This is a genomic window from uncultured Mobiluncus sp. (assembly GCF_902488535.1).
Taxonomy (GTDB): Bacteria; Actinomycetota; Actinomycetes; order Actinomycetales; family Actinomycetaceae; genus Mobiluncus.
This window is the reverse complement of sequence record NZ_CABTWO010000006.1, coordinates 57,672-101,707: the sequence shown is the minus strand read 5'-3', so window position 1 is coordinate 101,707 and position 44,036 is coordinate 57,672. Positions and strand designations below refer to the sequence as shown.

Annotated in this window: 35 protein-coding genes and 1 pseudogene (1 of these 36 only partly in view); 5 read left to right on the top strand and 31 right to left on the bottom strand. The window is 60.9% G+C overall.

Annotated elements, in window-relative coordinates:
- From RDL66_RS03530 to lepB, 3 genes and pseudogenes are all read right to left on the bottom strand, one after another.
- A pseudogene (locus tag RDL66_RS03530) lies at positions 1-146 on the bottom strand (adenosine deaminase); the annotation flags it as partial.
- Positions 147-213: 67 nt separating this feature from the next.
- The gene (htpX, locus tag RDL66_RS03525) at positions 214-1,065 is read right to left on the bottom strand and encodes a zinc metalloprotease HtpX (protein ID WP_299295358.1); all 852 of its coding nucleotides are present in this window, start codon (positions 1,063-1,065) and stop codon (positions 214-216) included.
- 69 nt (positions 1,066-1,134) lie between these two features.
- Complete coding sequence (lepB, locus tag RDL66_RS03520) at positions 1,135-2,061, bottom strand: signal peptidase I (protein ID WP_308535220.1); 927 nt, start codon at positions 2,059-2,061, stop codon at positions 1,135-1,137.
- 114 nt (positions 2,062-2,175) lie between these two features.
- Here lepB and RDL66_RS03515 point away from each other — a divergent pair, with 114 nt between their 5' ends.
- On the top strand, positions 2,176-3,036 hold the full coding sequence (locus RDL66_RS03515; protein WP_308535219.1) for an SDR family oxidoreductase: 861 nt from the start codon (positions 2,176-2,178) through the stop codon (positions 3,034-3,036).
- Positions 3,037-3,238: 202 nt separating this feature from the next.
- On the opposite strand, the gene RDL66_RS03510 is transcribed toward RDL66_RS03515, so the two are convergent.
- Genes RDL66_RS03510 through ndhC form a run of 15 tightly spaced genes read right to left on the bottom strand, consistent with a single transcriptional unit; the run spans position 3,239 to position 20,539 of the window.
- On the bottom strand, positions 3,239-4,291 hold the full coding sequence (locus tag RDL66_RS03510; protein ID WP_308535218.1) for a polyprenyl synthetase family protein: 1,053 nt from the start codon (positions 4,289-4,291) through the stop codon (positions 3,239-3,241).
- Between the two features lie 10 nt (positions 4,292-4,301).
- On the bottom strand, positions 4,302-5,888 hold the full coding sequence (nuoN, locus tag RDL66_RS03505) for an NADH-quinone oxidoreductase subunit NuoN (RefSeq protein ID WP_308535217.1): 1,587 nt from the start codon (positions 5,886-5,888) through the stop codon (positions 4,302-4,304).
- Positions 5,885-7,477 (bottom strand): NADH-quinone oxidoreductase subunit M, encoded by a 1,593-nt coding sequence (locus RDL66_RS03500; protein WP_308535216.1) that lies wholly within the window; start codon positions 7,475-7,477, stop codon positions 5,885-5,887. The genes nuoN and RDL66_RS03500 overlap by 4 nt, the downstream gene beginning before the upstream one ends.
- Positions 7,478-7,489: 12 nt before the next feature.
- The gene (gene nuoL, locus RDL66_RS03495) at positions 7,490-9,481 is read right to left on the bottom strand and encodes an NADH-quinone oxidoreductase subunit L (protein ID WP_308535215.1); all 1,992 of its coding nucleotides are present in this window, start codon (positions 9,479-9,481) and stop codon (positions 7,490-7,492) included.
- Positions 9,482-9,496: 15 nt separating this feature from the next.
- A complete protein-coding gene (gene nuoK / locus RDL66_RS03490; protein ID WP_282921025.1) occupies positions 9,497-9,796 on the bottom strand; it encodes an NADH-quinone oxidoreductase subunit NuoK in 300 nt (99 codons plus the stop codon).
- Positions 9,793-10,767, bottom strand: a complete 975-nt coding sequence (locus tag RDL66_RS03485; protein WP_308535212.1) for an NADH-quinone oxidoreductase subunit J — start codon at positions 10,765-10,767, stop codon at positions 9,793-9,795. The genes nuoK and RDL66_RS03485 overlap by 4 nt, the downstream gene beginning before the upstream one ends.
- Positions 10,764-11,492 (bottom strand): NADH-quinone oxidoreductase subunit NuoI, encoded by a 729-nt coding sequence (nuoI, locus tag RDL66_RS03480; RefSeq protein ID WP_308535211.1) that lies wholly within the window; start codon positions 11,490-11,492, stop codon positions 10,764-10,766. Before nuoI ends, RDL66_RS03485 begins: the two co-directional genes overlap by 4 nt.
- On the bottom strand, positions 11,489-12,847 hold the full coding sequence (nuoH, locus tag RDL66_RS03475) for an NADH-quinone oxidoreductase subunit NuoH (RefSeq protein ID WP_308535210.1): 1,359 nt from the start codon (positions 12,845-12,847) through the stop codon (positions 11,489-11,491). Before nuoH ends, nuoI begins: the two co-directional genes overlap by 4 nt.
- Before the next feature lie 5 nt (positions 12,848-12,852).
- On the bottom strand, positions 12,853-15,465 hold the full coding sequence (locus RDL66_RS03470; protein WP_308535209.1) for an NADH-quinone oxidoreductase subunit G: 2,613 nt from the start codon (positions 15,463-15,465) through the stop codon (positions 12,853-12,855).
- Complete coding sequence (gene nuoF, locus RDL66_RS03465) at positions 15,466-16,794, bottom strand: NADH-quinone oxidoreductase subunit NuoF (protein ID WP_296183200.1); 1,329 nt, start codon at positions 16,792-16,794, stop codon at positions 15,466-15,468. It lies immediately after the preceding gene.
- A 2-nt stretch (positions 16,795-16,796) separates the two neighbouring features.
- Positions 16,797-17,498 (bottom strand): NADH-quinone oxidoreductase subunit NuoE, encoded by a 702-nt coding sequence (gene nuoE / locus RDL66_RS03460; RefSeq protein ID WP_308535207.1) that lies wholly within the window; start codon positions 17,496-17,498, stop codon positions 16,797-16,799.
- Positions 17,495-18,868 carry an NADH-quinone oxidoreductase subunit D gene (locus RDL66_RS03455; protein ID WP_296183193.1) on the bottom strand — a complete coding sequence of 458 codons (1,374 nt, stop codon included), beginning with the start codon at positions 18,866-18,868 and terminating at the stop codon, positions 17,495-17,497. The genes nuoE and RDL66_RS03455 overlap by 4 nt, the downstream gene beginning before the upstream one ends.
- Positions 18,865-19,605, bottom strand: a complete 741-nt coding sequence (locus tag RDL66_RS03450) for an NADH-quinone oxidoreductase subunit C (RefSeq protein ID WP_296183190.1) — start codon at positions 19,603-19,605, stop codon at positions 18,865-18,867. Before RDL66_RS03450 ends, RDL66_RS03455 begins: the two co-directional genes overlap by 4 nt.
- On the bottom strand, positions 19,602-20,147 hold the full coding sequence (locus RDL66_RS03445; protein WP_308535204.1) for an NADH-quinone oxidoreductase subunit B family protein: 546 nt from the start codon (positions 20,145-20,147) through the stop codon (positions 19,602-19,604). Before RDL66_RS03445 ends, RDL66_RS03450 begins: the two co-directional genes overlap by 4 nt.
- A 32-nt stretch (positions 20,148-20,179) precedes the next feature.
- On the bottom strand, positions 20,180-20,539 hold the full coding sequence (gene ndhC, locus RDL66_RS03440) for an NADH-quinone oxidoreductase subunit A (protein WP_299295393.1): 360 nt from the start codon (positions 20,537-20,539) through the stop codon (positions 20,180-20,182).
- A 592-nt stretch (positions 20,540-21,131) separates the two neighbouring features.
- Here ndhC and RDL66_RS03435 point away from each other — a divergent pair.
- The gene (locus RDL66_RS03435) at positions 21,132-22,436 is read left to right on the top strand and encodes a chorismate-binding protein (RefSeq protein WP_308535202.1); all 1,305 of its coding nucleotides are present in this window, start codon (positions 21,132-21,134) and stop codon (positions 22,434-22,436) included.
- An 89-nt stretch (positions 22,437-22,525) separates the two neighbouring features.
- On the opposite strand, the gene RDL66_RS03430 is transcribed toward RDL66_RS03435, so the two are convergent.
- Positions 22,526-23,074: a YbhB/YbcL family Raf kinase inhibitor-like protein gene (locus tag RDL66_RS03430; protein ID WP_308535201.1), complete on the bottom strand. Its 549-nt coding sequence runs from the start codon at positions 23,072-23,074 to the stop codon at positions 22,526-22,528.
- 631 nt (positions 23,075-23,705) lie between these two features.
- Between RDL66_RS03430 and RDL66_RS03425 the strand changes: the two genes are divergently transcribed.
- Entirely contained in the window at positions 23,706-24,398 is a 693-nt protein-coding gene (locus tag RDL66_RS03425) for a class I SAM-dependent methyltransferase (RefSeq protein ID WP_308535200.1), read from the top strand.
- 75 nt (positions 24,399-24,473) lie between these two features.
- Here RDL66_RS03425 and RDL66_RS03420 read toward each other — a convergent pair whose 3' ends face one another.
- The 9 genes from RDL66_RS03420 to RDL66_RS03380 all read right to left on the bottom strand — a co-directional run bounded on the left by RDL66_RS03420 (position 24,474) and on the right by RDL66_RS03380 (position 38,793).
- Positions 24,474-26,495 carry a trypsin-like peptidase domain-containing protein gene (locus RDL66_RS03420; RefSeq protein WP_308535198.1) on the bottom strand — a complete coding sequence of 674 codons (2,022 nt, stop codon included), beginning with the start codon at positions 26,493-26,495 and terminating at the stop codon, positions 24,474-24,476.
- A 197-nt stretch (positions 26,496-26,692) separates the two neighbouring features.
- Positions 26,693-28,510: a 2-succinyl-5-enolpyruvyl-6-hydroxy-3-cyclohexene-1-carboxylic-acid synthase gene (gene menD / locus RDL66_RS03415; RefSeq protein WP_308535197.1), complete on the bottom strand. Its 1,818-nt coding sequence runs from the start codon at positions 28,508-28,510 to the stop codon at positions 26,693-26,695.
- Between the two features lie 246 nt (positions 28,511-28,756).
- Positions 28,757-33,112: an FtsK/SpoIIIE domain-containing protein gene (locus tag RDL66_RS03410; protein WP_308535195.1), complete on the bottom strand. Its 4,356-nt coding sequence runs from the start codon at positions 33,110-33,112 to the stop codon at positions 28,757-28,759.
- Positions 33,112-33,573, bottom strand: coding sequence for an FHA domain-containing protein (locus RDL66_RS03405; RefSeq protein ID WP_308535193.1), 462 nt, complete (start codon positions 33,571-33,573; stop codon positions 33,112-33,114). The genes RDL66_RS03410 and RDL66_RS03405 overlap by 1 nt, the downstream gene beginning before the upstream one ends.
- A gap of 2 nt (positions 33,574-33,575) precedes the next feature.
- A complete protein-coding gene (locus RDL66_RS03400; protein ID WP_308535192.1) occupies positions 33,576-34,502 on the bottom strand; it encodes a protein phosphatase 2C domain-containing protein in 927 nt (308 codons plus the stop codon).
- A gap of 47 nt (positions 34,503-34,549) precedes the next feature.
- Positions 34,550-35,617 carry an enolase C-terminal domain-like protein gene (locus RDL66_RS03395; RefSeq protein WP_308535191.1) on the bottom strand — a complete coding sequence of 356 codons (1,068 nt, stop codon included), beginning with the start codon at positions 35,615-35,617 and terminating at the stop codon, positions 34,550-34,552.
- Positions 35,614-36,519, bottom strand: a complete 906-nt coding sequence (locus RDL66_RS03390) for a hypothetical protein (protein WP_308535190.1) — start codon at positions 36,517-36,519, stop codon at positions 35,614-35,616. Before RDL66_RS03390 ends, RDL66_RS03395 begins: the two co-directional genes overlap by 4 nt.
- 52 nt (positions 36,520-36,571) lie before the next feature.
- Complete coding sequence (locus RDL66_RS03385; protein ID WP_308535189.1) at positions 36,572-37,624, bottom strand: 1,4-dihydroxy-2-naphthoyl-CoA synthase; 1,053 nt, start codon at positions 37,622-37,624, stop codon at positions 36,572-36,574.
- A gap of 44 nt (positions 37,625-37,668) precedes the next feature.
- Positions 37,669-38,793 carry a DUF3048 domain-containing protein gene (locus RDL66_RS03380; protein ID WP_308535187.1) on the bottom strand — a complete coding sequence of 375 codons (1,125 nt, stop codon included), beginning with the start codon at positions 38,791-38,793 and terminating at the stop codon, positions 37,669-37,671.
- A gap of 34 nt (positions 38,794-38,827) precedes the next feature.
- On the opposite strand from RDL66_RS03380, the gene RDL66_RS03375 reads away from it, so the two are divergent.
- Positions 38,828-40,393: an AMP-binding protein gene (locus tag RDL66_RS03375; RefSeq protein ID WP_308535186.1), complete on the top strand. Its 1,566-nt coding sequence runs from the start codon at positions 38,828-38,830 to the stop codon at positions 40,391-40,393.
- Between the two features lie 25 nt (positions 40,394-40,418).
- On the opposite strand, the gene RDL66_RS03370 is transcribed toward RDL66_RS03375, so the two are convergent.
- Positions 40,419-40,811: a hypothetical protein gene (locus RDL66_RS03370; protein WP_308535185.1), complete on the bottom strand. Its 393-nt coding sequence runs from the start codon at positions 40,809-40,811 to the stop codon at positions 40,419-40,421.
- A gap of 162 nt (positions 40,812-40,973) precedes the next feature.
- On the opposite strand from RDL66_RS03370, the gene RDL66_RS03365 reads away from it, so the two are divergent.
- Entirely contained in the window at positions 40,974-41,438 is a 465-nt protein-coding gene (locus RDL66_RS03365) for a PLDc N-terminal domain-containing protein (RefSeq protein ID WP_308535184.1), read from the top strand.
- A 154-nt stretch (positions 41,439-41,592) separates the two neighbouring features.
- On the opposite strand, the gene RDL66_RS03360 is transcribed toward RDL66_RS03365, so the two are convergent.
- Together RDL66_RS03360 and RDL66_RS03355 are read right to left on the bottom strand one after the other, a co-directional pair.
- The gene (locus tag RDL66_RS03360) at positions 41,593-43,002 is read right to left on the bottom strand and encodes an AI-2E family transporter (RefSeq protein ID WP_308535183.1); all 1,410 of its coding nucleotides are present in this window, start codon (positions 43,000-43,002) and stop codon (positions 41,593-41,595) included.
- 139 nt (positions 43,003-43,141) lie between these two features.
- Positions 43,142-44,036: the 3' portion of a DNA-directed RNA polymerase subunit beta' gene (locus tag RDL66_RS03355; RefSeq protein ID WP_308535181.1), read on the bottom strand. Its footprint extends 3,008 nt past the window's final position; the window shows 895 of its 3,903 coding nt (coding positions 3,009-3,903); its start codon lies off the right edge, out of view; it ends in the stop codon at positions 43,142-43,144.

Here is a 44,036-nt window from a genome sequence, read left to right as displayed (position 1 = left end):
GGGTCGCCTTCACCCATAAAGCGGGGCAGGCGCTGCTGGGTTTCCCGAGCCAACTCCAGCAGGGTCTGGGGACGCATCGCCCCGGTGAAGTGCAGGTGCAAGTGTGCTTTGGGCAAAGCCCACAAATCCCGCTTCAGTTCACTCACGGTAACTAATCTAGGGGTTTTTCGCGCCGGAAAAAACTCTGCCCCAAAGTTGGCGGTGTTTCGGGACTTAATAACCCGCCATTTCTTCCAGACGCTTAATCCTCTGATCCATCGGGGGGTGGGTCGAGAACAGGTTACGTGCCCTAAACGGGTGGGCAATCATCATGGCGGACACGGTTTGACGCTGCGGAGTGGGCGCCAACGGGGCGCGAGACACCCCGGTTTCCAGCTTCTTTAGCGCCGACGCCAGCGCCAACGGGTCATTAGCTAGGCGAGCCCCGTCCTCGTCCGCATCGAACTCGCGGGTCCGAGAAATACTCAGCTGAATCAAAGAGGCCGCTATCGGCGCCCCCAAGGCGAGCAGCAACGTGGCAATAACGCCCCCGCCTTCACGGTCTCGCCCTCCAAAGAACAGGGCAAACTGGGCTATTGACGTGATGACTCCGGCCAAACCAGCCGCCACCGAGGACGTGAGAATATCTCGGTTGTACACGTGCATGAGTTCGTGACCCAGCACGGCTCGCAGTTCGCGCGGCTCCAGAATGTCCAGAATGCCCTGGGTGACACACACCGCCGCATGCTGGGGGTTACGTCCGGTCGCGAACGCGTTGGGAGTTTGGGTCGGGGCGATGTACAAGGCCGGCATGGGCTGGTCAGCTTGCTGACACAAGCCCTGCACCATCGAATACAGTTCGGGGGCCTGCTGGGGGGTGAGCGGCTGGGCGTTCATGGCACGCAAAGCGATTTTGTCCGAGTTCCAATATCCCACCGCGGTTTGAATCAGGGCTATGGCTCCGAACACGACAATCCACATCCGGTTGCCGGTCCCGCCCGCCAACAGGGCGCCGATCGCCAGCAGTACCATCCACAGCACTCCCAGCAGAGCTGCGGTCTTCAAGCCATTGAAATGTTTCTTCACGCTTTGATTGTAACGATAAGTGAACGAAATATCGCCGGGAAGTATCCGCCTACAGTACGAATTTTCGCGCTATTTACCGTTTTTCGAGCCTTCCGGGGAAGCTCCGGGCGGGACGGCCCCGGGCGAGACGGCTTCGGTGGCCGGCGGCAAAGTCGGGGGTTGCTGTTTGGTCGGCGGCTGATTATCCGGCGGCTGGCTAATGGGAGGCTGGGTCGTTTTCGTCGCGCGGGGTAGCTGATTGAGACCCGGGTTGGAAAAAGTCTTAATCCGACTCACCGGGAAGTAGCGCAGCATGACGCGGCCGACAATCTGTTTCTCGTCCACAAAACCGTGGTTGTTGTCGTCCTGGTGGTAGCGGGAATCTCCGGAATTATCGCGGTTATCCCCCATCACCCAGTACTTGCCGGCGGGCACGGTCACATCAAAAGGCACCGGTATCGTGTTCGCGCCCTTTTTCAGGTAAGGTTCGGCCACGGCCTTGCCGTTGATCTCAATCTTGTTCTGGATACTGCAGCAGGTCACGTGGTCCCCGCTGACCCCGACGACGCGTTTCACTAGGTATCCTCCGGGGTATTCGGGTTTCAGCTGCAGCACCCGCAGTCCCCTATCGAGAGCCTGTCCGAAAGCAGTTGCGGCGAAACCGGTAGGGTTGTCGTTCTTAAACTCGTCGGGCAGCCAGTTGTGGCGATCCTCGAACACCACGATGTCGCCGCGTTCAATGGGCTGAAAGTTCTTCATCTTAGAAACGAAAATCCGGTCGCCCTTCATCAGGGTGTTCTCCATCGACTCGGAAGGGATCACGAAAAACTGAAAAATAAACGCCTTGGCCAGCGCCATTATGACGACAGCGACGACCACTCCCACGACCAAGTCAGTCCACCACGGCGAGTTCTTAGCCTTCTTGCGGTGAGTGTGCGACCGCGTGTCCTCGGGGGTTGCCGCGGCGAGCTCGGCGGGTTGCCCAGCGTCCCCGGTCAGCTGCGTCTTTTTTCTCACGCCCTCAATCCTACCGTTTGGCCCACGCCGATTGCGCCTTAGGAATAGAATTTGGTCTAATCCGGGGTCTATGTCAGCCCTCGGTTGAGAAAACTTTGCAGGAAGGCAGGCAAGATGTTGTTTTTCAAACCTTACAAGGCTCCGATAAAGGGCGCCGTGGTGTTGATTACCGGGGCGGGGTCTGGGATTGGCAGGCTGATGGCGGTGGAAGCGGCTCGGCGCGGAGCCAGAGCCGTTATTGTGTGGGATTTGAATGCCGAGGGTGGGGCGGAAACGGCCGGTATGGCGGAAGCGGCCGCTACGGCGCCGCGGTTCCGTTCCGGGGCGTTCACGGTGGATGTCACCGATGCCGAGGCCGTGCATGAAGCCGCCGCACAGACATTGAGCGAGTACGGCAGGGTCGACATCCTCATCAACAATGCCGGTATCGTCACCGGTAAACCTGTGTTGGAAACGACCGACCGTGACGTGCAGCGTTCTTTCGAAGTGAACACGATTGCCCACTATCGTACGGTTCGCGAGTTCTTGCCGGGTATGATTGCCCGAGACCGGGGCTCGGTGGTGACTATCGCATCGGCTGCTGGGCTGGTTGGGGTGCCGCGCCTGAGTGACTACAACGGTTCCAAGTTCGGGGCGGTCGGTTTCGCGCAATCCTTGCGTGAGGAGCTGCGCCACATGGGTTCTCACGTCCACACGTTGCTGTACTGCCCGTATTACATTTCGACCGGGATGTTTGCCGGCGTGAAAACGAAGTTCTCCTTGGTTTTGCCCATCCTCACCCCGGAAAAAGTCGCTACTCAGGTCTTGGACGCAATCGACAAAGGTACCCAGTTTAAGGTCCATCCCCCGATTGTGCGCCTGGTACAAATTTTGCAAGCATTCCCGGTACCTTTCATGGACGCAATGGTGGAATTCTTCGGCGTCGCCGACACAATGAATGAGTTCACAGGCCGCGCCGCCGACGCTACGAAGTAGCGTCAAAACGGCGCGGCAACAGCGCGGAGCCGTTAAGAAACGGTGCTGGTGCACCGTTTCAGGCGTAGCACCACAAACATAAAACGGCAACGCTACGAAGTAGCGTCAAAACGGCGCGACAACAGCGCGGAGGCGTTAAGAAACGGCACCGATGTGCCGTTTCAGCCGGAACCCCCAAGACCTCTCAGGTTCTACGCTCTAACTACTGGAGCCGATTAATCTGGAGGTGGGCAAACTCAACTAGGGCGTGTTTGACTTTGCCGTCGGGAATGTTTTGCAAATGCGCCAAGGCGCGTTCCACCCATTCTCCTGCCAGACGCTTTGTTTCCGCCGTCGCCGGGTGCGCCGCCAATTGGGCTACCACCTTGGATAAAACGGCGTCGTCTTGCAGGGAATCCGTATCGCCAATCGCTTTCAACAAGGCCCGGTCGGGCTCGGTGTCCCGGCCGTCCTGCACGGTCTTTTCCAACAGCAGGACGGGCAGGGTTTTCGTGCCGTCACGCAGGTCAGCCCCTGGTGTTTTCCCGCTTTGAGCCTCGGTGGCCTGCAAATCCAGCACATCATCAGCAATCTGGAACGCCACACCCAAATCCTCGCCAAACTGGGTCACCGCCGAGACCGTAGCCGCGTCGCAGCCGGATAGCTCCGCCCCATACAGCGCCGCGCAGCCAATTAGCGCGCCGGTTTTGTCCCGCAGCACGTTAATATAGAACTCGATGGGGTCATCGTCATCTCCGGGACCGAAAATGTCGTGCATTTGCCCTAGGCATAACCGCTCGAAAGTTTGGGAATGCTGCGCCACGATGGTGGGCCCGAGTTCGGAAACCAGCAGGGAGGCACGGGCAAAAATCAAGTCCCCCGCCATCACCGCTAGGGTGTTCGTCCACTGCACGTGAGCCGCGCGTACTCCGCGGCGCATGGTTGCTTCGTCCATCAAATCGTCGTGATACAGCGAAGCCAAGTGGGTCAACTCCACCGCCACCGCGGCTTGCTTAACCTGAGTGGACACCGGCTGATTCGGGGCTCCCAGCTGAGAAATCAGCAGGGTCAGCAGGGGACGCATCCGTTTCCCACCCGCGGCTCGCAGGTGGGAAACCAGCTCTGAGGTGTTTTCTCGCTGCGTCTGGGTTTCCCGCACCAGCATCTGTTCGACGTCATCCAAGGCTTCCAGGAGTTTCGTTTCCAGTGAGCCAGGGGTCTGCAGGACAGAGTCGGTCGAGACCGGGTATTGCGTGTCGGCCAGTTTTTTACTCACGTGTCCAAGACTATGCGCCCAGGGTAAACAACGCCAAAAGCGGCTGGCTGGCTACGCCCAACGCGATGGTGGCCAACGCACACAGCACGATGACGCACTTGGTCAAGCCGTCGCCAGCCGAGATGGTGGCGGTGTCTGGAGCTTGTTCAGTAAAGAACATGCGCATGATGACCCGGAAGTAAAAGAACGCGGTAACGACCGAGGCCAGCAAGCCAATCAGAATCAAGATTCCGTTGGCGGGATCCGCCGCCAAGCCCGCCTCGAACACGACGAACTTTCCGATGAATCCGCCGGTCAGAGGGATACCCGCAAAGCTCAGCAGGAAGATAGCCATCGCGGCTGCCATCGCCGGGTGCTTGCGTCCCAGACCGTCCCAGGAGCTCAGCGCCGAAGCCTCCCCACGCACCGTGCCTTCTGCGTCCTCGTCACGCACAATCGAAACGACCGCAAAAGCGCCGATGGTGGCGACACCGTAAGCCAAGACATAAAAGACTATGGAAGTGAATGCGCCGTTCGTAGGCCCGAACAAGGCAATCATGATGAAGCCTACGTGCGCAATCGAAGAGTAAGCCAACATCCGTTTCACGTCAGTTTGGACGATGCCCAGGAAGGTACCCACCACGATGGTCGCGATGATAACTATCCACATGAGGACCACGAAGTCCCAGCTCAGCTGCGCGTAGAGGAAACTGTACAAGTGCAGCAGAGCGCCGAAAGCAGCGACTTTCACCCCGGCCGCCATGAAGCCGGAAATCGGCGAGGGCGCACCTTGGTAAACATCGGGAGCCCAAGCGTGGAACGGCACGGCGGAAACCTTGAAGAACAAGCCGACCAGCAGCATGGCTCCGCCGGTCAGGAGCATCCAGTCCAAGCCCGGATTCAAGGACACCGCGCTGGACATCTCCACCAGGTTCAAAGTCCCGGTGTAACCGTAGAGCATAGTGATACCCATCAGGAAGAATGCCGAAGCAAAAGCGCCGAGGATAAAGTATTTCAGACCGGCTTCCTGGCTCAGCAGGCGACGACGGCGACCCATCGCGCTCATGATGTAGAGCGGCAAGCTCATCAGCTCCAGCGCCACGAACAGAGTCAACAGGTTCCCCGAGCTGATGAAGGCCATCATGCCGCCCAGCGAGTAGAGGAACAAGGCGTACATTTCCGTGCGCTGATAGCGAATCTTAATCGCGTAGTCCTCCTGGGACGAGCCGGGGGCGTCAGCCGCTTGGGGAGCAAACGAGCCGTCGTTCGGGGTAGAGCGGTCAATGACCACGATAGCCGCCAACAACCCGACAACCAGCAAAACCAGCTGGAAACCCAGCGAAATCTGATCCTCGAGCAGGGTTCCCGCTGCAATTTGGCGCGCTCCCTGCTGACCGACCACGGTGAAACGCCAGGCGACCAGGATAATCGCTGCAATGATGCCGCCAAGGGTCAGGAAAGCGTTGACGCTTTTACGGAAGCCAGGCCAGGGGAAAGCCTCGATGAGGGTCGCCAACACGGCGGCACCCAGCAGGACCAGCAAGGGGCTCAGTGCATCCCATTCCACCACGGGGCTAACCTCCAAGGTTTTCACAATCACCGGAAGAATCGCGTTCATTTGGCGCCTCCTTCGCTCGTGGCTAAGACGGCCGGGGCAGACGTCAATCCGCTGCTAGACACCGCTTGATACATGAGGGCGGCGTCGGGCTTAATCAGATCCAAGGTCGGTCCGGGCCAGACACCCAAACCGAACATCGCCAACACTAGGGGAACCATGATGAACTTTTCTCGCCAGTTCAAATCCTTGGCTTCGCGTACCGCGCCGTCAATCGGCCCGGTAAACACATTCAGATAAGGCACCAGTAGGTAAACCGAAGCCAACACTACGCCCAAGATAGACAGGATTGCGGCCGCGATGTTCATCTTAAACGTGCCGACCAGAATCAAGTATTCGGGCAGAAAACCAGACAGGCCGGGCAGGGCGATAGCCGCCAACCCCGACACCAGGAACAAGCCTGCCAAAGTCGGGGTGACCCGCTGGAAACCGCGGTAGGCCGCGATTCCTTGGGTACCGCCGCGGGTGGTCAGCCAACCACTCAACAGGAACAAGCCGGCGATAGAGACCCCGTGGGCGACCATGTAGAGCATGGCGCCCTCAATCGCGGTCTGGGAGCCAATGTACAGAGCCAACACCATGAAACCGAAGTGGCTCACGGAAGTGAAAGACACCAAACGCAGCAGATCCTTTTGCGAAATCGCCGCCAGCGCCCCCCACAGAATCGAGATAACCGCCAGCACCACAATAACCGGCGCGACTTTGGCGGAGGCCGCGGGGAACAGCTGCCAGCAGAACATAATCATGCCCCAGGTACCGACCTTGTCCAGTACGCCCACCAGCAGCACGGAAGTGCCGCCGCGGGCGACCGCCGCGGTGGAGGGCAGCCAGGTGTGCACCGGCACCATCGGCGCCTTGATCGCGAAAGCAATGAGGAAAGTCGTCATAATCCACATCTCGGCTGTACCGGGGTGGAAGTTCCCTGAGGTCAGGTAATCCATGTGGAAAGCTCGGTCTCCGCCGCCGGAATACACGTAGACGCCGATGACACCGAACAGCATGACCAAACCGCCCGCCAGGGAATACAGCACGAACTTAATGGCGGCGTGGCGGCGCACTTGGGCATCCCCGTTACCGTAACGACCCACCAGGAAGTACAGCGGAATCAGCATCCCTTCAAAGGCGATATAGAACAGCAGCAGGTCACGGGCGGCAAACAGCAGCACCATGAAGGATTCCAAAGCCAGGATGAGGGCGGCGTATCCAGCTGCCGCGTTCGAGTCGGTGTCGTCCCGCCAGGAGGCCAGAATGACTAGGGGGGTCAGGGCGGTGGCGAGGATAATCATCACCATACCCAGCCCGTTGACGCCCAACGCCCAAGACAGGCCAATTGCGGGCATCCAAGCGTAGGACTCGCCCAGTTGGAAAGCTCCCGGCGTTTTCGGGGCAAAGTCATAGCTGGTAAACAGGGCCACCAGCACGCCCGCCAGGACCGCAGTGGACACGGCGAGGGAAACTTCCCGGCCGATGGAACGCAGCCAGGGGATGAGCCAGATTGCCAGGGCAAACCCCATCGGAATGCACACCAGCAAGGACAACCACGGGAAACCAGCCGTTGTCGGAATAGTTGTTTGAGTCAAAACCATGTTCATCCTTTGTTTACCTCACAGCCTTGTCGCCAATACCAAGACAAGAGCCAAAACTGTGCCGAACAGGGTCCAGCCAGCGTAGCGGCGCGGGGAGCCGGAGTGGGCCAGCGCCCCGACTTTACCGAGCCAGAGAGAAAGCCGACCGGAGCCTTCCACGATGCCGTCGATGACCGCCCGGTCTGCCACCGCCACCCCGGAGGACAGCGCCAGCGTGGGGATAATAGCAACCTTTTCGTTGACGGCGTCTTGGTAGAGGTCCTCGCGGGCCGCCATGATGAAGGCGTTGGCTTCGGGCACAGACTTTTCGACCGGACGTTTCATAAACAGCGCCCAAGCGGTGGCCACACCGATGATGACGACTGCCAGGGTCAAACCAATCAGCAGGGCTTCGGGCATGACCGGCTCGCCGGGTTCGACCATTTGACCGCGGGTGCCGATATTCACTATGGGGTTCAACCACGTCACGAACAGGTTGCCTACCGAGAGCAGGCCGCCGAGCGCAATGGAGAACACGGACAGCACCAGGAGCGGAATGGTCATCCACGGACCAGCCTCATGCGGGTGCACCGGAGCACCCTCGGCTTCGGTGGTCCAGCGAGCTTCACCGTGGAAGATGAGGAAGAACAGGCGGGACATGTAGAAAGCGGTGATACCGGCGCCGACCAAGGCAACGAGACCGAATACCCAGGGATACCAGGCCCCGAAGTTCGGGTTGGGCAGGAAGGCCGCCTCGATGATTTTGTCCTTGGAAAAGAACCCGGAGAACGGCGGGATTCCCAGGATAGCCAGCCAGCCGACAAAGAACGCGAACCAGGTAATCTTCATGACCTTGAACAGCCCGCCAAAACGGCGAATGTTGACCTGTTCGCTCATCGCGTGCATGACCGCACCGGCAGACAGGAACAGTTGGGCTTTAAAGAACCCGTGGGTAATGAGGTGGAAGATGGCGAATGCCCAGCCGACCGGACCCAGGCCCGCCCCCAGCATCATGTAACCGATTTGGCTCATGGTAGAGGCCGCCAGGACCTTCTTCATGTCGTCTTTCGCACACCCGACGATGGCTCCGAACAGCAGGGTGATTGCCCCGATAATGGCTACGACCAGGGACGCGACCGGGGTTTGAGTATAGATAGCACCGGAACGAACCATCAGGTACACGCCGGCCGTCACCATCGTGGCGGCGTGAATCAGCGCGGACACCGGGGTCGGGCCGGCCATAGCGTCACCCAGCCAGGCTTGGAGGGGGAACTGGGCGGATTTACCGCAGGCCGCCAGCAACAGGAACAGACCAATCGCGGTGGCCCAACCCGGCTTTAGCGTGACGCCCAGCACATCAGCGAAATCCACGGAGCCGACCACGGCGAACATCGACATCATCGCCAGCAGCAGCCCCAAGTCGCCTACACGGTTCATGATGAAAGCCTTGTTCGCGGCCAAAGCGTTGTTGTGAACCTGGTTCCAGAAACCAATCAGCAGGTAGGACGCCAAACCGACGCCTTCCCAACCGACGAACGTCACCAGGTAAGAGCTGCCCAGCACCAGGGTCAGCATGGAGGCCACGAAGAAATTCAGGTAGGCAAAGAAACGGCGCCGGTCGGGGTCAGCCGCCATGTAACCCACCGAATAGATGTGAATCAGGCCACCGACGAACGTCACCAGCATCACGAACGAGATGGACAGCGGATCCAGCAGCAGACCGAAGTTCACGTTCACTTCCGAGCCGGGCAGCCAGTTCCACACCATCAGGCTTTGCGCCCTATTCTCAGGGGAACGTCCCAGCATATCCGCCAGAATGGCCACGCCAATCACGAAGGAAGCCCACGGCGCCAGCATTCCCAGGTAGTGTCCCCAGGAATCCACGCGACGTCCCGCAATGAGCAGGAACATGGAACTGACGAAAGGAATGGCAATCATCAGCCAGGCGTATTGAGCCATGCCGGTGGCGGCCCCGAATTCCAGAATCGCGCCGCTAGCCAGCCCGTTGACAAGATTGAAAGTTTGCAACATATTTTCCTTTCCCCCTTAGCCGTTCAACAGGTTGAAGTCGTCGAGGGAGGTGGTGCGCCGGGAGCGGAACAGCGACACAATCAGGGCCAAGCCGACTACGACTTCCGCCGCCGCCACGGTCATCACAAAGAAAGCCAGGACCTGGCCGGTCATGTTAGCGTTGGCTTCTCCCAAAGCCACCAGCGCGATATTGCACGAGTTCAGCATGATTTCCACACCCATCAGGGCAATCACTGCGGAACGGTGGAGCAGCACGGTCAGGGCGCCCACGGCAAAGAGGCCCAGGGCCACGAATACCAGGAACATCACGTTCATGCGTTTTCTCCTTCTTTCGTGGCTTCACCAGGTTCGGTTTGGCCCGCAATAGTTTTGTCGAGCGGCTTTTCCAGTTCCGCCGTCATCTCGGGAGCGCCCGGTCCGGGCATTCCCGCCGCGCCGGAACGCGCGACCAGTGTGGAGGTTTTCGCTCCGTGCAAGCTCACGTCGCCGCTGATTTCGGCCGCCAAAGCGCGAGCCGTCCACGGCGAGGCTTCCCCAAGCGACCGTTCTTCGCCGCGAACTCGCACCACGCGCGGCACCGATTCCGGCACCGGACGCTGGGTTTCGCCGCTGATAGCCGGCACGTCCAACGCGTTGGTTTCGGCATAAACGCCCGGCGGCACGGTCTGACCCAGCACGTGACCAGTCTCCCGGTACGCTTTCATCCTCTGCTTCACCAGGAAAGACTGGGTCACGCGCGGCAACAGCGCCTCAGAGTGGGTCAGGCTCATCGCCCCGACCGCGGCCACAATCAGCAGGGTGGCAATCATTTCCAGCGGAGCATAGTAAGTGTTGATGACTTCGGTGGCCAGCTGGACCGGATTCGGATCCCCGCTGGGCTGCGCCGGAGCCCCGTTCACCGTGGTGTTCGCGGCCGCGACTATCGCCATAATCCCGAAGGCGATGGCCAACAGTACCGACACCGCGACGGTCACGACTTTGGAATCTCGCGGCGAGTCCACGGCTTGCACCCCCACCAACATAATGACGAACAGGAACATCATCATGATGGCTCCGGTGTAAACCACAATCTGGACCGCGCCCAGGAACTCGGCACCAACCGAAAAGTAGATACCCGCCACACACACCATCATGGCGACCATGTAAACCGCGGCGTGAACAGCTCGATTCGACAACGCGACACCCAAAGCCGCAATCAACGCCAGAGCAGAACACGCCACCACGAAGATTGTCTGACCGGTGCCCATCTCGGGTAAGGTCGCGGCCGCTTGCAGCAAGTGGCTCATGCTTTCACCTCCTGTGCCGGTTTCCCGGCGCTGGCCAAGGAGGCATCGTGCGGACGGCGACTCGCGACCCAGTCAATCTGGTCGGGGGTCGGGCCGGTGACGCTTCCGTTGTAGTAATCCATGTCAGAAGTGCCTGACGCCATCGGGTGGGGCGTGTCGAGCATTCCGGCATCCAAAGGAACCAACAGGCGGTCCTTTTCAAAAATCAAATCCTCGCGGTTGTCGTCCCAAATCTCGTAATCGTTGGACATCGTGAGGGCCCGCGTCGGGCAGGCTTCGATGCACATGCCGCAAAAGATGCAGCGCAGATAGTTGATTTCGTAGACCCGCCCGTAACGTTCGCCGGCACTGTACTGTTCCTCCGGGGTGTTCGAGGCGGCCTCCACATAGATCGCGTCAGCCGGGCACGCCCAAGCGCACAGTTCGCAGCCCACGCACTTTTCCAAGCCGTCCGGATAACGATTCAGCTGGTGGCGTCCGTGGTAGCGCGGCTGGGTCGGCACCTTTTCGAAGGGGTACTGTTCGGTGACGTAGGGGCGGAAGAAGTTGCGGAACGTGACCCCGAAACCGGCGACTGCTTTCAGAGACTCCGCGATGGGGCCTTTTTTCTTACGTTGCCACAGTTGCGGATCCGCGTCCGCGGTGGGGGCAGGACCGGCACCAGCGGCGTTTTCCGGTTCGTCAGGGGAGGCCACCAAATTGTTGTCAGAAGTTTCTGCGCTCATTTTTCTTCCTTTCCGCCCGTGATGGCTGTCTCAGCCGGGGTGTTGGGAGTAACTTTCAAGAGTCCAGAACGCGGACTGGGGGGCAGCTCCTGTCCGGGCAGGGGCGGGACCGGGAATCCGTCCGCCATCGGGTCAAAGGGTTTGGCCACGGGCGGTTTTACTTTCTTGATGGGAATCAGCATCACGATGACCAGCAGCACCACGCAGACCACAGCCACCGCAATCATGATTTGTTGCGAGTTGAAGCCGAAGAACACGGGCAGAGCCTTAATCCAGGCCACCGCCATCATCCACACGAAGCCGATGGGAATCAAGACCTTCCAGCCCAGATTCATGAACTGGTCGTAGCGGAAGCGCACCTGAGTGCCGCGAACCCACACAAAAATCCAGAACAGGAACCACACCTTGAGGGTGAACCACAGAATCCCCCACCACGGAGATCCGGTGACGGGGTTCATGAAGTCCCACGGCCACGGCGCTTTGTAGCCACCCAGGAACATGGTTACCGCGACGGCGGAAACATTAAAGATGTTGATGTATTCGGCCAGGTAGTACCAGGCGAAGTTCATTCCCGAGTATTCGGTTTGGTGTCCGGCCACCAGCTCGCTTTCGCATTCCGTCAGGTCGAACGGCAGACGGTTCGTTTCCCCGAAAGAAGCGATGAGATAGACGATGAAGGCGGGCAACAGTCCCAGCAGCCAACTCGGATCCTTTTGCGCCTCCACGATTTCGGAGGTGGACATGGAGCCAGCCATGATGAACACGCTGACCAACGCGGTGCCCATCGCCAGCTCGTAGGAGATAACTTGCGCCGTGGAACGCACCGAACCCAGCAGTGGGAACGGAGAGTTAGCTGACCAGCCGCCCAGGACAATCCCATAGATACCGACAGCGGAAATCGCCAACACAATCAAGGTGGCGACCCCGGAGTCGAACAGCTGCAGCGGGGTGGAAATCCCCCCAATCGTCACGTTGGGCCCGAAAGGAATCAGCGCAAAGATAGCGAAAGCCGTGAATGCCACCAGAATCGGGGAAATCAGGTAAATCAGGGTGTCGGCACCCTTGAGACGGAAGTTTTCTTTGAACACCATCTTGCCGGCGTCCGCAACCGCCTGAAGCAGACCGAGCGGGCCACGCACGTTCGGGCCGGGACGGGTTTGAATACGACCCAAACCACGGCGCTCCACCCACAGTGCCAAGAGCACATAGAGAATCAGCGTCACGATCAGAATCAGGGCTTTAATCAGGGAAATCCACCAGGTCTCCTGGCTGAAGTCAGCCCCTTTCGGAGCCGACGCCCCGGCGGGCCACAAGTCAGCTCCCATAACGGTCAGGATAGGAATCAATGTGTACATGATGGTTACGCCTCCGCTGCTTTCAAGCCAACAAGCTGGCCGTAAGCCGAACCCAAGGTTTCGTGAACCAAAGATCCGGGGGAACATTCCGGCATCCATACGACCCGCTCCGGCATGTCCGTAAGCACCACCGGCAGGGTCAAGGCACCTTTCGGTCCCGTAATCTTGGCAAAGTCGGTGATGCCGTTTTCTCTGGCGGTTTCCGCGCTCATACGCACCACCGGAACTTTGGCGGTTCCCGCCAAGTACGGCTCACCGTCCTGGCAGCGCCCCGCATCCAGCAGCGGCTTCCAGGTGATGACCAAGGCCTGACCGGCCTCGGGCGGGACAATGGGAGGATCCTCACGGAACGGCGCCCCCAGGCGAATGCCCTGCCAGGGACCCAACTCCTCGTACTCGTGCAAAATAGCGGCCAGAGAGTCCAGACCTAAGTCGTAGCCCGCGGCCTTACCCAGCAGATTCATGACTTTCCAGTCCGGCAGTGCATGGGACGCCAAAGCCTGACCGAAGGGGCGCAGCCGGCCCTCCCAGTTGATGAAAGTTCCGCTCTTTTCGTGCGGGGGAGCCACCGGCAACACGACATCGGCGTACTGGGTAATCTCGGTTTTGCGCACTTCCAGCTGGATGACGTGCTTCACGCCTTTGAGGACTTCCCGCGTGCCGTCCGGGTCCTCCAGGTCGCGCAGATCCACCCCGCCCATCACCATGGTGGTGCCGGGCAGGAACTGTTCCCAAGCATCGGGGGTCAACATGCAGCGGAAACACAGCGGCAGATTCTCGTGCAGCGGCTCCTTGAGTTCCCAAGCCGCGTCGATGTCGGCACGAGCCGCCGGGTCGGTCACTTGGCGGCCACGCGGCAGCAGACCGGGGAAACAGCCCGCTTCGATAGCGGCACGCGAACCGGCTCGCCGCGGTATCCACGCCCAAGCAGCATTGGTGGCGTCAGCCAAGCGCGCGGCGTATTCCAGCTCGTCAACGACCAAGCTGGCGCGCTCTCCCATCAGCACCAGCGAGCCGGGCTGGCTCAGGGATTCCTTCACCCACGCAAACTCGCCTTTACCATCGATGATGTCTTTCAGGATTTGGAGTTGCTCCCCCGGCTGGTTTTGCACCAGGGTGGCGCCGAGTTTGCGCGCCCCATCGCTCAAGAACGAGGCGAGGGTGGCGACCTTCGTGCCGTGGTTTTGCGTAGCTTTGCGCAGCCGCAGGAACAGTGTGGCGCATTCGTCCTCCGGTTCCAGGTCGACCAGGAACACAAACGGCGCTTTTTCAACGTCTTGGTAGGTCACTTCCAGAGGACGCCCCGCGACCCGCATTCTGATGAAGTTCACTTCGTCCATGCGGAAGTCCCGCGAGCGCGCATCCACGATGTTCGATTTACCCACCACGTGGGCGAACTTGCCCCAAGCGTAGTAGTCCTCGAGGGTGAGGTGCTCTCCGGGGAAGAACGTGACCTCAGAGTTTTGCGCAGATTCTTTAACATAGGCGGCGGCCCGCGAAAGGGCGGTGCCCCAGTCGGTTTCCTCCAGCTCGCCCGCGTCGTTGCGCACCATCGGGCGGGTCAAGCGGTCGGTGGAGGACTGCCACGCGAAAGCGTAACGATCCTTATCAGAAATCCATTCCTCGTTGACTTCGGGATTATCCCCCGCCAAGTGGCGCAGCACCACTCCGCGGCGAGCGTCGACCCGGATTTCTGCCCCGCTGGCATCCTGGTCGGTAATCGAGGGGGTCGAGATGAGGTCATGGGGACGCGCCCGGAAACGGTAGGAGGCGTTTGTGAGCGCGCCAACCGGACAAATCTGAGTGACGTTACCGGAGAAGTACGAGGCGAAACGTCGACCGGACACGTCGCGGTGCGCCACGTCCGGGTTGCCCGAATGCATCGAACCGATAATACCGGGCTCCCCGCTCGGGCCGGTCATCGATTCACAAGGGGTGACGGTAGCGCCGTCCGGGTTCGCCTCCTCGTCATAAATCCCCAACACCTGCGTGTCGAAAGAACCGATGTTCTCGCCCATAAAGAAGTGGTGATCGCATGGAGAAGAACCGCCGCCCCGCCCTTGGAGGTCCAAGAAGGCATCACCGGCGATTTCCTTACCGAAACGCACGCAGCGCTGGCACAGCACACAGCGGTCCCGATCCAGCAGAATCTCGGAAGTCAGACGCACCGGCTTGGGCCAGACACGCTTTTTATCGGTGAAACGCGAGGTCGGGTTGCCTTCCATGAACGTCTGGTTTTGCAGCGGGCATTCGCCGCCCTTGTCGCAAACCGGGCAGTCCAGTGGGTGATTGACCAGCAAGAACTCGAGGATACCGTTTTGGGCTTTGGCCGCGACCTCGGAGGTGAACTGGGTGTAAATCTCCATCCGATCCGTACAGGTGGTCGAACAGGCCGGCATCGGTTTGGGCATCTTGGCGACTTCGCCCTGCCGGTTGGGCATGGCTACCTCGACCAGGCACGCGCGGCACGCCGCCACCGGCTTCAGCAACGGGTGGTCGCAGAAACGTGGCACGTACACTCCGGCCATCTCGCAAGCCCGAATCGCCAGGGTGCCTTTGGGCACTTCCAGGGGCTTGCCGTCAACTTTGATATTGACCATTTGCACTTCGTCGCTCATTTATTTACCTGCCTCGCCCGATGCCTCGTGGTAGTACACGCTGCGTTCGTAGGGGAACAACTCCCAAGCCGGAGTTGTGTAACCTTTTTCAAACTCGTCACGGAAACGTTCAATGCCGGACTTCACCGGGGTGATGGCCGCGTCGCCCAGCGCGCAGAAACAGCGCCCGCCAATCTCGGAAGTAATCGACAGCAGCTTGTCCACGTCACCAACCTCGCCTTTACCGGCTTCGAGGCGATGCATGATTTGCTTCATCCAGTAGGTGCCTTCCCGACATGGGGTGCATTTGCCGCAAGATTCATGCTGATAAAAGTCTATCCAGCGGGTCATGACGCGCACGACCGAAGTCGTTTCGTCAAACACTTGAATAGCGCGGGTGGCCAGCATTGACCCGGCGGTCGCGACTTCCTCATAAGTCAGGGGAACATCGAGTTCTTCAGGCGTAAAGATAGGTGCCGAAGAACCCCCGACCGCCCAAAACTTCAGGTCGTGACCGGAACGCATTCCGCCGCAGTATCCCAACAGTTGCCGCATCGTGATCCCGAACGGCGCCTCGAACTGGCCGGGGTGGGCCACATGGCCGGAAATCGAGAAGATGCCATGTCCCTTGGACTTTTCCGTCCCCATCGAGGCGTACCAGTTATCCGAATACTTAAAGATGCCCGCGACCTGGGAAATCGTCTCGACGTTGTTGATGACGGTGGGACGAGCGTACAAGCCCTGGGCAGCCGGGAACGGCGGCTTCAACCGCGGGTGTCCGCGCCGGCCCTCCAACGAATCCAAAAGGGCAGTTTCCTCACCGCAGATGTAGGCTCCTGCCCCGGAGTGGGCGGTAATCTTGAGGTCGCCCAGCAGTCCCGCCTCGGTAGCTTCCCGGATAGCGGCCAGCAGTCGGCGCAGCGGGTGGGTCACTTCTCCGCGCAAATATACAAAAGCGTGTTCACAGCGAATCGCCCGGGAACAAATCGCCATTCCCTCGATGAGGGCGTGTGGGTTCGCCATGATTTGCGGAATATCCTTGCAGGTCCCGGGCTCGGACTCGTCGGCATTCACCGTCAGGTAGCGCGGCAAACCGTCATCGGGAGGCAGGAACGACCACTTCAAACCCGCGGGGAAGCCCGCGCCACCACGGCCGCGCAACCCCGAGTTCTTCACGGCGGCCAACACATCGGCGGGATCCATCGAGTTGGCCTTTTCCAGACCCTGGTATCCCCCGCGAGCCCGGTAGGCCTCCAGGGTCCAAGACCGATCCACACCCCACATATCCGACAAGATCGGGGTCAGCGGCACCTCGCCACCAGGAATGTCAGTCAGGTTCAGTTCACTCATGACTATTCACCGTCCTTCGGTTCGGGAGCTGACCAGCCCGGGTCGCTGGGGATTCCCCAACCCCTTTCCGCAGCGATGCGCTTGCCCAGCAGGGTGGGGACACCGGCGGATTCTCCCTCGTCAGCAAGTCCGTCCTCGAAACCAGCCAACAGGTGTTCGTTTTCCTTAAAGGTCGGGACGTGATTCGGGCCGCGGGTCGGTTTCACTGGATTGCCCGCACGCAAATCGTCGACCAGTTTCACGGCCGATTGCGGGGTTTGGTTATCAAAGAATTCCCAGTTCACCATGACGACAGGGGCAAAGTCGCAGGCCGCGTTACATTCAATCGCCTCCAGGGTAACTTTCCCGTCCGCGGTCGTTTCCCCGTTACCGATGCCCAAGTGGTCGCACACGGTTTCCCAAATCTCGTCGCCGCCCATGACGGCGCACAGCGAAGTGGTGCACACCCCCACGTTGTATTCCCCGTTGGGACGGCGTTTGTACTGGGTATAGAACGTAGCGACCGCCGAGACTTCCGCGGGGCTAATGCCCAACAGTTCGGAGCACAGCTCGATACCGTTGGCGGACACAAAGCCGTCTTCGGACTGCACCAGGTGCAGCAACGGCAGCAGCGCCGAACGCGAATGCCCCTCGGGGTAGCGAGCAATAATCTCTCGACCCTCGCGAACCAGACGCGCTTTGACGTCCTCAGGATACGGTTTCATCGATCCACACCTCCAAACACCGGGTCAATCGAGCCGATTGACACCACCAAGTCAGAAATCAAGCCGCCCTCGCACATCATGGAGGCAGATTGCAGGTTTGCATAAGAGGGGTCGCGGAAGTGCGCCCGGTAAGGCCGGGTACCGCCGTCGGTCACCAGGTGCACGCCCTGTATGCCCTTGGCATGTTCAATCTGGGCGTAAACCTGACCGGGCGGGATTCGGAACCCCTCGGTCACCAGCTTAAAGTGGTGAATGAGTTCCTCCATCGAATGCCCCATAATATGCGACACGTGCTCTGGATCCTGGCCTTGGCCGTCCGCGCCGATGGTCAACTTGGAGGGGTAAGCGAACTTCGGGTCAGCAATCATAACCGGCTCACCCTCGCTTTGCTCCAAACGATCCAGCACCTGGTAGACAATGCGCAGGGACTGGTACATTTCCTCGAAACGCACCTCGGTACGCGTGTAGCAGTCGGAATGGTCGCGGGTGGGAACATCGAAAGTGTAAGTCTCATACCCGCAGTAGGGCTGCAGCTTGCGCATATCCAGCGGCAAACCACCCGCTCGCAGGCACGGACCGGTCAGGGACAGCGCCATCATGGTGGACAGCGGCAGCCACCCCACGTTCTTCATACGGCCAATAAAAATCGGGTTGGCCATAATCAAGTCCTGCATTTCGCCAATGTCGCGTTTGACCAGCGGGAGCTTTTCACGAATCATGTCGATGGTGTCGTCCAGCAGGTCGTTGGACACGCCGCCGGGACGCATATAGGTGTTGTTCATGCGCAGGCCGGTAATGTGTTCAAAAATCCGCAGAATCTCTTCACGAGCCCGGAACCCGGTGGTCAGCATGGTCGTCGCGCCCAGCTCGTTCGCGCCGGTGCCGATAGCGACCAGGTGCGAAGCAATCCGGTTCAGCTCCATCAACAGCACCCGGATTTCGTTGGCCCGCCGAGGCACCTGGTCCGTCACACCCAGAGCTTTTTCGACCGCCAAACACCAGGCGACTTCGGTAAAGAACGGCGCCACGTAATCCATGCGGGTGCAGTAGGCCACGCCCTGGTTATAAGTGCGGTATTCCATAGACTTTTCAATACCGGTGTGCAGGTAGCCGGTGCCCAGGCGGCAATCCTTAATCGTTTCGCCCTCCAGTTCCACGATGACGCGCAGCACGCCGTGGGTGGAGGGGTGCACCGGGCCCAAGTTGACGGCAATCCGGTCATTGTGAGCCGACTCGAGGTCCGCGGCCATCGCGGCCCATTCCCCGTCCTGAACGGAAAACTCCGGCATTCCCGGCACGTATTCGCCAGCCCCCGCCGCGGCATGAACATTTTGCGTTTTTGCCTCTGGGTTCATAGTTTCGGTACTCAACTGTAGCTCCTCCGCGTGTCAGCAGGCGGGACAGTGCCGCCCTTAAATTGCACTGGAATCCCGCCCAGCGGGTAGTCCTTACGCTGCGGGTGTCCGACCCAATCGTCGGGAAGCAAGGACCGGGTCAAGGCCGGGTGGCCGGTAAAGATGATGCCCATCATGTCGAAAGTTTCCCGCTCGTGCCAGTTGTTTCCGGGGTAAATATCCACGATGGAGGGGACTTTCGGGTCGTCTTCAGGGGCCGCAGTCTCGATACGCAGGTTGTGATTGTGGGTCACGCTGATGAAGTGGTACACGGCGTGCAGTTCCCGTCCGGTGTCGTGCGGGTAATGCACCCCGGACACGCCCATGCACAACTCAAAGCGCAAGTCCTGGTCGTCACGCAGCGCTTTCGCGACCGTCACTAGGTGCTCACGAGCGACGTGAATCGTCAGCTCGCCGTGGGAAACGACGACCCGGTCTATGGCAGTGAGAGGATCCACCCCGGCCTTGCGCAAATCCTCCTCCAGGTAGTCCACGCAGTCGTCGAACCAGCCCCCGTAAGGCTTCGGGGACTGCCCGGGCATCATAACTTCCCGATGCAACTGGCCGTAACCGGAAGTGTCGCCGGTGCCGTGAACCCCGAACGGGTTGTCGCGCACCCCCAGGGATTCGCCGCGAGGATTGGCGTACTGGGGCAGTTTCGGCTCCAGCTCGCCCTCCGGGGCGGCTTGCAAATCTTGAGTTTCTTCGCTCACGCCATCAGTCCCTTCATGTCGTTCAACGAGGCCGCCTGTAGCGCCGCGGCTTCCGCCTTGCGGATGGCTTCCTCACGATTCTTGCCCAAAGGATCGACCTTGATGTGGTCGCGTAAGCTCAGCAACGCCCCCAGCAGCATCTCCGGACGCGGCGGGCAACCCGGCAGGTAGATGTCTACCGGCACCACGTGGTCACAGCCCTGCACAATGGCGTAGTTATTGAACACGCCGCCGGACGAAGCGCAAGCCCCCATCGAGATGACCCACTTCGGGTCGGCCATCTCGTCATATACGTTGCGCATGATGGTGGCCATCTTGTGCGAGACACGACCCGAAACCAGCATCACGTCAGCGTGACGCGGGGAGGAACGGAACACTTCCGAACCGAAACGGGCGATGTCGAAACGCGAGGCCGCGGTCGCCATCATCTCAATAGCACAGCACGCCAAACCCATGGTGACGGGCCAAATCGAGAGGGAGCGAGCAAAATCAGTGAGTTTTTCCGGCAAGGCCGCCAAGCCGTCAGAATTTTGATCCAACATTTTATGGTTTCCTCCAAAATACTTGGAACGGTTTAGTTCCAGTCAAAGCCGCGACGGGCCCACACATAGATAAAGGGCACTGCCAGCAGTTCCACGAAAGTCATCATGACGAACATGCCGAACTTTCCTTGCTGGAAAAAGGAAATCGCCCAGGGGTAAAGAAAAACCACCTCGATGTCGAAAACGATAAACATCATGGCGGTTAGGTAGTACTTAACCGGGAAACGCGCCTGGTTTCCGCGAGCCGGAGTGGGGTCACAGCCACATTCATACTTGGCATTCTTAACGCGGTTTGGTTTCGTGGGACCGAACAGATAACCGGACAAAACCCCAGCTAAGGCCACTACCGCGGCTACTAACAGCATTATCAGCAGCGCTACGTAAACGTTCATAGCTTCTCCATCTTTGAAAACACCTGAGTTGCCTGCCGGCACCATAACCAGCAAAATCTTCCCAAGCGAGTTGCCAGCTCCACCCTACAGTTTTTCCTCCGAACTCAGTAAATTTTGTACGAAATGCAGGATTATCGCCGAGTTTCTCGTGATTTTGCGCAATCTAGGCCCCGTGGTGGGGATTCGATTTAGGAAAAAAAGAGTTTTCTAATTGGGACTTGGGTCCCTATTGAGAGGGGACGGCTGGCCGGTAGCCGCCGCGGCCCGGCAGGTTTGTCGCGCGGATTTCCCTGCTCACTGCTGGCAACGTCTCCACCCATCCTATAAACCTGTGACGATATACCGGGAACCCGCGGGCTCCCGGTTCTCCCGGCTCTGAAATATCACGACGCGGCGACACGGGGGACACCCCCGGGGTCGAACGTCAGATTGAACCCCGAACCTCAGTGGCACTAAACAATACCCGCATCAAATTACGGTATTGCAGCTGGTGGGAGGTTCTGTGCTCTCGGGCGTAGGGCCGCGTCGGGAGTCCACCCGCATGCTACCCTGCTGGTTTTGGGCGCGAGGACGGGGAACCTAGGATGGATGGGTGCTATTCGTCCACACTCGCGCCCTTGACCGCGATTTGTACCCGGAGCTGGTTCCGATGGAGGCCGCGGCGCTCCCCACGGACGGATTTTTCTTTGCTTCTCCCCCTGCACAAGGCGCCCCCCTCACGTTGGCTGCGCCGGGTTTGGGAGATTTTCCCGGTCAGGACTTTGCGCCGGCCTGGCATTGGGAGGACGGCTCAGACCTGGATCGGGCTGGGGCGGCGTGGTTCCTGGTGGGACGCCACGCCCAGGTGTTTGATGCGGTGCAGCGACGCGGCACGGGCCCGGTGGCTTTTGCGTCCTTTGGTTTTAACCGCTCGGCGACTCCGGTGTTTGTCCTGCCGTCATTCCTGGTGGGAAGCGACGAGGAGGGGGCGTGGATTACCGTGGCTTATCAGGCCGCGAGTCCCGATGAGCCTCGAGCGGCCCGATTGTATCGGGCCGCCATAGCTTGGATTAAAAACTTTCCCCACCGCCAGCGCCAAGATGCCCTGCAGACGCGACCCGCCGCCGTAGTGGGAAAAACGTCTTACCAGGAAAACGTCGCCGCCGCCGTGCGCGCCATCCGGGCGGGCAAAGCGGAAAAAATCGTGATGGCTCGCCCGGCACGCTTCGAGTTCGCCGGGGAGGCTGGCGCGGAGCGGGCACGGGCAGCCGGCGGGGCTTTGGCTGCCCGCCTGCGCGAACGCTACCCGACTTGCTGGATTTTCAATGTCGGAGGGCTGGTCGGAGCCACGCCGGAGATGCTGCTGGAAGCTGCCTCGGGACGGGCACATTCGCGAGTTTTGGCGGGCACGGCGACGCCCGGCGAGGACGTGGATTTGGCTCATTCGGCGAAAAACTTGGCGGAACACCAGGTGGCGCTGCGTTCGGTGGCGGAGCCTTTGCGTCGCGTCGACCCCGATTTGGGGGCGAGCGGGCCTTACCTGTTACAGCTGCCGAATCTGACCCATCTGGCCACGGATTTGCACCTGCGGGTGCCGGCGGGCAAGACGCTGTTGCACCTGGTCGCGCAGTTTCACCCCACGGCGGCGGTGTGCGGGCTGCCGCGGGATTTTGCGCGGACGTTTATCTCCCGGTTTGAAGCGGATCGCGGGCGTTACGCCGGGCCGGTGGGCTGGGTCGATGCCCAGGGTGGGGGTCAGTTGGCTTTGGCGCTGCGGTGCGCCCAGCTCGATGCGCTCGGCGTGGAGGCCTGGGTCGGGGCGGGCATCATGGCAGATTCCGACCCAGAAACCGAGTGGCGGGAAACCGGGGCAAAACTGGCGCCAATCCGGGATTGCCTGGACTTGTCGGCTGAGTGACCCGCGGGGCGCGCGGGAGGATTACCCGACCTTGCCAATGGGCGGGTTGGGTGCGACCGCTGCCCTAGCGCCGCCGCGCTGCTAAGCCACTAGCGGCGATAAGTGGCGGTCAGGGTCGCGCGCGCCAATCCGTTGAACAGGCTCATGAAGTGTACCGTGGCGTTCGTCGCGGTGTCCGGAGCCAGCTCAAGGCTGGGGATTTTCAGGGCATGAACTGCAAAAACATAGCGATGTTCCCGGTCCCCCGCCGGCGGAAACGGGCCGTCGTAAGCAAAAACCCCGGTATCGTTACGGATATGAAATGCCCGTCCCTCAGTCACGGCCTGAATGGTCGCGTCGTCCGCTCCTGCCCCCAGCGGCAGGGAAGTCACTGACGGGGGAATATCCACCACGGTCCAATGCCAGTAGCCGGACGGCGTGGGGGCATCAGGATCGAAACAACTCAGGACATAAGAGGCGGTCTGCGCTGGCGCCCCAGACCAGGACAGCTGGGGTGAAAGGTTTGCGCCCTCCCCGGAAAAGTCGCGGGGCATGGCCACTCCCTCCTGCAAGTTTTCACTGGTGAGGGTAAAGGACGGTAGCTGCGGGAGCGCCTCAGCATAAGGGTGTGGGGCGAGGGGACGAGAATCTAAATTCATGGTGTTTCCTAACTGTTGGGGGTATTCGAGTTTCGGTGTGCGGTCGGTAATCTCGCCAGCCGACACGACAGTCTGTGCTGACCGGCGAGGATAGATACGCCTTAAGTGTAGCTTGGCGTAACCCAGACTCGCTCCCTCTAAATCCAGGTATTACTACTGCGGAACGCCGCTTTGAGCGATTTTGTTACATGTAGCAAAATCGCTCAAAGCGTGCGTGCAGCAGACCTGACGCAAGACTCTGCACCATTGACGCTTAGTTTGACGCCATTTCTCCCCCTCATCACCGCACGCAAGCCGGGACATCGGGCGCGACCGGAGCAGGGGGGCGACTCAGCGAGAGGCTGGGGGGTGAGCGTTTTGCGACAATAGTCGCGCAAAACGCGAGGGGGCACTCCCCCTTTCGCCTCTCGCGAGCGCCCCCGCGACGAAGCGCCCCCGGCTGACTCTCCAACCCCGCGCGAACGACCGATTTCAGACCTAAATCTACGTCATTGCACCACCGTGCTTGTGCAAAACCGCTGTTAGACCCGATTCTGGCTGAATAAAGGGGCTCCAAACCGAACCGAAATCGGTCGTTCGTGCAGGGCATGACGTGAAACCCCGCCGCGGACCTGGCGGTAGGATAGAACCCATGCGCGCGAACCTCGACAAGAATCCTCACGACGTCCAATCCATGTTCAACGCCGTGGCCGGCCGTTACGACCTGATGAATTTCCTCGCCTCCCTGGGGCAGGAAAAAGTGTGGCGCGCCCATGTGAAGCGCGCGGTGGTGACACGGCCATTTTTGAAGGTGCTAGATGTGGCCGCTGGGACCGGCGCCAGCTCGATTGAGTTCGTGCGCGCCGGAGCCAAAGTTGTGGCGGTCGACTTTTCCGAAGGCATGATTGCCGAGGGGCGCCGGCGTCACCCGGAGATCGACTTTCAGCAGGGCGACGCGATGAACCTGGACTTTCCTGACAACACTTTTGACTGCGTCACCATCAGTTTCGGGCTGCGCAACGTGTCGGACCCGGACCGGGCTTTGCGGGAGTTTTACCGGGTGGTGCGCCCCGGCGGGCACGTGGTGGTGTGCGAGTTTTCCCGCCCGACTTTTGCCCCGTTTAGAGCAGTTTATCGGTTCTTTTTGCACCGGGTCATGCCGCCGATTGCCCGGCTATTTTCCACCGACGCCGTGGCGTATGACTACCTGGCGGAATCCATCTTGGCTTGGCCCTCTCAGTACGAGTTCGCCGCCCACCTGCGCGCGGCGGGTTTCGAGCGCCTGCAGCTCAAGAACCTCACCGGCGGTATCGTCGCCCTGCACCGAGGTTACAAACTGAAATAGCCACAGCCCGGCTTAAATGCCAGGCAGGCCGCCGCCCGAAGGCAGCGACCAGGCCAGCCAAACACGTGCTCGCGCCTATTGCGCCTGGAGCGTCACGGGAATCTTCTTTTCCGACCCGTTACGCACCACGGTCAGTTCCACCGTGTCACCCACTGCATACTGGCGCACGAAGCCGACCAGGGACAACGAGCCTTTCACGGGCTTGCCATCAATCTTGGTGATGATGTCTCCCTGCTTCAAACCGGCTTTATCCGCGGCCGAACCGGAGTTGATTTCCTGGACCCGCGCACCCAAACGGGACACTTTGTCCACGGTGGCGACCTCTTGGCCCACGACGACGCCGAGGGCCGCGTGCACCGCTTCGCCGTGATCAATGAGCTGGGTGGCAATCATCGAAGCCTGATTAATCGGAATGGCAAATCCCAACCCGATAGAGCCCGCCTGGCCCTCGCCGGTCGAGCCGCCGGAACCCGAAAGACTCGCAATGGACGAGGTCACGCCCACTATCCGCCCTCGTGAATCGAACAACGGACCGCCGGAGTTACCCGGGTTCACCGCCGCATCCACCTGAATCGCGTTCGTGGTGACTTCAGTAGGAGCGGTGCTTTTTTCAGGCTGGGAAGGTTGCAGCATCCCGCCACCAAAGTAACGCCGCAGGCCAAAGGGATCTTGCTCATCCTCGCTGTCGGGACTGCCTCCCTGCACCGCTTGCACCCGCACCGGACGGTTCAGCGCCGAGACAATACCCGTGGTGACGGTAGACGACAGCCCCAAAGGGTTACCGATAGCCGCGACCGACTCCCCGACTTTCAGGTCGTCGGAGTTGCCCAACGGCGCCACGGTCAAGTCTTTCGGCGGGTTCTCAATCTTTATTACTGCCAGGTCAGTCAGCACGTCACGGCCCACGATTTTCGCTTTGTACAAGCGTCCGTCGAACAGTTCCACGGTAATGACCCCGTTGCCGTCCGCGGCTCCCGCCACCACGTGATTGTTGGTCAGGATGTGGCCTTTCGAGTCGATAATCGAGCCGGAACCCTGGTCGGATTCGTTGTTCGTTTCCACCGAAATCGCCACCACGGAGGGGCGGACCGCTTTAGCCACGGCCTCCCAGTTCGGGTTCTGCGAGTTGGAGTTTGCCACCGGCTCGGGAGTAGCCACGTCCTTGTCCTCCGGGTTGAACAGGGTGGAACTGGTGGTTTCCCCGTCGTGCCCGAGCAAGCCGCTCTGTTCGATGGCGTACAAACCACCGGTACTCAGCAATGATGCGGCCACAGCCACGCCAATCAAGGCTCCCCAACCGGGACGGCTTTTTTCCTTTTTATCCCCCGGGGTCGCCGCCCAGGTCAAACTGTTTTGCAGCGGGTTCGTCGCCCCGCGGGTGCCGGCAAATGGGGCAGAAGTCGCAAACGGATTGCCTCCCTGATAGCCCGGCTGGCCGGAGTTGGAGCCGACTGGCTGACCTTGGTTCGGGCTGGCCGCGGCGGATTGGGAGTTTGCCGGGTTCGCGTTTGCAAGGGGGTCGGAGAAGCCCGGAGTGGTGCCCCAAAAAGCGTTGGCGCCGTACTGTGCCGAAGGGTTCGCGCTCGCCGGGTTGGCCGCGTTAGCCGGGTTCGCCGGGTTGGTCGTGTTCGCGGCGTTGGCAGAAGTGAGGTCGGTCACGTTGTCAGAAGCGGTGTCGGTCGGCTGAGCCGGGGCGGTGTAGGGCGAACCGGTGGAGCCGCCAACGGGCTGGCCAGCAGGGACGCTCCCGGACGGACTGGTGAACCCGTCACCTGCCGAACTTGTGGATCCCGCGCCCGCGACTTCACTAGAAGCCTGCGCAACCGCACTAACACCGGACTGATTGGCATTATCGCTGGCCTCAGCGGGTTCAGCGCTGGCCTGACCAGCGGGGGTAACCGAGATAATCCGGCCGCTCAGGCTCGGGGCCTGCGTCTCAGTGGGCTGCGGGTCGTCAGACGCCGCGGCCTCATTAAAGTTTTGGGGATTCATGGGAATCTGCGTTTCTTGATGTTCCGAAGTGGACCCGGTATTTTCTTGGTTTTCTGGCGCGGGCGTTTCCTCGGGGGAAGCCCAGGGGTTATTCGTATCGCTCACTGTTTCTCCTCATAAGTTCTGACCGGTTTCGACCCGGTGACTCCAAAATTACCTGGGATACTGGCGGAGTCCTGTGGTCAAAGCTCGTTCTCAGGTAGGATTTGCCGGGTTTGGGCTCGCCGACACCGGCGCGAGAGGTCCTAACTTTCATTTCGACACTTTTGCAATATATTCCCCCACCGCCGGATTGTTCAGAGTCAGGCCGGGGGCAGGACTATTTCCAGCAGGCTCATCCCCCTGACCGGTTGGGCCAGGGCCGAGACCAACCCCGCCAAGCTGTCGACCCGCTCGGTTTGCCAGCCCGCCGCCCGAGCTAGCCCGCAAACATCGCCGACCTGGGGAGTTAGGAACATCCTGGTAAAGGTATCCGCCGGAGCCGCCCCGTGCTCCAGCCCGCCAAAAATCCGCCCACCCCCGTTGTTTATCACAATGACCTGCAGGTTTGGCACCTCTTCGGCCTGGCCGTGGCACAGGGCACCCAGGTCGTGGAAAAACGACACGTCCCCAAAGACCAGCCGCATTGGCTGGCGCCGAGCCAGCGCCGCCCCCCACGCCGAAGCAATCGTGCCATCAATCCCAGCCAGACCCCTGTTGGTAAAGACACGGTGCGCGTCTAACGTGCTGACCTGGGGATTTACGGACTGAGCGGGTGTGAAGGTGGCAGGGTGTGCGGGGTTTTCTCTCGGTGCTCGCGGCATCAGCACGTCCGCCCGCGGGGGGTCTGGAATCGGGTTCGGGGCCGAATTGCGCGCCACCGCGTCGAAAACCCGGATAGTCAGGGAAGCCCCCAAGTACAGGTCCAGCGGCTCGGGCGAATACATAGTGCTGTCCCAAATCACTTGCGCCGCGCTGTGAAAACCCCAGTCCTGAGTCAGGGTCGCGGCTGCTTTTTCACCCGCGGCACGCCACATTTCTAGCCAGTTTTCCGGAGCCTCGGCTGACTGGTGGGGAGCTGCGGGTGGTGATGGTTTCGCTACTTTCACCAGTTCACAAGCCAGGGCGGACGCGTCTGTCCACTGGCGAGCGATGTTGCCCGCTAGGTTGACCGTAGTGCCCGGCGCCCCCACGGTTTCCACGGGAATGTCGCGGCGGGAAATGAGCCGCGTAATCGGCCTGGTCAAGGTAGGCCGACCCGCGACAATGACTCGCTCCAGGTTGTGTTCGACCACTGCTGACAATGTCGTCCCGGCGGCTTTGGCATAGGCTCGCACCGCGTGAGGATGGCGCCGCCAGGCAGTTTGCGGCTCGGCCATGACGGGAATCCCCGCGTTCTCGACCGCCTCGTGCAAGTCAGCGTAGGTAGCGTCGCTGAGGTCCCCGGCAATCAGCAGGGTGCCGCGCGGTGCCTGGTGTGGATCAAAAGGTTCCTCGCTGGTGTTGGCGCGGGAGGTGCGGGCGGTGAACGCCTCAATAGTTTCGGGGGGCGCCAGAGGTTCGATGAAGCTGGCGTTAATGTGCACCGGTCCGGGGAGGGGGAAGTGTTTTTCCGAGGTGGCCGGGTGAGGCGAGGCGCTTTCCCCCTGACAAGCTGCCGCTGCGGCCGACACGGTATCTTGCAGCTCCGCGGGGGTGACGCCGGGTTGAATATCAGCAGCGAAGCGCACAAAATCCCCGAAGATACCCGGCTGCCAGGTCGTTTGGTTCGCGCCGGTGCCGCGCAGTGCCACGGGACGATCCGCACTAAGAACCAACAACGGCAGACCCGCGTGGGCCGCCTCCATCACCGCGGGCAGGGCGTTGCCCACAGCGGTGCCAGACGTCATCACCAAAACTGCCGGATGCCCCGCGCGCGCCGCCCCGAGGGCCATAAAAGCCGCATCGCGCTCGTCAATGCGAACATGCAGATTCAGACAATGGTTGGCCAGCTGGTGCAGGGCGTAGCCCAAGGGGGCATCACGGGAGCCGGGGCAGTAAAACCAGTCCGTGAACCCCTGCTTCACCAGTAAACGCACCAAATCCCCAGCGTATTGCTGGTTTGAAGCGTCTTGATTGTCCCGCTGACTGGTGTCGCCCACAACTCGCCCTTTCACTGTTCGCATCGTGCTTTTCGCGTTCCCCGCAAAGCCGGTAAACCGTTGGAATGCCAGGAAACGAAAGCCGTTTCGGAAACTGCAAAATTTTCGTCTCCGGGGTCAATGCTACCTTTCAAGTACTATCGCGCCTACCGAAGGGAGGTTTATGGACAGAACACAGTCATAAGGTTTCGATTCAGTTCAACACCGGTGCTGCGCGGATGTTCAGCCATTTCGTGGCGGGTGTGTTCAGCCGTTTTCTTGGGGAAGCTGGATTTTGGTGGCTTGGCCGCGGTGAATCCAATAGCCACGGGCGGGCGGGAATGCTTTGCCGTCTTGGGGGACGCTGACGCCGAAGATGGCGGTGGTGTCGGCGGCGCTCAAACCGAGAGAGAGTCCCGCAGCGGGGGCCTTCACCACCGCATTCAAATCGGAGTCAGTCATCCAAGACAGCCCATCACGGGAGGTCGCAGCGCCCGAGGCAAAAACCAGGTGTCCGCGGCTACGTGCCGCGCGGATGACATCTGCCATAGCTGCGGCGGCGTCCGTGTTCAGCGCAAATCCGGGCAGGTCGGCAATAAAGATAGCTAAACCGGGGAATCCCGACGGGGATTTTTGTTCCGCAACGGAAAGCAGCTGGTGATAAAAGTCGCGGAAGTCTGAGAAACCACAGGATACCGCGTCCCAAATCTCCAGACCAGCCAGGGTTGCCAACGCAGGCGAACTGTCCTCACGGCTTTGGGCAGACAACAGCACCATCCCGGTGTCCGAGCTGGAAGTACGCAGCGAACGAGCCAGCCAGCGCATGACCGCCAAGCTCACCGCCCGGTCGACTTCCCCGTCGCCTCGCGCAATGAGGTAGACCCCACTGGTGATGGTATTGATTTGCCGACCACCGGGGGCACTCAGTCCCAATGCCATTTCTCCCTTAGGGGCAGTGGTGAGGGCGGTGGCAAACACCGGCACCGCCAACCGGCCAATCCGGTGGGCCGGGGTTTTTGCCAGCGCGCCCAAGCGTTCCAGGATGCGTGTCTGGGCGGTCTCGGAGGGGTCGTTACCGAGGACAGCGATTTGAATAGCCCGCGGGTCATCCGCGACGAGGCCGCGGCCGGGAACGGAACCGTTTAGCTCAATTCGCATTCCGAATGCGCCTCGCCACGCTGCCGGTAGGTTCTCGACGCTTTCGGCGCTGATGACGAAATGGATTCCGACGACTCTGCCTCCGGTGATGAGTTCCAGGAAACTGGCGGAACTGGCTCCCGGCAGGGATTCCAGCACGGCTTCCAGGCCGTCAATCGCGACGATAATGCGCTCGCCAAGGTCGGTTTCACCTCCCACTACGCTACTAGCGTTGAGGTTCGCGCTGCGGGTTGTTCCGAGGGCTTTGCCTGCTTTCGCGCCGGCGTCCTGCCCGGGTGTCGCCGAGTTCGGGGACATGGCACCGTTCCGTTCGCCGGGCTGTTCCCCGAGGCGTTCGCCGCGCAGCACTTCGCGCAGTTCAGGGAAGCTGCGGGTGGCGTTGTGCAGCGCAATTTCGGTGCGCCAACGCCACCGGCTGACCAGGTACTCAATCGTGTCGGCAATTGTCTCCGGCTCGTTAGCACGGGCTACCACACCCACGTTTGCCCAGCTCGACAGGACATCGAGGGCGGGGTCAGCGCTGCAGACATAGAGAGTAACGGGATGGCCTGAGGTGTTCAAACTATCGGCAGCGATAGCCCGCAGGACTCCGGTGCGCCCGCTACCGCGCGGACCCGCCACAAACAGATTGCCCTCCCGGTCAGGACTAAAGCCAAAGGGGACGACATCTTGGTGTCCCAAGTCATCGCGCACCCCCAGGCGGAATTCCGCGTCGCTGGATTGCCCTAAGGCCGCCAGGTCATAGACGTTTTCCAACCCGGAAGTCCAGCGCCTGATTGTGGAGTTTCCGCGGCAAAACGACCCTGCCAGCACAGACAGCGGCGTTGCCACCCGCGGCATTTCAACCGCGCGCTGGTTCCCGCTCATGTCAGCCCGGCTGGAACTGCGCCCCGCGAGGGCTGGAACTCGCCCCTGTCCGCCCGCCGATAAAGCTGGTGGGAACGCTGCTCCACCCAGGGGCATGAAGTTCACGGGAGCCAACTGGGGATCGGTGAAATCGGTATTCATCAGGGTATTTAGGGTCTGGAATCCGGTCGCTACCCCGCCGACCAGCAGGACCCCGCGGCCGGGATGCGCGAAAGCCGCGTGCGGATCAATTTCAAAGCTGCCACAAACCACCTCCAGGGCTTCGTCCTCCAGGTGCAGCACCACACGTGTCGGTAGGTACTTCAGGGCTTCGCGCGGCAGTTTTTCGATGTCCCCGCTGCTCACAAGCAGGTGCAATCCCAGGGCGCGGTACATATGCAGCCGTTCCGCCAGCTGCGAGAGCTGCCGTGAGGTAAACGCCTCCCCGGCGGCTATGACGACAATTAGATCCGCCGGGACTCCCGCTATTTTGGCCCCGCGCGCTCGCGCCAGACTGCCCGCCCCGGATTCGCTCAGCCAAATTTCGCGCCGCTCGGTTTCCGCTTCCAGGTAGCGCAGCAGCCGGGCAAACACGGCGTCTCCGCGCCCCGACTCGACACCTAAACAGTGCGAGGCTTGCTCCAGTTCGCCCCATTTCGTGCCGCGGGAGTCAAAAATAATCCAGCTCACGTCCTCCGGGCGCTGAGTCAACGCCAAGCCTGCTAAATAGGCAGCGATGACATTGGTTCGGGCAGCCTGGTTTTCTCCTGCCACGATGGCGTTCATGCCGTCAGTCAAATCCATAGTCACCGGGCCGGCAGTGCCGTAACCAATCGCCGCCGTGCAGCGGGACCCGTCCCCCGACTCGTCCAAAATAGCTGCGCTTTCGCCAGGCGTCAGGGGATAAACATCGGTCAGCTGGGCAACTACCGGCAAAGGCTCGGCGGTTTTACCGGGCAGCTTCAGGTTGGCCAGGAGTTCGGCGACTTTTCGCGCACTAGGGGTGGTCAACAGCAGAGGTTCCACGCTCAACAAGGTCTGGCGGGCGGACTGCAGCGGAATCCCGGTAGAAGCGGTGTGGCGCGGACTTTGCGGGACGGTTCCGGGAATGCGGGACACGCCGTCTTGCCAAGACCCGGTCGCCAGGTCCAAGACTTGCCGAGCGTCGCTGAGCGCACTGCTGAGGTCGTCAACCGCGTTAACCAGCCAAACGCCAGGATCCGCGGCGAATTCTTCCCATTGTGAGCCAGCTGGGACTTGTCCGTCCACCACCAGCAACAGGCGTTGGCGTGAACCGCGCTGACCCTTTCGACTCATCCAGGCTTGAGCCAAACGTTCGGCGCTCGCCTCGCTCAGGTCACAGACCGGCTCGACAGCTAGATCCTCGCGCACCGCCTCGCCATGGGGCAGGTAGCTAACCCACGCCCATTGTGCGGGTTTCGCTCCGGCTACCACGATTTTCAGGTCGGCTGGGGAATAGCGCAGGGCGGCGCGAATCAGCAACTGATTCAGCGCGGGCCCGCGCAGGTTTCGCGGACCGGTCACCGCCAGCGGCCCGGAATCCGCCGGAACATAGGCGACCTCCAGACCGGTATGTCCCTCACCGACCGTAGCGGCGCCAATCGCACTGATTCTGCGATTAATGGCCACAATTTGTCCCGAGGTCGTGTGACTCGTCTCCGTGCCAAAGGCCGGTTCAGGGGCCGCGGCTCCGGCGGACCGGTGAACAACTGCGCCGGATTCGTGTCCTGCACCCGCCATCGGTCCCCAGCCGCGGAACGGTGTTGCCTGGTCGGAGCTTTTCAACGTGATTTCAGGGTAAACCTGGGTGAAACCCACCGGAATCCGCATTTGCGTACTCGCGTGTCCCCACAGTCCGGGCAGCAGGGCGTGGCGCGGGTCTGCCAGGTCGGTGACGCTGGCGCGTATCGCCGCGTCACGTTGGTCCAAAGCCGTCTGAATCTGGGGAGCGAGCGCAGCCATGTCACGCTCATAACGCACCCAAGCCGCCCGGTTTTGAGTCAAAGCCCACCCCACTTCGGCGCCGCCCGCCACTACAGCGAGCCCCAGCAGAGCAAACGCCGCTGCACTGGGAAAAATGACCGCTAACACCCCAAACAGGGCCACCGGCACTACGGGCACGGCAATCGTGGCGGGATTCGCCAGCCACAAGCGGGGTCGAGCCGGCATTCCTACGTTGATTCCCAACGGTTCGGGGTCGGTCACCGGTTGTGGTGAATAAGCCAGCAGTGACTTCATGCCCGCCGGAGCTGGCGGCAGCTCGTCACTCTCCCCCACCAGCGCCAAACCTGCCCCCGGCGGTATCGGCGCTTTTGCCACCGGCAAAGCTCGTGGCAGCACATAAGGTTTTCCGACCTGAGCCGGACCTGCCCCGCCAGCCTCATCCCTCGGGACTTGTGACCCTGAAGACTCAGCAACGACCGGCAGCGACCCGGTGCCTCCCGGATCCAACAGGGGCACCAAAGGCGTCACGCTGAGCCGAGACGTCGGCCCTCCGCCCAGAGCTGTAGCCACATCGGCAATCCGAGCGCGCGCGTCCGCGTTTAGCAGCACTTCGGCGGGGCTGCCATCCACCAAGATTCGAACCGGTCGGCGCATCAGGCTTCAAACCTCAACAGGTAGTTTGGCGCCAGTTCCAGCACATCACCGGGTTGAATGTTGTACCGCGTGTGCGGCTGTAAGTCCACTATCTGGCCTGTCGTCCGGCACAAGCGCGTGCCGTTGTCCGAACCCAAATCCTCCACGGTTACTTCCCATCCCTGCGTACAAATTCGGGCGTGAGTGCGGGAAATTTCGAGAATTTCGGGCGGGGTAGTCAGGGAAAACACCCCTTCGCGCCCGTGGGTTTCCGGAGCCCGACCCACCATTAAATCGCCCGTCAGCTCAACAGTTTGCTGGTCGGTGGAACGTACCCAGCCCAGTTTCGGGTAAGCCACCTGAATCGGGGCGTCCAGTACTCCGCCGCAAACCCGGCAGCGGGGAAAATCCGGCGGATTGTGGTGGCCCAGAGGACAAATCCGCACGGTAAACGTTTTGCCCCCGTCGGCGCTGTGTTTCATTTCTATCCCTCGCTGTCTGGGGGAGGCGGGGGTGGCAGAAGAGAGCTCGGCGGCTCCGGCGGCTCGGATTGCGCGGACTCTGTCGGTTCAGTGGGGGTAGGAGCGGATTCTGGGGCGGTCACGTCGACCACGATCGCGGTCACATTATCGGTCCCGCCCGCCTGCAAGGCCAGGTTCACCAGGGAGTTTACTGCCGCTTCGGGGGTGGGATTGTCGCCCAAAGCTCGCCCAATCGCGCCGTCATCAATCATGGAATGCAAACCATCGGAGCACACCAGGAAACGCCGGGGCGCCGCGACCGGATAGGTCCAGGTATCAATCTGAGGCAACCCAACTTGACCAGCACCGATAGCGCGGGTGATGACCGAACGAGTCGGCCAGACCCGGGCTTCTTCCACGGTCAGCATCCCCGCCTCGACCATCTCGGCGACTTGGGAATGGTCCCGCGTCAGCCGGGTCAGCAACCCCTCTCTCAACACGTAAGTTCGCGAATCCCCCACATTGAGAACCAAGAACTGCGCCGCTTCCGACCCGTCCGTAGTGGCCGCGGACCCCGCCTCGTCAGCCGCGGACCCTCCTAGTGAACCCAGCAACACCAAACCTGTCAGCGTGGTTCCCGGCGGCGAAATCGTGTAATCGATGTTTTCCTCCACCAGCCCCATGACTTCCTCGCAGGCCGCCTCCAGAGATTCGCGCACCACCGGCAGGCTCACCTTCGTGCCGGTCAGAGGCTGAATATGTCCCAGCAGTGTGGCCGAGGCCTGTTTACCTCCGGCGTGACCACCCATTCCGTCCGCAACTAAAAAGAACGGCAGAGTCGCCAGGAATGAATCCTGGTTTTCAGCTCGTTTCAAGCCGATATCGGTGGCGGCAGCCCAGCGCAGTGTTTCCCCGTGGGGAAGCGTCCAGGTGCCGGTTTCGATTTCCATCGGTTTCGTCCTTCGCTCTTTAATGGCAGTTTCGTTGCCGCTGCTAACTAAAGTCTAGCGAACACGGCGGCTACCTGTTCAACTCTTTCGCGCCACCGTTTGCTGACCGCAGGACTCACAGGTGCCAGATTTCCTTTCAGTTCCAAGGTTTCCACTGGATACAGGCGCCCATTTTCGAGGCGAGGATCCGTGGTGAGGATACTGTCGGTGAACAAGCGCAGTGTCCCGAGTCCGCAGGCGGCTGTCGTTTGCAGCTGGGTCGCGAGGGCCAGTCCGGCACTCAAGCCCACCCCGGTGTCTAAAGCTGAGGACACCACCAGAAGCGGCGCGCTTGTGCCACCCGGAGCAGACGTCCGCAGCCCGTCCGCCACCAGGGCGGCGGCACGCGCCGGGCCGCCCAGGGGCATCGCTTTGATGACGGCTGCAGCCAGCCCGCTGGCGATGACCTCGGTGAGCTGCCCGCCCAAGCGGATAGTTTCGTCAGCCGCCACCGGAATCCCCGTCGCGCGCTGCAGTTCTACCAGTTCATCGAGGGTTTTACACGGCTGTTCCGCATACTGTAGTCCGTCCGGGCCGGCCGCCTCGCACAAGCGCGGCAGCGCGGTTTTTGCCTCGGCGAGGCTCCACGCCGCGTTGGCGTCCACCCGAATCTGCCCCGCCGTCCCGAGGGCCGAACGCACCGCGCGAATCCGGGCAATGTCGTCCTCGAGGTCGCTGCGCGGGTCGGCGACTTTCACTTTTGCCGTGCCACACCCCGACTCGTGAACCAGCCGCGCCGCGGCGTCGGGGGCCACGACCGGCACCGTGACGTTGAGGGGAACGGGGGAAGGCGAGGCCGGTAACCCCTGTGCTGCCACCGCAAACGCCCCGGAAAACCAGGTGGCGGCGACTTGTGGGGGATAGTTGTCGAACGGTGCCGCCTCAGCCAGGCCGGCACGGCCTTGTAAAATCAGCCCTTCCCGCACCGTGATATTGCGAAACTTGACGCGCATCGGCACAGAAAACACCCACGCCCGCTTGATTCCTTGCGCCGTAAACAGCTGGGTGCCAGCCGGGCCGGGTTCAAAAGGGGAAAGGCGGGCGGAACTGCCGGAATCCTCAACGTTGCTGGTCACGGCGCCACCACAGGACCGGCTGTCTTTCCGGAGTCCGGCAGGGTCAGCGAGGCGGCAACTTTCGCCCCCACGTCTGCAAGCGGCCCAAAATCGGGGCCAGCCACCTGAAAAGCCAATACCCACAAGGTATCCCCGATAGCCGCCGCCCAGCGCTGCTGCACCCCCCGACCGTCCGGAAGGCACGAATCAGCCCAGATAGCGGGGTTTTCCGCCAACTGGGAAGTCGCGACTTCTCGTGGCTGCCAACCGGCGGGTACCGCCAGGCGGCGCAGCCAATTGACGCTGTCCTCCGGGCTGGTCAAGGGCGCGGACATCAACAAAATCCGCGAATGCGGGATAAAGTCGTGGGGCGTATCCAGCGCGAAACGGCTTTCTAGTTTCAGCCCAGAAACACGCGCGGGAGCGCTCGGCTCCAGGTTCAACACCCAAGTTTCGGGGTAAGCCAGCGAAACTCCGTCAATCATTTGGGTGTCGAAATAGTCAAAGCCGCGCCGGTTGACTTCCCGTTCCCGGCGCTTTTGCGCGGAGCGAGTGCGTTCCAGCGCCCCCAAAGCCCCGTAGAGGCGCTCCTCTTTCATCCACCGCGGCTGCAGGAAGCTCGGCACCGGCGCGGGAATCAACGCCCAAAACGCCACCCCGAGGCCAATCAAAGCCAGCAAGGCCGCCAGCGGAATCCCCCACACTCGCCAAAAGGACAGGCCGGTGGCGTAAGTCACGCAGGCCTCGAAAAACGTCACGCCCAGGCACAGAATGGTCAGGCCGGGAATCATGATGGCCACCACCCGGTTGCCCAGCTCAGTTTTCCCGAAACCATCGCGCAGGAATTTGGCGTAGGGCGTCACCCAGGTCACGATTATCAGCGCGATTCCCACCAGCGTGGCAACCAGGAACGTGAAATCCACTCTGACCTTCTTTCGGGTTTACATTTCGGGTTTGGGCCGTTACCGAGCCCTCTTAGTAATAATACGGAAACTCGTCCCAGTTCGGGGCGCGCTTCTCGAGGAAAGCGTCGCGGCCCTCGCGTGCCTCCACGGTCCCGTACGCCAACCGAGTCGCTTCCCCGGCAAACATTTGCATTCCGACCAGGCCGTCGTCTACCGCGTTGAAGGCATATTTCAGCATCCGAATCGCCTGCGGGGATTTCCCGGCGATGGCCAGCGCCCATTCCCAACCCATGCGTTCCAGGTCCTGGTGCGCCACCGCGCGGTTCACCACTCCCCAAGCCTCGGCCTGGGCGGCGGAATAGGTCTCGGCCAGGAAGAATATCTCGCGGGCGCGCTTGTCTCCGGCTTGCCGCGCCAGCAGCCCCGAACCGTATCCGGCGTCGAACGAGCCAACATTCGCGTCGACCTGTTTGAACTGGGCGTGTTCCCGGCTGGCCAGCGCCAGGTCGCAAACCATCACCAGCGAGTGTCCCCCGCCGGCCGCCCACCCGTTGACCAGCGCAATGACCGGTTTCGGGGTGGCGCGAATGAGGCGCTGCACCTCCAGGATATGCAGCCTCCCGTAGCGTCCGGCCGCGTCTCTCGGGTCGGGGAGGTCCGCAGTCTCAGGGGTTTCCGGGTGTTTCAGGTCAGCAGTCCGGTCGGCCGGGTTTTCGGGTTCACAAGGGCGTTCGGGCGGATTTGCCGCGCCCTCTAGCGGAAGTGGTGCGTCGTCGCGCGGAACGGTCACGTGATACTGGTAGCCGTCAGCGCCGCGAACCCGCTGGTCCCCGCCACTGCAAAACGCATAGCCGCCATCGCGCGCCGGACCGTTGCCGGTCAACAAAATCGCTGCCACGCTGGCAGTCATACGGGCGTGATCCAGGCAACGATACAGCTGGTCGACAGTTTGGGGACGAAAGGCGTTGCGCACTTCGGGCCGATTGAACGCAATGCGCACCACCGGCGCCGGGCTACCGTCCGCCAGCACGCCCCGGTGATAGGTCACATCGCTCAGCCCCTCCAGGCCGACTTCCCGCCACCGTTTTGCCTCAAAAACATCTGAAACCGCGTTATTTTCCACGCTTAGATTCTAACTGTTCACCAGCAGGTTGCGGCGGGCTGGGGTTACTGGAAACTGAAGTTAGTGTTGGGCAGCAGCTCAATCCAGGTGGTGCCGCGGTTGAGCAGGACGGGCTTGCCGGCCGAGTCCGTCAACAGCAGCGGCGAGCCTTCGGAGTCTTTGGACCAGGTCACTTGGGCTACCGAGCCCCCGCTCGCCACGTAGGCGGTTCCGCCGCCGGTCAAGACCGTTTCGGGGACAGCAGCCCCGGCCGCGTCCTTCGCTCCAGTGTCGATGATGGTGGTCAGCACCACCACCACGTTATCCGTTTGCAGCGGGGCTCCCGAGCGGGCGCTCGCCGCCACGCCGCCATCAACTCGCTGCCAGCGAGAACCGGTCCAGTTGTAGCCCGCGACCAGGGACGGGAAGTGCGCCGCCAGGGTGTTCGCCGGAGTTCCTGACGAAACCGCGGTGGGACGCTCCCCCTGGTCAGGGTTAGCGAAATCGAAAATCTGGGGCGCGTCGGGCTCAATAGTGCGATCTTTGCCGACCTTTTCGTAAAGTTTAGGAATCGAGAGGTAGAGGTTGTGCGGCATGGCACGGAACTTCACGCGATACAGCGCCCCCAGCGCCTGATCTTCATTGAATCCACGCAACCCGGAGGCGGGAACCCGAGATTCAAACGCTGGGGTTCCCCCCGAATAGACCAGCATTCCGCCGAACGGAGTCGCGATACCCGGATCCATCGGCCGCACGGAACGCACCGGGCCGATTTCCTCGGGAGTATGCGTATGGAACACCGCGTTATACCTGGTCATTCCGCCCTCGACCTGTTCTTCGAACACGATGTCGGCGTCCTCCAACCCGGATTGCGGACGAGCCGCCACAGTGTTCTCCACTTTCACCGCCACCGCGGGGTGCGGGGTGAGGTCTTCACGAGGTAGGCCGGTCAAGGGCCAAGAGGCGGGTTCCTCGGGCTGGGTGGTAGGGGGAGGGGTCTTTTTCGGCTCAGGAGTCGAATTAGCACACGCTGTCAACCCCAGCATTCCCAGCATTGTCCAGAAAGCCACGAAAACCGCTAGAATCTTATTGAAACCGGCTGTATGACGGGTTCCGGGCACGTTGCTACGTCCGGCGCAAACGACTTTGTTTGCCACATTTTCTGCGGTGTTATCCCAGGTTACAGCCATAATTGAACTTTAGCGTTAAGGCAGGGTGAAGTTGGTGAGTGACACAGCGAAGCGGGGAGTTCCCGTCCGTTTCTGTTTCCTGACGGGAGGCACGAAACCCCAGGACGTAGTCAGTCTGGCCGAGTTTTTGGATAGCACGATTGAGCCTCTTCTGACCACCGAGGAAGAACTCGCCCGCAGCGGTCGACAAATCGCGGACGACTACGACTGGGAGGCGGCGTTAGCGGAAGTCCGCGCCGAAGAGGACTCACAAACCCCGAACTTGCCCGCGGAATCGGACTTGCCCGCACAACCTGCTGAGACCGCCCCCGACGCTACCGACACCGAAATACCCGTGGGCGGAGTTTTTGAGGGCGAACCCGAGGACCTGCCCCCCAGCAAGTTCGTCCGCGAAATCTTGGTTCCCATCGCCCCGGGAGTCGATCCGGAACAGGCCCGCCAAACCCTGCGGTCGCGCTTGAACGGACCCCTGCCAGCCAAAACCGACTTGATTATGCAGACCTCCGGCTCCCAGACCGGCAACGGGCATTTGGTGGCGATTTCCGCCAGCTCCCTGGTGTCCTCCGCCCGGTCGACCCTGGCTGCCCTAGGCGGGCCGGGCCGCTGGATTTTGGCACTGCCGACTCACCACGTGGCCGGGCTGCAGGTGTTGACCCGTTCGCTCATTTCGGGGACAAAACCCGTCATCGTGGATACTACCAACGGGTTTAAGCCCGCCAGCTTGGTGCGCGCGGTGGAACGCGCCACCAAGGATTCAACTCTGCCGGTGTATCTGTCGCTGGTGCCCACCCAGGTGTCAAAGATTCTGGACGAGGGCGGAGACGCGGTCGCGGCCTTGGCTAAAGTGGACACCATCTTGGTCGGGGGTGCCGCGTTTACCCCGTTCCTGGCGGATCGGGCCAAAGCCGTGGGCTGGCACGTGGTAGAAACCTATGGAATGACGGAAACCTGCGGGGGCTGCGTCTATGACGGGATTCCCCTGCTGGGCACCCAAGTTTCGACCGTGGGCGATACCGTGTGGATTACCGGCACGTCTTTGATGGAGGGCTACGTTGAGAAACCGCCGGCTGGAGTCGATCCCGCGGAGGCTTCGCCGTGGATTCAGATGGGGCCGCGCCGCTGGTTTAAGACTTCCGACACCGGCCGGATGGAGGGCCCGCGCTTGATTATCCAGGGCCGTACCGATGATGTCATCAACACCGGCGGGGTGAAAGTTCATGCTTCCGCGGTGGAACAGGCCTCGTTAAGTGTGACGGGTGTCTGTCAAGTGTGTGTGGTCGGGCTGCCCGATGCCCGCTGGGGTGAGCTGGTCACCGCGGTAGTGGTGCCCGGAGACGACCTCGACGTGGATTTGTTAGCCCCGATGTTGGGCTCCCCGGCTTCCTTGGGGATTCGCGGGAAAGACGGAACTTCTGAGCCGGATTCTCTGGCAGCGCGGATTCGCACCGCCGTCACCGCAGAACTCGGCGCCGCCCACGCTCCCCGCGTGGTCGTGGTGGTGCAGCACCTGCCCACGTTAGGGCCGGGCAAGGTGGCTCGTCACGAGGTTACCGAGCTGGCGAAACGGGAACTTCGCGCCGGTCGCGCCTGGGTACGCTAACCGAGCCCCGCAGGGCCAGGCGAGTTTAAGACTTTGCCCGGGAGCGCTGGAGGTAGTTCCGAACCAGCCCCGCTATGAGGTTGGGGATAAACGCGAAACCGACATAGATGCCGGTGAACAGGAAAAATTCATCCCAGTAGACGCTGAGGTTAGAGGCAGCGTCCATCGCCAGAAAGAAGTGCGGAATAAACAGGATTACCGGCGCGATGAGCCACCACAGTGACCAGCCGTTGACAATCCCGTCCGCAACCCCGCATCCCAGCCCCAACAGCGGTAGCGCCAGATAGAAAATCATCAAAATCCACCCGAAACCGCCATCGCCTACCGACTTAAAAATCGGTTGGGTCACATAGGGCAGAGCCAGGAACAGCACGGCATATGCCGCTAAGAGAATCCAACGTGATTTGGGGTTAGACATCTGCCACCCCTCCTTTGCGAATGAAAACCATTTAAAAACCATGATACCGGTCGCTCGTCCCCTCCGCCCTTTTTATGCCATTACTTCCGTAGCCAATCGGCTTGTCGTGTTCAGATATCGACAAAACAAGAAAGACCACGGGTTTTACGTTAAGATGAAGCCGTGGCCAGAGTTTTGTTGTTTATCTTGTGGTTGGCGCTGACCCTGTATGCGCTGATTGATTGCATTCGCACCCCGAAAGATAATATGCCCGGCAAGGTACCAAAGATTTTGTGGATTTTGCTGATTTTGCTGCTAAGCCCGATCGGGGCGATTGCGTGGATAATCGTGTCGCGAGTCGCCGCTGCAGAAGCCAAGGGCGGGGTTATCGAACCGAATATCTGGTCCAGTGAAGAATCCGTACCCCTCAGTTTCGGGCGAAAACCAGCCCCACAGCAACCTAGTGCTCCTGACGACGACCCGGAGTTCCTCGAGGAAGTCAGCCGGAAACTGCGCGAAAAACAGCGTGAAGAATACGAACGCAAGAAACGGGAGAAAGAGGACGAAAAACTCCAGCCCCGCCCTGACGAAGAGTCCAGCCCAGAGAAGCCAACTGACCCGGAAAATCCCCCGGATCCCGCGGACTGACCCGACACGAAATCCTAACCACCCGGGCTTGTGCCCCCGCTAGTGCAACCGCGCGCACCGAGCAACCCTGAGGACGCACAGCGGACAGCACGCACCGGCCTAGTGAACCGGGAAAATCTCACCTGCTACCGGGCGAAATCAGCAGGCCGGACGGCTATTCCTCAGTTTTCTCGGAAGGTTCGGCCTTATTGGCCTTATCTTTTTCGGCCTTTTGCGCGGCTTGTTCCAAAGCCTCCTGGTTCAGCTCCTCCAGGGTGGCTTGCGCCCGGGCACGTTCTTTCTCTGCCGCGTCCTGGATTTGTTCCTCACGCAACCGCGTGTCGATACTCGGGGGTTTCCCGGTGGAATGGTCCAAACTATCACCGTCACGGTCACGCGATTTGCGGCTGGACACCAGGGAGGTGGGCTCGTCGGAAGGCCGGAAGAATACATCGATCCAGGCCGTGCTCGGGTCGGAGTCCACAAAGATAGCTTTGAAGAACAGCGTGAGCGGCACCGCCAGAATCGCTCCGAGCGGGCCCATTACTGTGGACCACACCATCAAAGACAGGAAGGACACGGTGGCGTTCAAGCCCACCGCGTTGCCGGCGATGCGAGGCTGCAAAATGTTCAAGAACAGCATCGATGCGACCATGTAACCGATGAAAACCCCGACGGCCGGCCACACCCCGCCCAGCGCCAAAGCCAGCAGAATCGGGGGAATCATGGAGAGGATGAATCCCACCGCGGGAATGTAGTTCGCCACAAAAGCGAGGATGCCCCAGGTCCAGGGGGTCGGCACGCCAAACACATAGAGAATTCCGACGTCCACCAACGCCACAACAGCACCAAAGACGGTGGTCATCAGGAAGTAAGTCCGCACCCGCAGGGAGAAGTTGCGCAGCGCGATGGCAAAACCGGGCGCGTAGGACGCCAGCTCAGCAGCGCGGCGGCGCACCACCACGATGTCTCCGACCACAAAAATCGCCACCATGATGATAAAGAACAGGGTCGTTCCCGCGCCGCTAATCTGGTTAGCGAAACCGGACAGGTAGGAAAATATCCGGTTGATATCCACGTTCTTCCAGGAATCCAACACGGCGGAAGTGTCCAGGCCGCGCTGATCCAACTGACTGATGGCGTTCTCATAGAGTGCCTGGAACTTTGAGCCGTAGCGGGGTAACTCCGTGACCATCGCGGTGATGGCAATCGCAATCAACCCCAGCATGACAAAGAGAATGGCGAACAGCAGCACGATATTGACCAAAGCTGCCAATCCTACCGGCCAGCGGTGACGAATCAGCCACTCCGAAACCGGGCGCACCGCCAAAGCCAACGAAAACGCCAGGAAAGTCGGCATGAACACCCCGGCTATCTGAGCCAGAAGGAAAATAATCAGCGCGCTGGCAGCCAGTGCGAAAGCGAAGCGCATCCCGGTAGGCCAGGCCGCCAAACCGGAAGCTTTCGCCTCTGACGCCTTTACCTCTACGGTGCTCCCCGCATCTGCAGTGTTACTCGACTCGTCACCGGGGGCACCAGACTTTACCGCCTGAACCATCCCTTTGGCCTTATCTATCATTCCCATAGGAATAACCTTATCAACCTAGCGGCAAAAAATTGAAGTTCCCGGCCCGCCAACCACAGTTAGCGAACCGGGAACCCCGAAACTATTGAATTAAACCCGATTCAGCCCTGTAATCACAGGTCACCGGGCATTTTCGATCCTAACCCCAGGGGTGTTCTAGATCGAAGTGACCTTCGGTGTCGTCGAACAGTCCGAATCCGGTCGTGTCGCTGTAAGGCAACTGCGACATCAACATCTCGTGACCGCTCGCGGAAGGCTTGATTTCCACCCGGCGGTAACGGCCCAGACCAGTACCGGCCGGAATCAGCTTGCCCAGGATGACGTTTTCTTTCAGGCCCGAAAGCGGGTCGTCGATGCCTTCCATTGCCGCGTTGGTCAGGACCTTCGTGGTTTCCTGGAAAGAAGCCGCAGACAGCCAGGAATCGGTAGCCAAGGACGCCTTGGTGATGCCCATCAGCTCGGAACGTGCCGAGGCCGGATGCTTACCCTGAGCCACGACCCGCTTGTTTTCCTCGCGGAACTTCGCCTGGTCGATGAGCTGACCGGGCAGCAGCATGGTGTCGCCCGATTCCAGCACGGTGACGCGGCGCAGCATCTGGCGCACGATGACCTCGATGTGCTTGGCGTGAATATCCACGCCTTGGCTGTGGTAAACCTGCTGCACTTCGTTGACCAAGGAACGCTGGGTTTCGGCTTGGCCTTTCACCCGCAGCAGTTTCTTCGGGTCGATGGGCCCCTGGGTCAGGCGGTCGCCCACCTCCAGGTGATCGCCGTCCGCAACCAACAGAGCCTGGCGGCGAGACACCTCGATGACCAGATCCTCCTTGCCATCGTCACGAGTGATGATAACCTCGCGCGGGCCGGACGGGTCGTCGTTTATCTTCACCCGGCCAGCAGCCTCGGTAATGGTCGCTTCGCCCTTGGGGGTACGCGCCTCAAACAGCTCCTGCACACGCGGCAGACCCTGGGTAATATCGGCCGCCGAAGCCGCACCACCGGTGTGGAAGGTACGCATCGTCAGCTGGGTACCGGGC

Excerpts from the sequence above, each read along its gene's own strand:
- RDL66_RS03515 (WP_308535219.1), top strand. The coding sequence starts at position 2,176 with ATGTTGTTTTTCAAACCTTACAAGGCTCCGATAAAGGGCGCCGTGGTG.
- nuoN (WP_308535217.1), bottom strand. The coding sequence starts at position 5,888 with ATGAACGCGATTCTTCCGGTGATTGTGAAAACCTTGGAGGTTAGCCCC.
- RDL66_RS03500 (WP_308535216.1), bottom strand. The coding sequence starts at position 7,477 with ATGAACATGGTTTTGACTCAAACAACTATTCCGACAACGGCTGGTTTC.
- nuoL (WP_308535215.1), bottom strand. The coding sequence starts at position 9,481 with ATGTTGCAAACTTTCAATCTTGTCAACGGGCTGGCTAGCGGCGCGATT.
- nuoK (WP_282921025.1), bottom strand. The coding sequence starts at position 9,796 with ATGAACGTGATGTTCCTGGTATTCGTGGCCCTGGGCCTCTTTGCCGTG.
- RDL66_RS03485 (WP_308535212.1), bottom strand. The coding sequence starts at position 10,767 with ATGAGCCACTTGCTGCAAGCGGCCGCGACCTTACCCGAGATGGGCACC.
- nuoI (WP_308535211.1), bottom strand. The coding sequence starts at position 11,492 with ATGAGCGCAGAAACTTCTGACAACAATTTGGTGGCCTCCCCTGACGAA.
- nuoH (WP_308535210.1), bottom strand. The coding sequence starts at position 12,847 with ATGTACACATTGATTCCTATCCTGACCGTTATGGGAGCTGACTTGTGG.
- RDL66_RS03470 (WP_308535209.1), bottom strand. The coding sequence starts at position 15,465 with ATGAGCGACGAAGTGCAAATGGTCAATATCAAAGTTGACGGCAAGCCC.
- nuoF (WP_296183200.1), bottom strand. The coding sequence starts at position 16,794 with ATGAGTGAACTGAACCTGACTGACATTCCTGGTGGCGAGGTGCCGCTG.
- nuoE (WP_308535207.1), bottom strand. The coding sequence starts at position 17,498 with ATGAAACCGTATCCTGAGGACGTCAAAGCGCGTCTGGTTCGCGAGGGT.
- RDL66_RS03445 (WP_308535204.1), bottom strand. The coding sequence starts at position 20,147 with ATGTTGGATCAAAATTCTGACGGCTTGGCGGCCTTGCCGGAAAAACTC.
- ndhC (WP_299295393.1), bottom strand. The coding sequence starts at position 20,539 with ATGAACGTTTACGTAGCGCTGCTGATAATGCTGTTAGTAGCCGCGGTA.
- RDL66_RS03430 (WP_308535201.1), bottom strand. The coding sequence starts at position 23,074 with ATGAATTTAGATTCTCGTCCCCTCGCCCCACACCCTTATGCTGAGGCG.
- RDL66_RS03425 (WP_308535200.1), top strand. The coding sequence starts at position 23,706 with ATGCGCGCGAACCTCGACAAGAATCCTCACGACGTCCAATCCATGTTC.
- RDL66_RS03410 (WP_308535195.1), bottom strand. The coding sequence starts at position 33,112 with ATGCGCCGACCGGTTCGAATCTTGGTGGATGGCAGCCCCGCCGAAGTG.
- RDL66_RS03405 (WP_308535193.1), bottom strand. The coding sequence starts at position 33,573 with ATGAAACACAGCGCCGACGGGGGCAAAACGTTTACCGTGCGGATTTGT.
- RDL66_RS03400 (WP_308535192.1), bottom strand. The coding sequence starts at position 34,502 with ATGGAAATCGAAACCGGCACCTGGACGCTTCCCCACGGGGAAACACTG.
- RDL66_RS03380 (WP_308535187.1), bottom strand. The coding sequence starts at position 38,793 with ATGGCTGTAACCTGGGATAACACCGCAGAAAATGTGGCAAACAAAGTC.
- RDL66_RS03370 (WP_308535185.1), bottom strand. The coding sequence starts at position 40,811 with ATGTCTAACCCCAAATCACGTTGGATTCTCTTAGCGGCATATGCCGTG.
- RDL66_RS03360 (WP_308535183.1), bottom strand. The coding sequence starts at position 43,002 with ATGGGAATGATAGATAAGGCCAAAGGGATGGTTCAGGCGGTAAAGTCT.